The following is a 55,373-nucleotide window of genomic DNA, read 5'->3' on the forward strand; positions in this document are numbered from 1 at the left end:
ACGTCGCCGGCTGGCAAATCCGACAACCCACCCCCGGCCGGTTCGTCATCCGCACCCGCGCCGGCATCACCCACATCGTCGAGCCCCGCCGCATCCTCGAACCGCTACCCCCACCACGCCCGGCCGCCCGACCACGACCCCTGCCCCACGACGGCTGGCCCGACGACGACAGCTGGCCCGACGACGACCCGGAAGCGGTCGCCGAACCCGTCGGCCGGCCCGCACCCCGACGCGTCACGGTCACACCAACACCAACACCAACACCAACACCGACACCAACACCGACACCAACACCGACACCGACCGCCGATCTCGACGACCCTCCTCCGTTCTGACCCCCAGCGGAGATCAGGTGTGGGACGCCTGCCGATGGTGTGATCCGGTTGCGCGTCCCCCCGGGGGGTCCTGCTCGTCAGGCCGTCTGCGCGTGGGCCCCCGCCCCGGCCCACACGACCGCTTCGTCGACCTCGGCGGACGCGAACTGCCGGACCTCCGGGTGCAGCAGGGTGCCGGCGATGCGCGCGGCGATGCCGACCGGCTGGCCGTCGACGGCCAGGGCGACCCGGCCGATCCGGCCCTGGTGCCCGCCCACGAACCGCAGGTGCTGCACGAGCGCGCCCACGTTCTCCCAGCCCGGGAACGACGGGGCGTGCAGGACGAGGCCGGGGAGCTCGGCGTGGTCGCTGAGCCAGCTGTCCACCGCCGACGCGATGACCTCGACGTCCTCGCGGCGCAGCGCCTGACCGACGTCGACCACGACGACGCCCGCGGCCGGGTCGACCCGCACGGTCGCGAGCCGCCCCGGCAGGGACTCCAGCCAGCGCAGGGCCTCGTCGCGCTCGCCGGCGCCGAAGACCCGGACGTGCCCGGGCAGGAAGAAGCCGGCGAGCCGGGTCGTGTCGCGCACCCAGGGGAGGTCGCTCACCACGGCGCAGCCCTCGAGGTTGCGCATCGCGGCGAGCCCGAGCTTGACGTCGGCCCAGGCCGCGTCGGGGGTGAGGCCGCGGAAGTCCTCGTCGACGACGCAGAGGAAGCGCAGGCGACGGCCCTCCCGGGCGGCGGCGTCGAGCATCGGTACGACGACCGCGTCGTAGTCCTCCCGGCTCAGGGTGCCGACCGCGCGGACGGCGTCGATCCCCGCCGGGACGTCAGGGTCAGTCTCGATCATGCGTCGAGTCCACGCCGGGCGTGCCGCACCGACACCGGCCGGACGGCCCGGGGGCCCGGGTCGCTGGTCCTGCGCGGCGTCGTCACGCCGATCGGGGCCACCCCCGCGCCACGCTGTGCAGGAGGGTCCCCGCATCGAGGACGCCGCACGGGCCGTCGTCGTCGGCGACGACCAACAGCGTGGCGCCGCCGGCGAGCATGAGCTCGGCCGCCCACGACCGGCGCGTCGTCGGCGCGACGGTCGGGGCCGGCGTCGCCACGGCGGAGACCGGGTCGGACATGCGGGCCGCGCGATGACCGCCGTCGAGCAGGTGGTGCAGCAGGTCGGCCTCGGACGCGGCACGCACCTGGCCGTGGGCGCGGGTCACGACGTGCTCGCGCCCGAGCTCGCGCAGCCGGTGCAGGGCGGTGCCGACCTCGGTCGAGCTCGGCACCTCGATCGGTGCGAGCAGATCCATGACGAGGCCCACCGGCGGGTCGTCGAGGACGGGCGGCGCGGCGAGCCCTCGAGCCGTGGTGCTCACGTCGGTGGTGGTCATGGTCGGACCCTCGCCACGGGCGCGCACACCGATCAGGGCCGGAGGACCCGGCGGGACCGGGTCGGGCGGCGGCCCCACAGACCGCCGGAGACCCTGCCGCCGCGCCGCTTCCCGCCCCCATCGTGCCCGGAGATCGACCGATGGAGGAGGACGTGATGGTGGCGACGGATGCGCGGGGGACGGACCCGGGGACGATGCCGGTGCTCGAGGACGGCCCGGGGACGCACCCGGCGATCGCGGCCCGGTTACTCGAGCGCTCACTGGCCCCGTCGGCCCGCGACGTGGTCGGCGCCCGCCTGCGGACACGCGGGGTCGCCCGGATCGGCCGCGCCTGGTGGCCCTACCGCGGGCACGAGGTGACCCTCCCGAGGCACGGCTACTTCCGCGAGCTGCGCGTGGCCGGCGTCCTGCGCGTCGTCGACTCGTGGGTCGCCGGGCGCGCCCGCCGGCGGACGACCCTGCTCGGCCGGTGCCTGCACCCGGCGCTGGTGGGCCCGGACCTCGCGCGCGCCGACCTGGCGCACGCCGCGCTCAGCGCGATGTGGGTCCCGTCGGTCCTCCAGCCGTCGGAGAGCGTGTGCTGGAGCGTCGAGGACCGCGACACGGCCGCCGTCGCCTTCGACGTGGCGGGGACGGCGGCGCGGCTGCGCCTCACCCTGCACCGCGGCGGGCTGCCCCGGCGCGTGACGACGGCGCGGTGGGGCGACCCGGACGGCAGCGGCTTCTTCCGGGACGTGCCCTTCGGCGTGGAGGTCCTGGAACACCGGACCTTCCACGGCCTCACCGTGCCGAGCACGGGCGTCCTCGGCTGGCGTCTCGACTCGCCCGGGCCCGTGCGCGAGGTCCTGCGCTTCCAGATCACCGACCTCGAGCCCGTCCACGCAACGGGACCGGTCCTGGGCGAGATGTGTGATCTCGACGCGGTCCCCGACGACATCGCGGAGGGCGAGATCGGCTGACCCCCGCTGCGCCCGGGACCTCGGGCCCCCGGTGGGCTCTCCGACGACGGACTTCCGGCCCTGCCGTCGAGGGGTGCGCACGCCGGAGGCTCGGGGCGTGGACAGCGGCCACCGGCCGCCGGTAGTGCGACCCGAGGAGGCAGAAGGATGATCGATCGCTCGGTTCCCCCCGCCGGAGTGGTCGTCGGGGTGGACGGTGACCCGTCGACCCTGCGGGCGGTGGGATGGGCGGCCCGGGAGGCCGATCGTCGCCACCTGCCCCTCGACCTGGTGCAGGTGCTCCCGCCGTCGCACCGCCCGGACGACGAGCTGTACGCCCCGACCGGACGCGCGCTCTCGCTGCTCGAGCAGGCGCGGCGCATCGCCGCCGTCGACGCGCCGGACCTGACCATCCGCCTCTCGGTGGTCGACGGGGTCGCCGGCCCGGCGCTGGTCGCCACCGCACAGCGGGCGCACCTGCTGGTCCTCGGGTCCCGGGCCCTCGACGGCGCCCTCGACCTCACCCTCGGCCGCACGCTGGTGCACGCGATGTCGCAGGGCATCTGCCCGGTGATCGTGGTTCCGCCGCGGTGGGACCCGGTGGAGGCGCACACCGGCGCCGTGCTGGTCGGGGTCGACGGGTCACCGGAGTCCCACGGCGCGGTCGCGTTCGCCACCGACGTCGCCGACCGCTGGCGTGTGCGGGTGACGGCGGTCGCCGTGGCCCCGCGCCGGGAGCCGGACGCCGACGGGGAGGCCCGCCGGCGGGTGATCGCCGAGGCGCGGGCCGGGATGCTCGAGCGTCACCCGGGAGTGCGCCTCCATGAGACGGTCGCCCACGGGACGCCGAGCGAGGAGCTCCTGCGCGAGGCGCGTCGGGGGGCGGCGCTCGTCGTGCTCGGGTCGCGCGGCCGGGGTGCGCTCGTCGGCACGCTGGTGGGGTCGACCAGCCAGGCCGTCGTCCGGGCCGCACCCTGTCCCGTCGCGGTGCTGCCGTCCCGGGCGGCGGCGCGCTGGATCGCGCCCGAGACCGTGTGGGCCGAGGAGGGCGTGTGATGACCGGCAGGGACGACGCCGTCGTGGTCGGCGTCGACGACGGGCTGCTCCGGCTGCGGGTGCTCGACCGCGCGATCGCCGAGGCCCGGCGGCGCGGCCGCCGCGTCTGCCTGGTCCACGCCCACGGGCCGGAGACGCCGCCCGCGCCGTGGCACGACGACGGCGGGCGGCGCGCCGAGGCCTACCTCGCCCGCGTCGCGCCCGACCTCGTGGTGGGGCTCGCGTGCCGGGTCGGGGACGTGACCGGCAACCTCGTGGGGGCCTGCGGTCCGGGGTCCGTGCTCATCCTGGGGGACCGGCACCGCCGGCTCGGCAGCGAGGCCGGACGGACCACCGAGCGGGCGGTCGCCGAGGCGCCCTGCCCGGTCCTCGTCATCCCCGAGTACCGCGGACCGACGCCCCGGGGCGTGGTCAACCGGCGGGCGGTGGTGGTGGGTGTCGACGACGGGACGCACGCCGCCGCGGTCCTCGCGGTCGCGCTGCGGAGCGCGGCCGACCTCGACGTGCCGCTGGAGGCCGTCCGGGTCGTGGCGTCCGGAGAGGGCGCCGGGACGGCCGACGCCGACGAGGTCGCGGAGGTCCCGGACGTCGCGGACGTCCCGGAGGCCGACCTGGCCGCCGCCCAGCGGGAGCTCGACGCCGCCGTGGCGGCCGCGCGTCGGTCGGCCTCCGCCGTGCCGGTGAGCACCACCGTCGTCGCCGACCGACCGGCTCGCGCCCTGCTCGAGCGGGCCGCCGGGGCGGACGAGCTCGTGATCGGCCACCGGCGCCACACCCCCGACGCGACGATGCGGGGACCGGGGTCGACGGCGCGCTCGGTGCTGCTCGGGATGACCTGCCCGGTCGTCGTGCTCGGGCCGGGCGCCCTGCAGGGCACGGCGGTGGGGGTCCCGGAGAGCGTGCGGTGAGCGACGCCGTCCTGCGCGTCGCGGCGCCCACCTCCGAACCCCCAGCCACCGGCGCCGGTCTCGCGCCCGCCGTGGCCGAGACCCACACGGCGGTGCTCTGGTTCGCCGGGGACCGCGTCCACAAGATGAAGAAGCCGGTCGACCTCGGGTTCTGCGACTTCACCACCCTCGAGCGCCGTCGCGAGGCCTGCCTGCGCGAGATCGCGCTCAACCGGCGGCTGAGCCCCGAGGCGTACCTCGGGCTCGAGGTCCTCCTCGGCCCCGACGGCACCGCCTCCGAGTACCTGGTCGCGATGCGCCGCATGCCCGCCGAGCGCAGCCTCGCCGCGCTGGTCCGGGCGGGCGAGCCCGTGGACGAGCACCTGCGGGCGGTGGCGCGGCGCCTCGCCGGGTTCCACAGCACCGCGGCGCGAGGACCCGAGGTGGACCGGCAGGGCACCGTCGACGCGGCCCGGTCCCGCTGGGCCGGCGTGCTCGACGGGCTGCGCCGCCACGCCGGGACGCTCCTGCCCGCCGACCTCGTCGAGCACGTCGTCGCCCGGGCCGGGGAGTTCCTCGACGGCCGGCGCCCGGTGTTCGACGGGCGGATCGCCGAGGGCCGGGTGCTGGACGGGCATGGCGACCTGCTCGCCGACGACGTCTTCTGCCTGCCCGACGGCCCGGCGATCCTCGACTGCCTGGAGTTCGACGACCACCTGCGCTGGGTCGACGGCCTCGACGACGCCGGGTTCCTCGCCATGGACCTGGAACGCCTCGGCGGGGCGGACCTCGCCGAGCGCTTCCTCCGGTGGTACACGGAGTTCAGCGCGGACCCGGCACCTCCGGCGCTGCGCCACCACTTCGTCGCGTATCGCGCCGCGGTCCGCGCCGCGGTCACCTGTATCCGCGTCGAGCAGGGCGGCGACGGCGCCGGTCTGGCCCGCGACCTGCTCGACCTCGCCGCCCGCCACCTCGAGGCCGGGCGGGTGCGTCTGGTCCTCGTCGGCGGCCTGCCCGGCACGGGCAAGTCCACGGTGGCGGGCGGCCTCGCCGACCGGCTGGGGGCGACGCTGCTGTCCAGCGACCGGGTGCGCAAGGAGATCGCGGGCCTGGACCCGGAGACGAGCGCCGCCGCCGGTTACCGCACGGGCCTGTACCGGCCGGAGCACACCGACGCCACCTACGCCGAGCTCCTGCGCCGCGCCGGGGACCTGCTGGCCCGGGGCGAGTCGGTGGTCCTCGACGCGTCGTGGACCGCCGACGCACAGCGCGAGGCGGCCGCCGCGCTGGCCGCCCGCAGCGCGGTGCCCCTGACCGCCCTGCGGTGCGAGGCACCGCGCGCGGTGGCCGACGAGCGGATCCGCCGGCGGCACGGGTCGGCCTCCGACGCCACCCCGCTGGTGGCCGCGGTGATGTCGGCCGACGCCGACCCCTGGCCCGAGGCCACGGCGATCGACACCGCGGGCACCGTCGACGACGCCGTCGCCGCGGCGCTGGCGGCGGTGCGCTCATCACGCCCGCACGGCCGCTGGACGGTCGTCGAGGTCTGATCGGAGCGGTGAGGCTCCGCCGACGTGCGGACGCTCACGGCATGGCGCCGTCGCCGTGATGCCCGAGCCAGGGTGTCCGCCACCGGTGCTCGGCCGCGGACACGGTCTCCATCCTGGGGCGCGCCCCGGCCGGGTGCTCGCCGTACCAGCGGGCGTACCGCACCGTCAGCGGTCTGGCGGTCACGCCGTGCAGGAAGATCGACAGAGCTACCGTGACGACAACCGCGGCCAGCAGCGTGGGCCCGTGCTCGAGAGTCGCCTCGTCGAGGAGGGTCACGGCGAAGACGATCGAGGCGAGCCCGCGCGGCCCGAACCACCCGAGGTAGGCGAGCGTGGGTCTGCGCGCACCGGTTCCGATCATGGCAGCCGCGACCGGCAGCACGCGGACGACGGTGAGGCTGGAAAGGGCGTAGACCAGCAGCTGCCAGGACAGGTGCCGCAGCGCCGGGGCGAGGATCACGGCGCCGAAGACGATGAAGGTGACGGCGTTGAGGAGCTCGCCGCTCTGGTCGACGAGGTAGGTCACCTCGGGACCGTGGTCCGGTCGCAGGGCGCTGAACACCAGGCCTGCCGTGAAGGCCGCGATGAAGATGCTCCCGCCCAGGGCGAGCGCGGTCCCCGCCGCGGTGGTCGCCGCGCCCACGCTCGGAATCTGCACCCACGGCCGACTGATGGTGTGGTGGCGCGCAGCGAATCGCAGCGACATCCCGGCGAGCAACGCCGCGACGATCCCGCCGACGAGCCCGAATCCGACCTCCTCCACGACGATGGTGACGGCGCTCCACGCGGTCACGGTCTGCTCCGTGGCCTCGGTGAGGGCAACGGCGATGACGAACAGGGGAACGCACAGCCCGTCGTTGAGCCCGCTCTCGACGTTGAGGCCCTGCCGGACGCGCGAGGGCACCCGGCGGTCGGTCACCACGGCCTGTCCCAGAGCGGCGTCGGTACAGGCCAGCATGACGGCGAGGACGAGGGCCTCGAGGATCCCCACCCCGGGGAGGAGCAGGACCCCCGCGCCGGCGCCGGCGGCGATCGTCAGGGGAAGCCCGAGACCGAGCAGCCGCAGCGGCACGGTGTACTCCCGGCGCAGCCGGCGCAGGGAGATCCGGGAGGCGTCGGTGAACAGCACCAGGGTCAGCGTCGCCTCCGCGATCAGCTGCACCTCGCGTCCGCCGATGGGCAGGTCCAGCAGCCCCAGGCCGGGCCCGAAGGCCAGCCCGGTGGTCGTGAAGAACATCGCCGGGCTGAGGTTGTACGCCTCCAGGCGGTCCGAGACCACCGCGAACCCGATCAGCAACACGCCGATCGAGGCCAGTGCCCACGTCATCGGTCCTCTCCGGGAGCCTGCGGCCGCGCCGTCGTCGTGCGCGGCCACCGTTCGAGCTCGGCGCGACGGCGGCACCGGTCATGGTGCCGCCGCCGTCCGGCACCCGCGCACACCACCGGGCTCAGCTGCGTTCCCTCGGCGGGTCAGACCGGCGCGCGGGCCGCTGCCTCGCGACCCCGGCGGTGGGCCGCGGCGACCGCCGCCGTGACCGCGGTGACCCCGAGCGCCACCAGTACCGCCCCCGCCACGAGCAGGGCCAGCGAGAGCCCCCGCAGCCCGGGCACCGTGGCCCCGGCGTCCGCGGCCACGTCGATCCCGGGGCGCCCGTCGGGCTGGAGCACGACGAGGGTCCAGTCGCCGGGGGCGGGCCGCCAGGTGAGCGTCTGTGTCCCCGCCCCCGAGGCCTGCGCCACCCAGATGCCCGCGTCGGAGGGCGGGGTCGCCGGCGGACCGCCCGGCTGCTCCACGACCCAGGGCCGGGTGGCGCCCTCCCGGTCGGTCACCGTGCCGGACGCCACCCCGGCGAGGTAGCGGTCCACCGATGCCCGCGGGGCGATCCCGACGAAGACCGGGCGGCCGGGCTCCAGGGCCGCCGCGCGCACCCGGACGACGCCCAGCGCCGCGCCCGGCGAGAACGTCGCGGTACCGCTCGGGTCGAGCAGCAGCTCCGGCGAGCGCACGGCGTAGCCGGCGCCGGTGACGACCGTCGGCGGGGTGGTGAGGAAGCCGGCGGAGTCCCGCGCCGAGGCGTCGGCCGCGAGCCCGGTGACCCCACCGATCACCGGCGGCACCGCGCCGAGGCACAGCAGCGCACCGAGGGCGAGCGCCACGATCGGGCCCGCGCTCCAGCCCGAGTGCGCGGGATGGACCGGCGGGGCGGTCTGGGGACCGGAGGCCGGGGGAGCGACTGCCGGGGGAGCGACTGCCGGGGGAGCGCCAGCCGGTCCGGGAGCCGCAGCCGGAGCAGCGCCGGCGGGGACGTCCGGCTCGCGCTCGCCCGGCTGGAGCAGGAACGGCGGGTAGCGGTCGGTCAGCAGCGTGACGTAGGCCGCGACGCGCAGCACCCACCGGTTCAGCCCCATGACCAGGTCGAACAGCGGCCGCGGGTAGGACCCGCGCACCGCGTGCACGACGATGCCGACGAGGGCCAGCAGCCCGATCAGCCCGCCGGCGCCCACCGACCACTCGTAGCCCTGGTCCTGCCACACCCACCACGGGCTCGAGATCAGCAGCCCGACCACGAGGAGGTGGGGGAGCGCCAGCAGCCACGACTTGACCAGCACGAGTCCGCGCGAGAGCCGCTCCGGGTACTCGACCTCGAGGTCGGCGGGGTAGTCGGGGTCGGGCTGGAGGCTGAACGGCGGGTACCGGTCGGTGCCGAAGGCGGCGTTGGTGTAGAAGGCGACGCGCCACGACCAGCGCAGCACGCCCACCGTGAAGTCGAACAGCACCCGCGGGTAGCGGCCGGTCACAAGGATCGCGACGAAGGCGACCACGCCGACGACGACCAACGCGATCCACAGGAACGCCAGGACGAACCAGTGCGGGATCGCCAGGAGCCACTTGACCAGCCACAGCCACCGTGACAGCCCGGGATCGAGCTCGCCGCGGACCCGAGCCGGATAGGACGGGGGCGGCGGCGGAGGCGGTGGGGGTGGCGGTGGCTGCGGGGACTGCGGGGACTGCGGCGGGTTCGTGGTCGTCACGACGGCCTCCCGTTCGGTCGGGCGTGTCCCCGGGAGGGTCGAGCGGTCGACCGCAGCGCAGCAGGGCCGACCGGACCGGGAGGCCCGGGCGTTCAGTCCTGGGGATCGTCGGCGTGCGCGAGGGCGGCGAGCGCGTCGGTCGCGGTGACGATGCCCACCACGACGCCGTCCTCGGTGACGAGGGTGGCCTCGAGCCCACCGGCGAGCACCGCCCGCGCGACCTGCGGTGACGACGCGCCGGCCTCCACGGTCGGCACCGGCCGGCGGGCCAGGCGCCCGACGGGACCGGTGACGCCGTCGACCGCCGCGGCGATGAGGTCGCGGTCGACCAGCAGCCCCACGCACCGGTCCTCGGCGACCACCGGCAGGTGCCGCACGCCGGCCACCCGCATGACGCGCAGGGCGTCGGCCACCGTGGCCTGTTCGGTCACCACCCGCACGGGGCGGCTGGGGTGGAGGCGCAGCGAGGGCTCGTGCGGGGTGGACCGGGTCGTCGCCATGGCGCCCATCGCACGCGCACGGCACGCCGGGCGGCAGGGGCGAGGGTCCCGGTCGCGCGGCCCGACCGCCCTGCCCGTCGTCCCGAGCCGCGCGGCCCGTTCGACCCTGCCCGCGCCGCGGCCCCGCCGTCAGGGTGGCGGCGGCAGGAGGAGGTGGACCATGTCCCGGGCCCTGGTGGTCTTCGAATCGATGTACGGCAACACCGAGGCGGTCGCCCGCGCGATCGCCGACGGTCTCGCCACCCGCGTCCCGGTCGACCTCGTCGAGGTCGGCGTCGCGGCCGCGGTCCCGGACCCGGACGTCGGCCTCGTCGTCGTGGGCGGGCCCACCCACGCCTTCGGCATGAGCCGCCCGTCGACCCGGCGGGACGCGGCCCAGAAGACGGGCCGGGCGACGGTGTCCCGCGCGGACGGGGTGCGGGAGTGGCTCGAGGCCCTGCCGTCGCGCCCGGACCTGCTGGCCGCGTCCTTCGACACCCGCATCGACCGGCCGCGGGTGCCGGGCTCCGCGGCCCGGGCGATCCGCCGGCGCCTCCGCCGCCGCGGCGCGACCACGGTCGACACGCCGCACAGCTTCTTCGTCGAGGGGTCCGAGGGCCCCCTGGTCGACGGCGAGCTCGACCGGGCCCGCGCCTGGGGCGCGGGTCTGGCGGCGGCGATCGCCGTGCCGGCCGGGGGTGCGTCGTGACGGGCGAGCCCGTCGTCGTCGGGGTCTCGGGCGAGGGCGACGAGGAGCCCGCCGTGCGGTGGGCCGCCGCCGAGGCGCGCGCCCTGGGCGTCCACCTGCGCCTGGTGCACGGGCTCGTCGCGCCCCGACGGGGCCACCCCGGGTGTCCGCCGACCGGCGTCGACCCGCGGCAGGGCCTGCTCGGCCGGGCGCGGCAGGAGCTGCGCGCCCTGCGCGACGAGGCGCACGGGGTCGTCCCGGGTCTCGTCGTCGACCAGCAGGTGATCGAGCGTGAGCCGGTCCAGCTGCTGCGGACCCAGGGGCGCACGGCCTCCCTCCTCGTGATCGGCAGCCACGGTTTCGGCCCGCTCGGCGAGCGGGTCCTGGGCGGTGTCGCGCGCGGACTCGCCGGGCATGTCGACGTCCCCCTGGTCGTCGTCGCCCCCGCCTGTGCCCAGCGGACGCCGGCGGACGCGCGCGGCGCGGTGGTGGTCGGGGACGACGGCACGGCCGGCGCGCGCGGTGCCCTGCATTTCGCGGCGCACCGCGCCGCGGCCCGGCGAGTCCCGCTGGTCGTCGTCCGCGCCGGACGCGAGGCGCGCCTGCTGCCCGACGAGGTCCCCGGCGTCGGACCGGGGCACCCGCCCGCCGTCCACGTCGTCATCGCCGAGGACCGCGCGGACCGCGTCCTCGCCGAGCAGTCCCGCGACGCCGAGCTGGTGGTGCTCGGCGTGGAGGAGGACGGCCCGCTCCACGGGCGTCGCCCCCTCCGGCCCGACCTCGTCCGGCGGGTCTCGTGCCCCGTGGTCGTCGTGCCGCCGGGCCCGTCGACCGACGCCACGGCCGGACCGGTCGCGCCGGTCGCCCTGAGCTCGGAGGTCGGGACGTGAGGACCGGCGACGTCATGACCACCCCGGTGATCACCGTGGGTCCGGACACCACGGTCCGCGACGCGACCGCCCTGATGGCCGAGCACGGCGTGGCCCTCCTGCCGGTGGTGAGCGTGGACGGTCGGCTGGTCGGGGTGGTCGCCGAGTCCGACGTCCTCCGGGGGCGGGTGCGCCACGGTCCAGGAGACCGCGACGACGCGCTGGCGCGCACCGTGGGCGACGTGATGACCCGGGCGGTGTGCACCGTCTCGCCGTGGACCGACGTCGCCGCGGCCGTCGTGCTGATGGTGGACCGCGGCCTGCGCAGCCTGCCGGTGGTCGGCGAGGGCGGGCTCGTCGGGATCATCACGCGTCGCGACGTGGCGCGCGTGCTCGGGCGCAGCGACGAGGACCTGCGTCTCGCCGTGTCCCGGCGGCTGGACGCCTACGCGGGGTGTCATCGGTGGGAGGTCCACGCCCACCGGGGCGGGATCGTGCTCTGCGACGAGGAGGACGACCCCGTGCAGCAGCACATTGCCACGGTCCTCGCGGCCGCGGTCCCCGGCACCGTGCACGTCGCGACCCACCGCCGCGACTCCTGCCCGGTGCACGCCGTTCGCGGCCTGAGCAGGCCGACCGTCGGAGTCGGGACCGGCGACCGGCGCAGGCAGGCCGTTGGTCCCTGACCGCGGGCCACGGCCCGGGTGACCGTCACGACGGGCTCGTCGATCGACGGGTCCGATCCGTGGGTAGTGGGAGGAGGAGCCATGAGCGAGCAGACCACCGGGGCACGCCCCGAGTACCGGGCGCAACCGGCCGGGACGACGGGCGGCGCGCCGGCGCCGGCTCCGGAGATGAGTGCCTGGGCCGGATGGGTCCGTTTCGGCGCCGTCGTGATGGTGGTCGTCGGGGTGTTCGGCGTGATCGAGGGCCTGGCCGCCATCGTGAGCCCGACGTACTTCGTGACCGCCACCGGGACGGTGCTCGTCCTGTCGTGGGCGACGTGGGGCTGGATCCACCTGATCCTGGGCGCCCTGGTCGCGATCGTCGGGGCCAGCCTGCTCGGTGAGGCGCCGACCTGGGCCCGGGGTGCGGGGATCGCCCTCGTCGGGCTGAGCGCGATCGTGCACCTGATCGCCATCCCGGTGGCGCCGGTCTGGTCGATCGTCGTCATCGCCCTGGACGTGGTGATCCTCTACGCGCTCATCACGACCTGGGGTGCGCCGCTGGACGCCCGAGGCTGACCCGCTCGCCCCCGGGCCGCGCCGGCTCGGGGGCGGGCCCGTGCCCGTCCGGCGAGGTCCACGAAGGCTCCGGAGAGGTGATCGTGGTGACCGAGACGGGCCGGGCCGACATGCCCGACCGGATGCGCGACCTGGTCCTGGCCGTCGACGCGTACCGGCGCGCGTACGCCGACGTGCTCGGGCTGGGCGTGGGCGAGGTGCTGACCATCTCCGACCTCGGGCGCGAAGGCCCTCGCCCGGTCTCCCTCCTGGCCGCCCGGCTGGGCGTCGCCCCGCCGGCGGGCACGGCCCTGGTCGACCGGATGCAGAGCAAGGGGCTGGTGGTGCGCCGCCCGCACCCGACTGATCGCCGCAGCACGCTCGTCGACCTCACGCCGCGGGGCCGCCGCGTCGCGGAGCTCATGGGCCGGCTGTTCCAGGACGACGTGCAGTCCGCGCTGGACGACGCCTCTGTGGAGCACGTCGAGGAGCTCGCCGCCCTGCTCGACGGCATCGCCGCCGCCCTGCGCCATGGCGCGGCCGACGTCAACCGGCTGCGTCGCCGGTTGCTGCGCGAGGACACGGCCGGCGCGGACGACGGTGAGGACGCGCCGACGGCCCCGGCACCCCCGCCCACCCCCGCCGGGCCGGACGACACGGCGGAGTCGACAGGAGGAACACCGTGAACCGTGCCCGCCCGGGGACCCCCGCACCGACCGGTGAGCAGCCGGGCCCGGTGCCCGAGGACCTCCCGGTCGCCGGGCCCCCGCTCGTCGTCGGGGTCGACGGCTCCCCGGACGCCACCGCTGCGGCCGTCTGGGCCGCCGAGGAGGCGGTCCGACGGCACCGGGCCTGCAGGTGCTGACCGTCCTGCCGGCCCGCGGCGTGCGGTCCGCCTTCTTCCCCGCCGACGCCGCCGAGGAGGCCCGGCGCGCGGTGCCCGGGCTCGCGGTGTCCACCGCGGTGCGCGACGGCGACCCGGTCGAGCGGCTCCTCGAGGCCGCTCGGGACGCCGAGGCGCTCGTCGTGGGCCGCGGGCGCGGGGCGCTCGGCGGGCTCGCCCTCGGGTCCGTGGCCGCCGAGCTGGCCGCGCGGTCGGTCCGTCCCACCGTCGTGGTGCCCGAGGGGCAGCGGCCCCGGCCGGAGGGCCCGGTGGTCGTCGGCGTCGACGGCACCCCGGCCGGCGAGGCCGCGCTCGGATACGCCTTCGCCGCCGCCGACCGCGAGTCCGTGCCGCTGGTCGCCGTCCACGTCTGGCGCGACCTCGACGACCCCGAGTGGTCCCCGGCCTTCGCAGACGACGCGGACGACGCCGACGGCGCCGACGACGCCGACGGCCCGGCCGCGACCCCCGAGGCGGAGCTGCTCGCCGAGCGGCTCGCGGGCTGGAGCGCCACGTACCCGGACGTCGAGGTCCAGCGCCGCCTGCCCGAGGGTCGCGCGGCCGGTGTTCTCGTCCGCTGGTCCGGCTCCGCACGGCTGCTCGTGCTCGGCACGCGGGGGCGTCGGGGGCTCACCGCGCTCGGACGGTCGGTCAGCCGGTCGGTGCTCGGCCGGACCGCGTGCCCGGTGGCGGTCGTCCCGCCGCACGACCGGGCGTAGGGCGACCATCGACCCGCCGGGTCGGGCCCGGACGACCCGGGCGGCGAGCCGGCCGATGGTCGAGCGTCTCCTCGGGCGGGCGAGGGCCCGTGCGAGGAGAGGAGACCGCGATGGACAGCACCACCGACTCCCGGCGCCGGGTCGTCGACCACGCCGGCGTGGGCATCGGCCGGGCCGGCGACGACGGCTGGGTCACCGACTTCGCGGGCGTGCGCATCGGCCGGGTCCTCGACGACGGCATCGTCGAGGACTTCTCCCACGTGCACATCGGGATGCTCGACGGGGCGCCGCGCCACGCGGCCGCCGCCTGAGCGCGCTCGTGGACGGCGACGTCCTCGGCCCCGGGCCGATCACGGTGGGGGTCGACGGCTCGCAGGCGGCACTCCGGGCCGTCCGCTGGGCGGCCCGCGCGGCCGCGGCCGGAGGGCGCGGCCTGCGGCTGGTGCTCGCGCACGTCCCCGTCGACCCGGCGCTGCTGATCGACGTGGCGCTGTGGCGCCGCGTCCAGCAGGACCTCCAGGAGGGCGCGCGCGAGCACCTCGCGCGGGCGGTCACGGCCGCCCACGACATCGTGCCCGACCTGGCCGTCGCCGAGGAGGTCGTCGAGGGGCCGGCGGCGCCGACGCTGCTCGAGCGGGCCGGCGACGGGCTCCTCGTGGTCGGCGAACACGGCGAGGGGGCCTTCGGTGGACCCGTCCCCGGATCGGTGGCCACGGCCGTCGCCGCGCACGCCGCCGGTCCGGTCGTGGTGGTGCGCGGGGAGGAGCCGACCGCCTCCGACGCTCCCGTGGTGGTCGGCGTCGACGGCTCGCCGGCCAGCACGGCCGCGATCGACTTCGCGGTGGCCGCCGCGGACGCGGCCGGATGCCCGCTGGTGGCGGTGCACACGAGGTGGGACGTCCTCGTCGGCCCTGAGCTCGAGCCGCTGCTGGACTGGGGGGCGATCTCGGTCGACGAGCGCCGGGTGCTCGCCGAGCAGCTCGCGGGGCGGGCGACGACGCACCCCGACGTTCGGGTGATCCCCGTGGTGGAGCGCTCGCACCCGTCGCGGGTGCTGCTCTCGCGCGCGCGGGGGGCACGGCTGCTGGTGGTGGGGACGCGGGGCCGCGGGGGCTTCACGGGGCTGCTGCTGGGCTCGGTGAGCCGCACGATGGTGCATCGCGCGCCGTGCCCCGTCGCGGTCGTGCCGCCGCCCGGCGGGCCGCGCCACCCGCTGCGGGCGCCGCGGGTGGAGGCCGTCGTGCGGTGAGGGGACCTCCGGGGATCAACGACCCTGGTGGCCGCTGCGTGGGCTCCCCAGGCTGGCGAGGGCCAGGGCGTTCGAGACGGGGACGGCGGGGATCGAGACATGGACGGCGAGGCGATGGTGCTCCGAGGGCTGGTCGACGAGGGTCTGGTCGCCGGCCTCGACGCTCGGCGGACCGGGCACGGGCCCGTCGACCTCCGGGAGGTCACGGGGTGGACGTCGGGCGGGGTGCGCGCCCTGTCGGCCCTCCTCGACCGCGAGGACGGGGTCCGGGTGCACCCGCCCCGCCGGTCGTCGTTCCTCGAACTGCTGCGGACCGCGGAACTCGCCGAGACCTGGCCGCTGTACCGCGACGTCCACCGGATCCTCGCCGCGGCGCGGGTGCCCGACCGGCCGGAGGTCCGCGCATGATCACCACCCGTGAGCTGGACGCCCTGTTCGGGGCCGTGGGTGCGGCGTCGGCGCCGCTCGCGACCGGCGCGGCGTCCGACGTCGGGCCCACGGTCTTCTGGCCGTGCGACCTGCGGGACCGGGTGCCGGCGCCGGTCGTGCGGTACTTCGCACAGTCGCTGCTCCCGGGTGCCCCCGTCGTCCCCGCGGTGCGCCTGCGGATGCGGGGCCGGCTGCGGCTCGGGCGGGTGTGGCTGCCGTTCCGGGCCGAGGAGGTCCTCGCCCCGCGGCAGGGCTTCCGCTGGTCGGCCACGGTCGCGGGGCTGATCCGCGGCGCCGACACCGGCGGCGCGGGACCGGGGCGGCTGCACTGGCGCCTGGCCGGCCTGCTCACGCTGGTGGACGCCGAGGGGCCCGACGTCGCCCGCAGCGCCGCCGGGCGCTGCGGTGCCGAGGCGATCTGGGCGCCCGCCGCGGTGCTGCCGGGCCCGGGTGTCGCGTGGTCGGCGCTCGACGACCGGCACCTGCGCGTGCGGTTCGGGGTGGGCGACACCCCGGTCGACCTCCACCTCCACCTCGACGAGGGCGGCCACCTGCAGGCGTTCCGCACGATGCGGTGGGGCGACCCCGACGGCACCGGCCGCTGGGACTGGCACCCCTTCGGCGGACGTGTCCTCGCGAGCAGGCTCTTCGGGACCTCCGTGGTCCCGGCGAGCGGTGCGGTGGGCTGGTACCCCGACCGCCCCGACGCCCGCCGTCGCGAGTTCTTCCGCTTCCGCCTCACGTCCCTGACGCCGACGAGCGCGGCGGCGTGACCGGCGGTCGGCATGCAGATCGGGGTGCTGGGCAGCGGAGACGTCGGGCGGGCGCTGGGTCGGGGATGGGCTCGGCACGGCCACCGGATCGTCCTCGGGACGGGTGACCCGGGGCGACCGGAGCTCAAGGAGTGGGCAGAGGACACGGGCCAGCAGGTCGCGGGCTTCGGCGAGGCGGTCCGGGACGCTGAGCTGGTCGCCCTGGCGCTGCGGGGCAGCGCGACGCTGGCGGTGCTGGAACAGGTCGGACCGGAGCGCTTCGCGGGCAAGGTGGTCGTCGACGCGACGAACCCGCTCCGCTTCGAGGGCGGCCGGCCGGGGCTGTTCGTGGGGCACACCGACTCGCTCGGTGAGCAGGTCCAGCGCGCCCTGCCCGAGGCCCGGGTGGTGAAGGCCTACAACACGGTGGGCAACGCGTTGATGGTCGACCCGCAGCTGCCGGGCGGGCCGCCCACGATGTTCCTGGCCGGTGACGACGCCGAGGCCAAGCAGACGGTGGTCGACCTGCTCGCCGCCACAGGCTGGGACAGCGCCGATCTCGGGGACATCAGCGCCGCCCGCGCGCTCGAGCCGATGTGCCTGGCCTGGGTCCGCTACGGCGCGACCGCCGGCACCTGGGGTCACGCCTTCAAGCTCCTGCGCTGACGGGCGCTCCCCCGGTCAGACCGGGTCGGCCGTCCCGGCCAGCCCCGAGCGGATCGCGTCGAACGAGGCGACGACCTCGGTCAAGGTCCGCACGACGGCCTCGCGCCCGGGATCGTCGAGTTCCGCGTCGATCCGGCCGATCCGCTCGCCGACCGGACGGTAGACCCGCGCCAGCGCCTGCCAGGTCGCCGGACGGAGCTCCACGGCGGCGGCGCGGCGATCGCCGGGGACGGACGTCCGCGACACGTAGCCGGCCTCCTCGAGCCGACCGATCAGCGCCGTCACGGCGGGGCGGGTCCGTCCGAGGCGGCGGGCCAGCGTCGACGGGCGGAGCGGCCCGTGCTCGAGCAGGTTCAGCGCGCGCAGGTCGCTGCGCCCCAGCCCCAGCGCGACGCACGCGGCCTCGTCGAACTCGTCCATGGCGCGGACGAGCTCCCGGCAGACCAGCAGCAGCGGGGCGTCGAGGTGCGGGTCGGGCGAGGTCATGGTTCCATCGTCTCATCGTTCACCGATCGAACCAACGGAGGGCAGAACGATGGAGTGGACGAGGAGCATCGTCGTCGACCGGCGGCTGCCGCAGGTGCAGGAGGCCGTGGCCGACGAGCACCGCCTCGTGGAGTGGTCGGCCTGGCCCGACGCCACCGGCTACCGCTGCGCGATCGACGGCGACGGGCGCTCGCTCGGTTCGGCCATCGTGTTCCGCGACGGCGCCGGGGCCGAGAAGGGGCGCCAGCGCCTGGCCGCGGTGGAGCCGGGGCGGGTCTCGTACCGGCTGCGCAACGAGGGCCCCGGCGGGCGGGTGATGACCCCGGAGGTCGACTTCCGGCTCGAGCCGGTCGACGGGACGCGCACCCGTGTCCACCTCGACTTCCGTGCCACGGCCCCGCTCCCGCCCGGCGTGCGGCAGCTCGTGGAACGGCTGATGGGCCGCCGCATCCGTCGCCTCCACGACGAGGACCTCGAGCGGCTCAAGGCCCACGTCGAGCAGGCCCCGGCCCGGCGGGACTGAGCCGGACGTGGACCGCGACACGCACCGCGACGCGCACAGTGACCCTCACAGCAACCCTCACAGCGGCCCGGTCTCCGAGCGGGCCTGGCACGCGGACGCGATCGCCCGCGAGCGCGGCCGCGTCGAGATCTTCAATGCCACACGGCCCGACGGCCTGGACGGCTGGACCATGGACCGCGCGCAGTACGAGCTGATGCGGGCCCACATCCTGGAGATGATCGACGACGAGGCGGGCGAGGACGGCAGCATCGCCCTGCGCGACGTGGTCCGCGCCGCGCAGGAGCGCTACGCCACCCACCCGCTGTTCCCGGGTGGGCGCACGCGCAACTACTGCACCTTCACCAAGGTCGACCTCGAGGCGCGGCGCGAGATCGAGCGGGTGCCGGGGGCGAGTCCGCAGCGCATTCGCAGGGCGCCCCGTCGGTAGCGGCCGGGAGAAATCTGCGCCGGGGTGTCCGTCCCGGCGCGTGCTGTTCGTCCATCGGGTGTCGCCGGATGATGGAGCCGGCCGGACCCAATAGGAGAGATCATGACGACCTACGCAGCACTGATCTACGCCGCCGACGTCGACTGGACGGCCCCCGAGCACGCCGAGGAGATGGCGGAGTACGGGGAGTTCGGCCGCGGCGCGGCGGCCGTGATCCGCGGTGGGGCCGCGCTCTACCCGACGTCCACCGCCACCACGGTCCGGGTCTCGGGCGGCAAGGGGGGCGACGTCGTGACCGGAGACGGCCCGTACGCGGAGACCAAGGAGGTGCTGACGGGCTTCTACCTGCTCGAGTGCAGCGACCTCGACGAAGCCGTCGCCACCGCGGCGAGGATCCCCGCCGCGTGGCACGGCGTGGTCGAGGTCCGGCCCGTCATCCCGATGTGACCGAGCACCACGACGGCCAATTCGACGGCCACGCCACCCTCGTCCGCCTCGTGCGCGACGAGGGCCGGCGTGTGCTGGCCACCCTCATCCGCACCGTCGGCGACTGGCAGGTCGCCGAGGACGCCGTCGCCGACGCCGTCGAGCGCGCGCTGGCGACGTGGCCCCGCACGGGCGTCCCCGCGCAGCCCCGTGCCTGGCTGATCGTGACCGCCCGCCGGTGCGCCATCGATCTGCTTCGGCGCGAGCGCCGGCGCGCCGAGAAGGAGGCGTCCGCCGTGGACCTCCTGCCGCCACCCGGGGAGCGGGACGACGACACGATCGACGACGACCTGCTCCGCCTGGTCTTCACCTGCTGCCATCCGGCGCTGGAGCCGTCGGCCCAGGTGGCGCTGGCCCTGCGCACCCTGTGCGGCCTGAGCACGGCGGAGGTCGCCCGGGCGCTCCTGGTGGGCGAGGCGACCATGGGCAAGAGGATCACGCGGACCAAGCAGAAGATCGCCCGGGCCGGGATCCCCTACCGCGTGCCGGACGCCCACGAGCTGTCCGATCGCCTGCTCGGCGTGGCGGCCACCGTGTACTTCCTGTTCAACGAGGGCTACTCGGCCACGTCCGGCGACGTGCCCCTGCGCGCCGACCTCGCCGCGGAGGCGGTCCGGCTGGCGCGTCTCGTGCACGACCTGCTGCCCGACGAGCCAACCGCGATCGGGCTCCTCGCCCTGTTGCTGCTCCAGCACTCCCGCCGCGACGCGCGCGTCGACGCCGAGGGGCGGCCGGTGCTGCTCGCCGAGCAGGACCGGGCCCGCTGGCACCGCGAGGAGATCGTGGAGGCCGTCGCCCTCATCGGGCGTGGGCTGCGCCGCTGTCCCGACCGGCCCGACCCCTACCTCACCCAGGCGGCGATCGCGGCCTGCCACGCCCTCGCCCCGAGCCCGCCCGAGACCGACTGGGCCGCGATCGTGTCCTGGTACGACGTCCTGCTCACCGTCCGCGACGGTCCCGTCGAGCGACTGAACCGCGCGGTCGCGATCGGCGAGCGCGACGGGCCCGCGGCCGGCCTTGCGGCTGTGGACGCCGTCGACGGTCTCGGGGACTACGCGCCCTGGCTCGCCTCGCGCGCCCTGCTGCTCGCCCGACTCGGACGGGACGCCGACGCGCGCGACGCCGTCGACCTCGCCCTCGCCGCCGAGACCAACGCGGCCCGGCGCGACGACCTACACCGACGCGTCGCGCTGCTGAGACCGGTGAGCAGCACCGACGCGTCCCACGGGCCGGGGAGCACGAAGATCGCGAACGGGTCCCGAGGGGACGGACCGGACCGCCCGCGGCCGGCGTGACCGGCGTGCTCACCGCCGCTCGGTCGTCTGCTCGGTCGTCTGCTCGGCGCGCAGCAGGTCCCCGCGGCTCACGACGCCAACGACGCGGTCGTCCGCGTCGACGACCGGGACGAGCCGCAGGCCGCGGGCCGCCACGGCGCGGACGAGGTCCTCGACCGGTGCCCGGTCCCGCACGGAGATCGTGTCGGCGCTCATGATCCCGCCGACCGTCGTCGGGGCCGCCGTGCGCCGCCCGGTGAGACGATCGGGCACGAGGTCGGCCTCGCTCACTATGCCGACCAGGTGGTCGTCCTCGTCCAGCACGGGCAGCGCGGTCAGGCGGTTCTCGGCCAGTAGCGCGGCGGCCACCGCCGTCGGGGTGGTCTCCTCGACCCAGAGGACGTCCTCGAGCGGCGTCATCAGGTCGGCGGCGCAACGCCCGGCGCGCTCCTCGTCGCCCCAGCCGATCAGATGCCTCCGCTCGGGGTGCCGGAGGCGGTGCCACCACCGTCCGACGGGCCCGCCCGTGGCCGGGCGGCGCAGCAGATCCCCGCGGGTGACGATCCCGGCGAGCACACCGTGCTCGACGATCGGCATCACCCGGCGCTCGCCGTAACGGCGCAGCCGGTGGGCGATGATGCGCACGTCCGCATCGGGGGTCATGTGCATCGGATTGCGCGTCATCACAGCGCCGACCCGCTTGCCGGCGAGCCCGCCCCCGGCGTCGGCGCGCAGGACGTCGAGGGTGGTGACGATGCCGACCAGGCGGTGCCTCTCGTCCACGACGGGCAGGGCGCTGAAGCGGTTCTCGGCCAGCACGTCCCGGACCCACGTGAGCGGGGTCTGCGGCATGGCCGTCACGACGCGGCGGGTCATCACCTCGCGGGCCCGGAGCACCATGCACCGAGCGTGCGCCGACCCGGCCGGCCGGCGCCCGGGCCGATCCTCCCGGGTCGGTGGCACGGTGGTCCCTCGTCAGGGAACCCGCGGGGTCACGACGCCAACGCTGCCGCAGGCGCAGCGAGCGCGGCACGCCGGGCGTCGACGGGGAGAGCACCCAGGGCGGTGGCGATGTCGCGGCGGGCGACGATGCCGACGAGCTCGTCGCCGTCCACGACCGGGACGCTGGAGAGCCCCGTGTGCCACAGCAGGCGCACGAGGTCGCCCAGGGTGGTGTCGGGGCCGGCGGTGGTCACCGAGCGCCTCATGACGTCGGCCGCGGTGCCGGCCTGGTGCCGGGGACGCGGAATGAGGCCCGCGGTTGGCGGCAGGTCGACGGGCCGCACGACACCGACGACGTGACGGTCCGCGTCGACGACGGGGATGGTGGCGAACCCCGTCTCGAGCAGCAGCATCTCGACGTCGGCGAGTGCCGTCTCGGGCCCGACGGTGACGACGAACGGGCTCATGACGGCGGTCGTGTCCACCTCACCACCATCGACCGCGGCGGAGAGCGTTGACCAGGGCCATTGGTCCCGATATCACGGCGGGGTCGCGTCCACGTCTCGCCGGGGTCGGAGCTCAGGGCGCGGCCTCGCGCGGTGGCGGGTCACAGCAGGTCACGCGCCGCGCGCCGCAGCGCAGCGTCGATCCGGGCCTCGTCCCGGTCGACGACCGCGAGCGCTCGGCACGCCCACCACAGGTGGTGGGCGACGTCGGGGCGGGGTTCGTGCCGGATGGAGGCGCGCGCCTAGTCCAGCACGGCGAGGACCGTCACCGGCGATGCGCCCCGGCGGCGCAGCTCGACGGCGTGCGCGACCAGGTCGTACGCCTCCGTCGGGGACCGGTCGGGTGCCGTCGTCATGGCGGCGATCAGCGGCGGTGCGACACGGGAATCTCGACGCGCTCGACCGGCGTCGGGGGCGCGGGCAGCGGGACGCGGACGATCAGCAGCCCGTCGGCGTAGGACGCGGTGATCGCTGTCGGGTCGGTGTGCGGCGGCAGCGCCAGCTCGCGGGACAGGGTCCCCGTCCGCCGCTCCCGGCGACGCAGTCCGCCGGGCCGGGCCTCGCGCTCCGCCCGCAGCAGCAGCCGTCCGCCCTCCACGGCGACGCGGATGTCGTCGGGGGTGAGCCCGGGCAGCTCCGCCTCGACGACGAGGGTGTCCTCGTCGACGCGCTCGTCCACCGTGATCGAGGCCCGGGGGCGCCGTCCGAGCAGGCTGTCGGTCACCGGCGCACTCATCGCCCCGCCGACGGCGCGGACGCCGCGGAGAAGGGCGCCGGTCACGCCGCCCGACGCCTCCGGAGGTGCCGTACCGCTCTCGCTCTGCGCCTCGGGTGTGGTGCCCTCGGCCGTGGCGTCGGTGGCGGCCTCCGCCGGTGTGTCGGGCCGCTCCTCGGTCCCGGTGCGTCGTGCTCGGGTCGGCGTGCCCATGGTGCTCCTCCCGTCGGTCGCGTCCCGGCCGTGCGGACCGGGACACCAGACCGCCACCGTCGACGCGCGCGGAGCAGGGCCGGTGGGCCCGTCGGGAGGCGACCGAGGGACCCGGAACGCTCTCGCGCCGGTCCGTCGCGCCGGGTCCGGGACGGACGGCCCGGCGGACGGGGACCGATCGCTCCTGGGACCGGCCGGCACCGCGGAGGACGCTCGCGATCTCGGCTCGACCGCCCGTCGGGTCCGCCGCCGGGACTCCGGGAGGGACTCATGAAGTTCTACGACCGCGAGGACGCCGGACGGCGGCTGGCCGACCGCCTGCACGACCGGGCGGGTCGGGACGGGGTGGTGCTCGGGATCGCGCGCAGCGGCGTGCCGGTCGCCGCGGTCGTGGCCCGTGCCCTCGGTGCGCCGTTGGACGTGGTCGTGACCCGCAGGCTGGGCGTGCCCTTCCAGCCGGGCACGGGGCTGGGCGCGGTCGGCGAGGACGGGACCCTGGTGGTCGACGACGGCGTGGTGCGCGCGGTGGGCGCCGGGGAGGCGGAGCTGGCCGAGGTCGAGCGCCGCGAGCGGGAGACCGTGACGCGGCTCGTGGCGCGCTACCGGTCCGTGCGGCCGCCCGAGCCGATCGAGGGTCGGACCGCGGTGGTCGTGGACGAGGGCGCGGTCACCGGGAGCAGCGCCCGGGCGGCCTGTCGCTCGGTCCGTGCGCGCGGTGCGTCGCGGATCGTGCTGGCGGTCCCGTTCTGCCCGGTCGGCGTGATGGCCGGTCTGCGGGAGGTGGCTGACGAGGTCGTCGTGCTCGAGGTGGCCCGCGAGCTCCGTGCGCTCGGCGAGGACTACGCCGTCCATCCGCCCGTCGACGACGACGAGGTCCTCGCCGTCCTGGGCCGGCGCGGCCCGGTGCGGTCCACCCGGCCGATCGACGGCGAGCCGGTGGCCCACGTCGACATCCGGGTGGACCGGGTCGCCGTCTCGGGGCACCTCGTGGTGCCCGTCGAGGCGACCGGGCTGGTCGTGTTCGCCCACGCGAGCGGGAGCAGCCGCTTCGACCCCCGGCACCGGGAGACCGCACGGAGTCTCCGTGCCGCCGGTATGGCGACGTTCGTGGTCGACCTGCTCGCACCGCGTGAGGAGCTCGTCCGCGAGCGCGTCTTCCGGACCGGGATGCTCGCGACACGTCTGGGCGCGGCCCTCACCGACGTCCGCCGTCGCCCGACCTGCCGTGGACTGCCTGTCGGCCTGCTCGCGGAGAGCACCGCGGGCGCGGCGGCGCTGGCCACCGCCGCCCGGCGTGACGACGTCGACGCGGTGGTGTGTGGCAACGGTCGCCCCGACCTCGTGGCCCCGGAGCTTCCGCGGATCGTGGCACCGGTCCTGCTGATCGTCGGCGACCGCGACCCGGTGCTGGTCGACCTCAACCGCCGCGCGCGGCAGGCGCTCCCGCCGAACAGCCGGCTCCGGGTGGTGGCGGGCACCGGGCGGGCCGATGGGGAGCACGTCCCGCACGGGGCACCGACCCGGGCGGCCGAGCTGGCCTGCGACTGGTTCGCGCGCCACCTGCCGGCGGTGCCCACAGGGGCCGACGGTGGCCCCGTCGGCGCCGGGACCTTCGACCCTGCCGACGTCGTCCGCGCCGGGTCACCGTGACCACGGGTCGCTCCGAACCGGGCGGTACGAGGGGATCGGCGCCGCGGCCGGTCACACGGCGCGACCCGGCCCGGCGCGGGCGGGGGTCGACTGCGCCGCCCGTCGCGGCGCGCGCCGCCGCACCCGCGCGGGCCGCCGGACGCCGTCCCTTCGTCGCACCGGGGACGGCGTCCGGCACCACCCCAGACGGCCCCGACCACCCACCGGGGCCGGCGACGGGTGCCGCCCTCGAGGAGGAGCTCATGGGACCGGAAGGCGCCTGGCGCAACGAGCTCGGCGCGACGATGAGGCTGGTCGCGTCGCCCGACGGTCTGCTCACCGGCACCTACGAGTCGCACGTCGGCCGTGCCGCGGGGCGCTATCCCCTCGCGGGGCGCTTCGACCCGGCGCCACCCGCGGACGCGCACGCGGCGGTGGGGTGGACGGTGGTGTGGAACAACGAGCGCGGCAACTCCCACTCGGTCACGACGTGGTGCGGCCGTTACGACCCCGAGGCCGACCTGGTGCACGCCACCTGGCTGCTGACCGCCGAGGGCGCCGAGCACACCGGGTGGTGCTCCACGCGCGTCGGTCAGGACCTGTTCATCCGCCTGGACGCGACGGTGCGGCCGGGGGACAGCGCGTCGGCCGACGCGGTCAGTCGATCGTGAGGGTCGTCGGACGGAAGCCCTTCACGGTCAGCCACACGCCCAGGGAGAACTCCCACAGGGCGATGGGCAGCGCGCACAGGCTGCCGGCGAGGGACACCTGGTCCCAGGCGCCGAACATCGTCGCGGTCGCCGACACGATGATCAGCGGGGCGCCGATGAGGCCGACCGCCGGGATGACGCGGGGGACCAGCCGCGACCGGTACATCACATAGCCGAGGAACAGGGCGTTGAGGCCGGGGATCAGGCCCGGACCCACCAGGAACGACCACTGACGGACCTCGACCAGGGCCTGGCCGACGACGCCGAGGGCGTCCGCCTGCGCGCCGACGGCGGACGCGAGGTCGCCGCGCAGGGCCACGACGGTCAGCACGCACAGGACTCCGACGAGGATCATGGTGGCCTCGACGACGCGGGAGGTCACGAAGCCGATCGCCGCGGTCCGGCTGATCCGGCGGGCGACCGGGTAGAGCGCGACGGCGGTGCCGATGCCGGCGAACGCGGTGACGATCTCGAGCCACGACCCCCACAGCACGGCGGTGTCGCTGCCGGGGGAGCGGACGAAGCCCACGGGGTCGGCGACGAGGTCGGCGAAGAGCGCGAGCTGGGGGATCGAGGCGGCGAAGGTGACGAGGTAGAGCAGGCCGCCGGCGAGGGCCACCTTCCTCATCGGGTCCGTCCGGCGTGTGGTCGACCGGATGTCGTGGGTGGTGTGGACGTCGGTGGTCACGGGGTCCTCCTGGAGGTGTGGGCCGGCTCGTCGGTCGCGGTGACGGAGACGAGGGGCACGCCGAGGTCGCTGATCGTGCGGAGCAGGCCGTGGAGCGCGGGCTGGTCGGCGATGGGGCCGTCGATGACCGTGGTGCCGTCGTCCTGGGGGACGAGCGCCATGCCGTCGAACCACGAGGCCCAGCGGGGGCCGAGATGTCGCCGCACCCGGATCTCGTAGCGTTGTGGTCCGCTGCTGCTCATGCCGTGACGATGGGCGCCGACGTGGTGAGCGGGCCTCACCACGTGTGGTGAGTGACGGTCAGCGACGGCGCGGGAGCACGCCGAGGTCGTGGGCCCGGCGGACGGCGGCGCGGCGGCTGCCGACACCGAGCTTCGCGTAGATGCTCTTGGTGTGGGTCCGCACGGTGTTCAGCGAGACCGACAGCTCGCGGGCGATGTCCGGCCCGTCGAGGTCCGAGCCGAGCAGGCGCAGGACGTCGAGCTCGCGGGCGCTCAGGGGATCGACCAGCGTCGACGCCGCTGACGTGCTTCCGGCGCACGCGGCGAGGAGCCGGCGACCGAAGGCGTACGCGGGGTCGTGCTTCGGCAGCGCCCGCAGCAGCGCCGCGACCGGCGGCCCCTCGTCGGCGACGACACGGACGACGCCCTCGGGTTCCGCGAGCGCGACGGCGCGGCGCAGGGCGTCGAGCGCGGAGGGGACGTCGCCCCGGGTCTGCGCGACGAGCGCCTGCAGCACGAGGATCTCGAGCACGCTGCCCGCCCGCCCACCGTCCTCGGCGGCCGCGCGCAGCCGCGCGAGCAAGCCGGCCGCGGCGTCGTCCCGGCGGGCGAGGAGCAGCCGGGCCAGGGTGAGGTGCTCGTACTCGCGCAGATAGCTCGGATCGTCGTCGGGGGAGAGCTGCCGCTGCCGGGCCCAGGCCTCGGCGTGGCGCAGCTCGCCCCGCCGGAGGCGCAGACGGGCGCGGACCGCGGGCACGGGTGCCACCTCGGGCGAGTAGTCGCCCTCGTAGAGGTGCTCGGCCTCGTCGAGCAGCGCGAGCGCGGCGTCGGGATCCCCGCGCGCCTCGAGGAGGCGCGCCTCGACGACCCGGGAGCGGTACGGGTTCTGCGGCAGGCCGCGGTGCTCGCCCAGCCGCCGGCTCGCCTCCAGGTGCACGGCGGCCGTGGTGAGGTCGTCCCGCTCGATCAGGGCGCCGGCCAGGGCGACGTGCATGTCGGCCGCACCGCGGACCGGCGCCGCCGGGTCGGCCAGGTCGAGGGCCCACCGGTGGAGTCGCTCCGCGGCGCCCGGCCGCCCGAGTGTTCGGCGGATGTCCCCGAGGGCGACGGCGCAGCCCAGCACGTCGGCGAGGGAGCCGGCCCGGTGCAGCCCGGCGATCGCCTCCACGTAGGCGGCCTCCGCCGCGACCAGGTCGCCGCGTGTCCACGAGGCGAGCCCGCCCAGGGCGCCGGCGGCGGCCCGGGTGAGGTCGTCGGACTCCGGGGTCAGCGCGAGGGCCCGTCGCGCGTGCGCGGCCGCGGCGTCGAGGTCCGCCGACCGCAACGCGAGCGCCGCCCGGTAGACCTCGAGCCCGGCGGGCACCGAGCGGTACCCCTCCTCGTCGAGGACGACCAGGCCGGGCGGGGCCTGCGACGGCCAGGCACCGCCGCCCGGTCGCACCGAGCGCTCGACGTCGGCCAGGCGCTGCTCGACGGTGTCGAACGCGGAGGCCTGGGCGAGGACACCGACGAAGGCCATCCCGAGCACCGGGCGCACCCGCACGACCTCGTCCGGCAGCGACCGCACCCATCGCCGGAGCTCGGTCTCCCGTCGCTCGCGTCGCATTGCCGGCATCGCCCGTTCCATGAGGTCCGCGGCCCGGTCGACGTGGCCGCCGGCGAGGGCGTGGTCGACGGCGGCCGGGGTGTCGCCGTTCTCGGCGAACCAGAGGCCCGCTCGGCGGTGGAGCTCCGGCACCGTCCCCGGACGCTCGTCGACCAGGTGCGCGCGCAGGACGTCGGCGAACAGATGGTGGTAGCGGTACCACTGCCGCCGGTCGTCGAGCGGCACCAGGAACAGGTTGGCGCGCTCCAGGGCCACGAGCGTGGTCCGGCTCCCGCCGCGACCGGTGACGGCGTCGCACAGCGGGCCGGTGAGCCGCTCCAGGAGCGACGTCTCGAGCAGGAAGGCCCGGACGTCCTCCGGCTGGCGGGCCAGGACCTCCTCGACCAGGTAGTCGACGACGTAGCGGTCGTCGCCGGCGAACCCGGCGATGAACGCGCCGACGTCGTCGCGGCCTCGCATCGACAGCGCCGCCAGCTGCAGCGCGGCGATCCAGCCCTCGGCCCGCCCGTCGAGGGTGGCGACGTCGTGCTCGGACAGCGACAGCCCCATCGGTCCGTAGAGGTAGGCCGCGGACTCCTGCGGGGTGAAGCGGAGATCGGCGGCCCGCGCCTCGAGCAGCTCGCCACGCGCGCGACACCGTGCCAAGGGCAGCGGGGGATCGACCCGGGTGGCGAGCACCAGGTGCAGCCGCGGCGGGCGGTGCTCGAGGAGGAACGCGATCCCGTCGTGCACCGCCGGCGAGGTCACGAGGTGGAGGTCGTCCAGGACGAGCACCAGGTCCTGCGACATCCCGCCGAGGTCGTTCAGCACCGCCACGAGCGCGGCGTCGATCGATGCCGGCGTCGATCCCATCAGCCGCAGCGCGTCGTCGCCGACGCCCGCGGCGGCCCGCATCGCCGTGAGGGCGTAGGTCCAGAAGACCGTGGGGTCGTCGTCCCGCTCGTCCAGCGCGAGGCACGCGACCGCGGCGGTGCTCGCGGGGACCTCGGCGAGCCACTCGGCCAGCAGCGTGGACTTGCCGAACCCAGCCGGCGCCGAGACCACCGTCAAGGCCGTCCGGACCGCGCCGCCGAGCGCGCGGACCAGGCGCGGGCGGGCCACCGTCCCGGGCCGAGGGCGAGGGACGCGGTACTTGCTCTCCAGCAGCGGCCCCACCACGCCGGTCCTCCCAGGTTGCCCGGGAGCCGGTCTACACCCTGCGCGCCGCGCCGCACAGGGCGCGTGCGGCTACGCGACCGACCGGACCGTCGTCGGGCACCGCGTCGACACCCGCGTCGCCCACCGCATCGGCCATCCCGGAGCGCCCCCGAACCCGGTGCCCCGGCCCGGGGGCGCCGGCACGGCGCCCACCGGCGTCGGCTCGGGAGGTGGGCAGGGCCGGCCGTCCTCCGGGAGGTCGCCGATCAGGTCGCGCAGGTTGCCCAGCAGGCTCATGCCGCACCTCTCGCTCGGGGTGCCGGGGTCGTCGAGGGGGAGGGGTCCGCCCCCTGCTCCTCCAGGTGACCACGAGCGCTCTCCCCGTGGGCTTGCGGTGAGCTGACGATCAACCCTCGTCGTCACTCCCGGCGGCTCCCGCCGTCCCCGCCGACGTGGAGGACGTGCCCGGTGGAGGGCACGCCGCGGTCGTCGACGAGGAAGAGCATGTAGAAGCCGCTCGGGACGGTCCGGACGGACGCGGGCACGTCGACCTGGACGCCGCGGGCGGTGCGCTGCAGATCGAGGGCCACCGCACGCTGGTCGACGCTGGTGACGTGGGTCGAGCTCGCGAGGCGCAGCAGGCGGGCGCGCTGCACGCGGGCCGGCTCGGGTGTGGCGACGAGCGCGGTGTCACCGCGTTCGACCGTCTCGGGCGCCTCCGTGATCTCGGGCCGCGGCCCGCGGAAGAGGTACGGCGGCGAGTAGATCTCGAGGCGCTGCTCGAAGGTGCCCGGCACCGTGTTGTGCTCGTCGTCGAAGAGCGGATCCGAGCCGGCGGTGAGCACACGTCCGTCGGGGAGCAGGAGGCCCTCGGTGTGGTAGTTCCGGCCGACCTCCGGGGCGGCCGCCTCCGTCAGCGTGCCGCCGTCGGGACCCGGGTGATAGAGCCGCGCGAGCAGGTGGTCCGAGGCGCCCTTGCCGCGGTAGTCCCGCGACCCGTTGCTGATGAGCATGGTGTCGTCGGGCAGCGTGACGAGGTTCGGGTAGCGGGTCGGTGCCGGCAGGTCCGGTCCCGGGACGAAGTGCGGGGCGGGCTCGTCGAGGTCGACGACGTCGATGCGGGCGGTGGACCGCGGGCTCTCCCCGATCCCGCCGCCCCCGACCACGGCCATGCGCTGGTCCTGCACGGGCCCGACCCAGGCGGCGCCGGAGGTCTCGAGCAGGTCGGGATCGCGCAGCCCCGGCACCGGGGTCAGGGTGTTGTCGTTGAGGTCCCACAGGCCGGGCACGCGTCCCCGGTCGGCGGGCCCGTAGCCCGCGGTCGTGCCGGCGTAGAACATCTCGTCCGGCCGGGCGGTGGTGAAGATGCCCGGGTAGGTCGGGAAGTACTGGGTGAGGTCCTTGCGCTCGGTCCAGGTGTTCGTGACCGGGTCGAAGATCTCGGTCTGGCCGTTGAGCACCTCGCCGACGCCGTCGAGGCCGGCCGTGGCCATCACGCGCCCGTCGACCATCGGGGTCAGGGTCGGGTACCAGCGGGCGAACTCCATGTCGCCGACCCGGGTCCAGGTCTCGGCCACCGGGTCGAAGGTGAACGCCTTGTCCGTGCCCTGGTAGTCCTGCTTGTCCAGGGTCATGGGCGCGCCGAGGCCGTAGAGGTTCCGGCTCTGCTCCGGGGGCAGCCCCGCGATGGCGTACTGCTCCCGGACCGGGTTCACCGCCCCCGGGCCGGGCGTGACGGCCTCGACGAACACGGTGACCTCGCTCGCGGTCACGACGGCGCCGGTGCTGGTGGCCGTCTTCGCCGCCGGCGGCACGAGGGCGTCGCGGACGCTGCGGTAGCGCTGACCGGCGGGGGAGACGAACTCGGTGCCGGCCGGCACGGGACGGGCGACGTCGGGGTTCTCGTTCTTCACCCGCATCGCCCCGGCGGCGTGGGTGACGGCCCCGTCGAGCTTCTCGTAGCGGGCGGTTCCGCCCGCCACGAGCAGGCGGCCGTCGGGGAGCAGCGTCTGCCCGCCGCAGAACATGTCGTCCGGCACGGGGATCATCCGCGTCGAACCGTCGCGGGGGTCGTAGAGCAGGCTCTTCAGCGCCTTGGTGGCGAAGAGGTCCTCCTTGTTGCCCGAGCCCGCGATCAGCAGGACCTTGCCGCTCGGCAGCAGCGCGGCGTGGATGGCGTTGACCCGGTCCTGCGGCGGCACCTGGACGACGTCCCAGCGGCCGTGCTCCTGCATGTAGGCCGGACTGTTGATCAGCCGCTCGTGGCGCCAGCGGGCGACGTAGCCGAGCGCGGGCGGCAGGTTCACGCCCAGGAGCACGGCCACGACCAGCACGCCCCACAGCGCCGACAGGGCCCGGCGACGCGGAGTGCGCGGCACGCCTAGGACCTCCTCACGACCTCGCCCGGGCGGTCGGTCGTGCGGCGGTCGTCCATCGTCGGGCTCCTCCTGACGGGTGCGGTGCGACGAGGCGGAGCGCGGCCGCCCCCTCGACGGCCGCGCACCGCCCACGGAGGAGAACGATCGCCGCCCGCGGCGGGTGAGGGTCCGCGCCTTGCGATCGCCTGACGACGGCTCGCCGGAGTGGCGGGCGAGGCGCCTGAGCGGTCCACTGCACGACGACGGCGAGGAGAGGGGACGGAGGAGTGCGGAGCGCAGGGCCGGCTCGGCGCGGGCTGACGTGCGCCCTGTCCGCGTGCCGATCCTCGTGGACCGGGGCATGATCCCTCGTCCTGCACGCGCCGGTACCGTCCGCGGCCCGCAACGACGTACCGTTTCCGTCCGCGCCCTGATGCAGGAGGAGCCCGCTCCATGATCCGCTACCTACGCGAGCACACCAGCCCGCCCGTGTTCATCTCCTCCGCGACGATCGCGCTCGCGCTCGTCCTCTGGGGCGTGATCTCGCCGTCGTCGGTGTCCGCGGCGGGGAGTGCGGCCAACTCGTTCATCGTCACGTACTTCGGCTGGCTCTACATCTTCAGTGCCAGCGTCTTCCTGATCTTCGTCATCGTGCTCATGGCGTCGCGCTACGGGCGCATCCGGCTCGGACCGGCCGACTCGAAGCCCGAGTACGGCACGATGTCGTGGTTCGCCATGCTGTTCACCGCGGGCATGGGCATCGGGCTGGTGTACTACGCGGTCAGCGAGCCGGTGACCTACCTCCAGGAACCCCCGGTGGGTCCGGGCGGCACGCCCCAGGCCGCCCAGAACGCGATGTTCCTGACGTTCTTCCACTGGGGCCTGCACCCATGGGCCATCTACATCGTGCTCGGGCTGGCGCTCGGCTACTTCGCGTTCCGCAAGGGCCTGCCGCTGCGCCCGGCCTCGGCGCTCTACCCCCTGCTCGGCGAGCGGATCAACCAGTGGCCGGGCTTCCTGGTCGACGTCCTCGCGGTGTTCGGCACCCTGTTCGGCCTGGCCACCTCCCTGGGCCTGGGCGCCCAGCAGGTGGGGGCCGGCCTCGAGGCGCTGTTCGGCCTCACCAACACCACGACGCTGCAGGTCTTCCTGATCCTCGGCATCACCGCGATCGCGGTGGTCTCGGTCATGCTGGGGATCGACAAGGGCATCCGGAACCTGTCGCTGATCAACCTGTGGCTCGCGTTCGCGCTGATGGTGTTCGTGTTCGCGTTCGGCCCGACGCGCGACCTGCTCAACACCACGGTCACCAACGTCGGCTACTACCTGCAGAACCTGCCCGCGCAGAGCTTCCAGACCTACCCGGGCAACCCGGCGGCCCAGGAGTGGCAGGCCAGCTGGACGCTCTTCTACTGGGGCTGGTGGATCTCCTGGTCGCCGTTCGTCGGTATGTTCCTGGCCCGCATCTCCTACGGGCGCACGATCCGCTCGTTCATCGCCGGGGCGCTGTTCGCGCCCGTCGGCGCCTCGATGGTGTGGCTGACGGTCTTCGGTGACACCGCGCTGGCACTGCTGCTGCAGAACCCCACCAACCCCCTGGCCGAGGCGACCACCGACACGGGCATGTTCGTGCTGCTCCAGCAGCTCCCGGTCGCCGGGATCGTCTCGCTCATCGCGTCGGCCGTCGCGATCATCGTCGTGGTCCTCTTCTTCGCGACGTCGTCCGACTCGGGCTCCCTGGTCGTCGACATCCTCACCAACGGCGGCGACCCGAACCCCCGGTGGCAGCAGCGGCTGTTCTGGGCGGTGATGGAGGGGGTGATCGCCGCGGTCCTGCTCGGAGCCGGGGCCGCGAGCGGCGCCGATGCCCTCAGCGCGTTGCAGACCGCGTCGATCCTCGCCGGGCTGCCCTTCTGCCTCGTGCTGATCGCGATGTGTGTCGGGCTCACCAAGGCGATGTCGACGGAGCGCTTCGTGGTCCGCATGCCCTCCCAGGCCTCCCCGATGCCGGGCCTGCGGGCGGCGGCCCGCCCGGCCGGGGCGGTGTTCACCACCGCGGGCAACGGGGACCGTGAGCACACCGGCGCCGACACCTCGGACCACAACGAGCCCGCCGAGGGCTCCGGCCTGCACGAGGAGGAGGCCGTCGACCCGTCCCTCGGGGAGACCACCGTCGCCGAGTTCTCCCAGGCCCACGATTCGGCCTCGAGCCGTTCGTCGACCACGGGAGTGACGACGCGGTGATGGCCGACCCCACGGTGACGCCCACCGTGTGACGACGACGGCTGCACCGGGCAGCCTGGACGTGGGGTCGGGGCGACCAGGTCCCGACCCCACGACCCCCCGTCGCTCGAGGAGGAGCGATGAACGACGAGAACAAGCGCGCCGCGCAGCACGCGCAGGAGAACGTGCGCCGTTTGCCCGAGGACTACGACGACGAGGGGCGGCCCGCCGCCTCCCGCGCCCGCAACCACGACGCGTCGGAGGAAGGACCGGACTCGACGACGTTCTCGGACGAGGACGACCGCACGTAGCTATTGTCCCGTGCGGTAGCCCGAGCCGCGGACGGTGAGGACGAGCCCGGGGTGGCTCGGGTCGTCCTCGATCTTCCGCCGGAGCCGTCGGACGTGGACGTCGAGCATCCGCGTGTCGTCCACGTGCCGGTGCTCCCACACCCGTCGGAGGAGTTCCTCGCGGGTGACGACCCGGCCCCGGGCCGCGGCGAGCTCGAGCAGGAGCAGGAACTGCGGGTCAGGGGCACCGTGCGGCCACGGCGCCGCACGATCTCGCGCCCGGGGTCGACGGAGAGGTCACCCAGGTGCAGGAGCGGGAGGGCCTGCCGGTACCGGGACCGGCTGCCGGTCGGCATGCCCCGCGCCGGCGAGGGATCGGTGCCGGTGGTCCCGTCGGGGGCGGGGACGCGGCCGCAGAGCAACTGGCAGTCGTTGCCGGCGTCGCGCTGCGCGGACCAGAAGCGCCGTAGGAGCGCCACGAGATCGCCGGACCCGGGGTCGACGCCGGTGACGTCGACGACCGTCGGCGAGGTGACGCGGTCGGGGTTGGCCAGCAGGGCGTCCAGGTGCTCGAGATCCTCGGGCTCGACGGTCGCGGGCACCTGGACGGCGAGGCGCAGCGGCTCGCGGCTCCCGGCTCGCCCGTCGGAGCCCATCACCGCCCGCACGTGGACCCGTCGTCGCGGCGCGGGGTACGCCGTCGTCGACCCGGTCCGCGCCGCGCGCCCGCCGTCCCCGGTCGACCGGGCATCGTTCATCGTGCGCCGGCCCGGGGCGCGTCGGGCCCCGGCACCATCAGCACCGCGCACCGGGCGTTGCGGGCGACCTGCTCGGCGACCCCGTACCACCGATCGTGGACGCCGTGCCCCGGCGCGGCGATCACGAGCAACCGGGCGTGCCGCGTCGCCTCGATCAGGACCTCGGCGGGGCGGCCGGGCTCGGCCCGGCGCGCGACGGTGGCCTCCTCACCGAGGACCGCCTGCACCTCGCGGTCGACCATCTCCGTGGCCTCCCGGGCGGCATCGTCGGGCTCGGAGAGCGTCGACGGCGGGGCGTCCTCGCCCTCGGTGGACGGGTCTGTGGACGGTGGCGGGCTCTGCCACGCGGTGAGGACGTGAAGGTGCCACCCCCGCTGGTCCGCCTCGTCGGCGGCCCAGGCGAGGGCGAGCCGTGAGGCCAGGGATCCGTCGATCCCGGCGACGACGACGTCGGTGTGGTGCGCGGTGTCGGTCACGAGTCCTCCTCGGGCCGTCCTCCGGGTGGGTGTCGGTCGACCACGGCCGGGTGCTGGGTGACCCGCACCCGTCGGCTTGCCGATGGGCGCGTCCCGGTAACCCCGCCGGGCGACGGCCGGGACCGGGTCCCGATCGTCAGGTCCGCGCAAGGTTGCGGACGCCGGATGGTCGGCAACCCCGCGCCTCGGAGCAGGGAGGTCACCGACGGGCGCAGGGCCTGGCGGACATCGGGTCGAGCGAGGTGCTGGTGACGACGCCGATCGACGGCACGGCGCCCGATCAGCCGGCCGAGGGCGAGGCCGACCGGCGCGCCCGGTGGCCGTTCCTCGTCGTGCTCGGGGCACCGGCGTTCGGCACCACGTTCGCCATCACCGCCCTGACCACCTACCTGCCGACGCTGCTGGGCCGGGAGTCGGGCCCGCTCGTGACGGGCCTGGTGATCGGCGGGGAGGGGGCGGCGGGCCTGGTCCTGCCGCTGCTGGTGGGTCTGGCGAACGACCGCACCGCGCGGTCGGTGGCGCACCGGCTCTGGTTCGTCCTCGTCGCGGCCCCGCTGTGCCTGACCGGGCTGCTGCTGGTGGCGACCGACCTCAGCCGCACCGTGCTCATCGTCGGGGCCGCCGCGTACTTCATCGGGCACTTCATCTACCTGACGCCGTACGAGGCGCTCTACCCCGACCTCGTCCCGAAGGAGGTCAGCGGCCGTTCCCGGACCGCCGCGTCCTCCTGGCGGTTCGCCGGGCTGGGCGCGGCCCTGGTCGGCGGCGGCTTCCTGCTCGACCTGTGGGCGCCGGCGGTGTTCCTCGTCGCGGCGGGAGCCGTCGCGATCGGCACGGTCGCCCTCCTCGCCGGCCTCTGGTCGTCACGCGGGGAACCGCTCGTCGGGGCCGGCCCGACCTCACCGGGCGGGCTGCGGGCGGTCCTCCAGCTGGTACGTGACCGGGACGTCGCCGTCGTCCTCGGCGCCACCCTGCTCTGGAACGTCGCTCTCCAGGGCCTCAAGGCGTTCGTCGTCCTGTTCTTCACGGTCGGGCTCGGACGCAGCGCGAGCTTCGTGTCCGGGGTGGTGTTCCCCCTCGTGGCCCTCGGTCTCGTCCTCGCCGTGCCCCTGGCCGGACGGATCGCCGACACCGTCGGGCACCGGCGCGTCCTCGCCGTCGCGTCGGTGGTCTACGGAGCCGGACTCATCGGCGCCGGGCTGTCCCACAGCGCGTGGATGATCGCGCTGGTCCCGCTGCCCGCGGCGGGCGCGGGCGTGGTGATGACCCTCAACTACTCCGCGCTCATGCAGGTGCTGCCCGCCGAGCACCACGGCGGCGCCGCCGGGCTCTTCCTCCTCAGCCGCGGGGCGGGTTGCCTGATCGGGCCGCTGGCCGTCGGCGCCGCCGTGTCCGTGGCCGCGCCGCTGTTCCCCGCCACCGAGGGCTACAACGCGATGTGGTTCGTCATCGGACCGGCCGTGCTGGCCGCCGTCCCGCTGCTCCTGTGGACGCGCGGGAGCCGGTCGTGACCGGGGGCGGCACCGAGGGCGTGGGACGGGAACTCGTTCCGCGCTGGTTTCGTCGCGCCGTCGTCCTCTGCGGCGGGCTGCTGGTCATCGGTGCCGTGGTGTGGGTGCTCGGGTGGATCGCCCTGAAGCTGGCCCTGGTCACGCTGTCGGTGGCGACGGCGCTGCTCCTGGCCGCGCTGCTCTCCCCGCTCGCCCGGCTGCTCCACCGCGCGTTGCCGGCCTGGCTCGCGGCCGGCCTCAGTGTGGTGTTCCTCGTCGCCGTCGTCGGGGGCACCGGCTACCTCCTCGAGCAGCGGATCCGCGGGCAGCTCGAGAACCTCGCGTCGTCGCTGACCGCGAGCATCAACGGCATCCGTGACTGGCTGGTGACGGGGCCGCTGTCGCTGCGACCCGAGCAGGTGGACCAGGTGCGCAGCCAGATCGTCGACGCCGTCCGCGCCGCGGCACCCAGCGGCGTCGCCGCGGCGAACACGGTGATCTCGGTGCTCTCCGGGCTCCTCATCGCGCTGTTCGTCCTGTTCTTCTTCCTCAAGGACGGGGCGGGTATGTGGCGCTCGGTGGTCGCCGTCGGGCCGGCGCGGCACCGGGAGCGTCTCGAGGAGGCGGGGCGGCGTGGCTGGGAGACGCTGAGCAGGTACGTCCGCGGCGTGGTCGTCATCGCCGTGGCCGACGCCGTGCTGATCGGGATCGGCCTCTTCGTGCTCGGCGTGCCGCTCGCGCTCACGCTGAGCCTGCTCGTGTTCCTCGGGGCCTTCGTGCCCCTGATCGGCGCCACGGTCAGCGGTGCGGCCGCGGTCCTGGTGGCGCTGGTGACGCGCGGGCCCGTGATCGCCCTCCTCGTGCTCGGGATCGTGCTCGTGGTGCAGAACGTCGAGGGCAACCTCCTCCAACCGTTCGTCCAGAGCCGGGCGGTCAAGCTGCACCCCGTCGTCATCCTGCTGTCGGTCACCGCCGGCTACCTGCTCTTCGGTGTGGCGGGTGCGGTCATCGCGGTCCCGCTCGTCGCCGTCGCGCGCAGCGTCACCGAGGCCCTGCACAGCCATGGTGCTGCTCCGCAGGAGACACCGGCGCCCGAGGTGGAGCCGGACCGCGCCGAGGCGTCCGCGGCGTTGCGCGATCCACCGTGATCCGGTCTCCTGGCACCGTCCTGGTTGACGTCCCCAGCCGGTCGCACCGTGCTGGAGGAGGACCCGTGGCCGTTCGCCGCATCGCCGTCGTCGCCGTGCTGCTGGCCGGGCTGGGAGCGTGTGCCAACGGGCCCGGACCCTCCACCACGGTGCCGACGGTCGTCCCCGCGATCGACCCGGGGCCGCCGCCGATCGCGCAGGTCGTCCCGCCCGCCGCGGTCCGCGTGGACGGCGTGCACGCCTCCATCGAGTTCGTGCCGGCCTCCGAGCGCGCCCTCGACGACGACCTGATCGAGCTGAAGACCGAGGAGCCGACGCTCGGCCAGCTCCCCGGCTGGAAGGACGGCAGCGACACCGCGCACCTGCCGATCACCGAGGGTGAGCTCCTGCTCGCGGCGACGCCGCCGCGGGGACACGTGCGCACCGAGGGGATGTTCATGCTGAGCCGACAGGGCTCGAACGTGCAGTTCGAGGACCTCGAGATCGACCTCGACGCTGCCCGCGTGACCGGGACGGTCGAGGGTCGACCGATCACGGTCTTCGACCTCGACGTCTCGAGGGCCCGCGTCGAGGACCTGCCGTCGCTGCCTCCCATGGTGGTCGACGTCGACGGGCGCATGAGCGAGGAGGCGCTGCGCGAGCTGCAGGAGAAGCTCGGCGCCGGGCTCACGCCGGAGGACACCCGTGTGGGCATCGTGCTCCGCCTCCGGCCGGTCGGCTCCTAGCCCACTCCTAGGCCTGGCTGCTCACCCGCGGGGCTCGCGCGACCAGAACCCTGGGCCGACGGGCTCGATGAAGTCGTGGGGGGCGTAGAGGTAGCCCCGCTCGTCCACCGCGAGCGGCAGCTGGGGCAGGGGGCGGGCACCGGGCCCGAAGACGGCGCGGGCGTACTCGTTGGCCTGGAACTCGGTCTGGTGGCACGGGCACAGGATCCGCAGGGTGGTCTGCTCGAAGAGCGAGACGGGGCACCCCATGTGCGTGCAGATCTTCGAGTACGCGTAGAGGCCGCCGAGGTTGAAGTCCTCCTGGCCGATCTGCTCGACCACCGGCGTGCCGGGGGCGAAGCGCAGCAGGATCACCGAGCTGTCCGCGCTGCGCAGGATCTTCGAGAGCTTCTCCGGGTCCCCGCGCATGGACTCCCGGAACGGGAAGACGGTCAGCAGGCCGCCCGGGACCATGTCCTCGGGGCGCACGAGGGTCACGCTGTGCGGGTCGCCGGTGTCCATGCGCAGGTAGGTGCGCTCGCCGTCGGGGGAGTGCCACTCGGTGGTGACCAGGGGCGCCGGTCCCTCCGACCGCCACGGGTTGCGGATGAGCGAGCCGAGCGCGGTGACGGCGAGGATGCCGGCGAAGGCCGTGCCGGCCGCGAGCACGGTCCGGCGCAGGAGCTTGCTGCGTCGCAGCCCGGTCTGCTCGAGGATCTCGACGGTCCGGGCGGCGAACGTGCGCTGGGCGACCGGCGGCGACGGGCCGTCGTGACGCTGCTGGATCGCGACGTCCGGGGGAGCGACCGTCTTCGACCACTCCAGCAGCCCCATCGCCAGCGCGAGCACGGAGATCGCGAAGGTGATCCCGAGCATCGGGGTGAACCACGAGCGCAGCGTCTCCTGCGGACCGGTGCTCGTGTACTGCCAGGGCCAGAGCACGTAGACGACGACGAAGCCGATCGCGCCCAGCACGCTGAGCACGAACCATGCCGCCACGCGCCGGATGGCCCGCCGCTCGCCGGGGCCGCCCGGCTCGTGCCGCGGGCTGTCGTCGACCACCTCGACGTCGTCGAGGTGCGCGCCGAGCCGCCCGAGCTCCCGGACGTCCATCCGGTCGAGGTCACGCTCGGAGGGGGTCGATCCGTCCTCGCTCACGACTCACCTCGCAGCCGTTGCGGCGTCGGTGTCTTGGGCACGCGGGCGCCGTCGTACTCCGGGTCGTGCTCCCCGCCGTCGGCGTCGACCCCGACGAACGGCTGCTGCACCGAGCGGTAGGCCCCGTCGACCGGCCGCTCGAGGATGCCGGTGGCGATCCCGCCGGAGAGCGCCTCGCGGTCCGAGCGCTGCAGGCGCTCGCACAGGCGCCTGGTCACGAGGTAGACCAGCGGCGGCAGCACGAACACCGCCCCCCGCTCGACCCAGCGCAGGGGCTCCAGGGGGATCGACAGCACCGTGGCGGAGACGTCGTCGGTGCCGGCGAGGGTGAGCACGCCGAACAGGGCGAGGGCCATCGCCCCGATCGCGGTGCGCTGCGGGGCGTCGCGGGGACGGTCGAGCACGTTGTGCAGTTCCCGGTCGGGGTCGCGGAGGCGGTCGATCAGCGGCCACGCGAAGAGCAGCAGGATCAGCACCAGGGGGATCATGACCCCGCTGAAGAAGCCCCCGGGGATCGTGTACTCCCCGCCGACCGAGATGTCGGTCGGCGGGAACAGCTTGAGCGACCCGATCAGCCACAGCGCGTACCAGTCGGGCTGGGACCCGTTGCTCACCTGCGTCGGGTTGTAGGGACCCCAGTGGAAGATGGGGTTGATCTGCGCGACACCGGCGAGGAGCCCGAGGACGCCCGTGGTGATGAGCAGCATGGTGATGCTGTGCATGGCGAACACCGGCAGCGTCCGGTTGCCGACCACGTTCGACTCGCGGGCCCGAGGCCCCTTGAAGTGGGTGTGCTTCTGGTACCAGACCACGGCGAGGTGCACGGCGATCAGCGCGAGGAGGATCCCGGGCAGCAGGAGCACGTGCGCGATGAAGAACCGCTCGATGTAGATCTCGCCCGGGTACGCGCTCTCGAAGACCATCCAGTGCAGCCAGGTCCCGATCACCGGGATCGACAGCAGGATCCCCGAGAAGATCCGGACGCCGGTGCCCGAGAGCAGGTCGTCGAGCATCGAGTAGCCGAGGTAGCCCTCGAAGATCGCGACGACGAGCATGGCGACGCCGATGAACCAGTTGATCTCCCGGGGCGCCCGGTAGGCGCCGGTGAAGAAGATCCGGGCCATGTGCAGCATGATCGCGGCGAGGAAGATCAGCGCCGCCCAGTGGTGGAGCTGGCGCAGGAAGAGCCCCCCGTGCACGTCCACCGAGATCTGCATGACCGAGACCCACGCGCGGCTCGCCTCGAGGCCGTAGGTCGGGGCGTACGAACCCTGGTAGATCACCTCGTCCATCGAGGGCACGTAGAAGAGGGTGAGGAGGATCCCCGAGCCGAGGAGTACGACGAACGAGTAGAGCGCGAGCTCGCCCCACAGGAACGAGAAGTGCCACGGGAAGACCTTGTTGATCTGGTGGCGGGCCAGGCCGGCGAGCTGGAAACGCCGCTCGGCACCCCGGGCGGCGCCCGCGGTGAGGCTGTAGCGGCGGGGGCGGTAGCCGCGGCTGGTCATCGCGTCCTCTCCATCGGTGCAGCCGCCACCCGCTCCTCCGCCGCGACCCAGCGCAGGGTGAGCACGATGGCCACGAGTCCGATCGGCAGCATCCCGACGATCATCGCGATACCGGCGGGCTCGTCGCCTCGCACGACGAGCGCGAGCGCCGCGGTGTCGAGGACGGGGCAGGCCAGGAACAGGTAGATCGACCGGCCCGCCTCGGGCAGGCGCGTGGTGCCGCGGCCGAGCACCGGCAGCCAGAAGACGACGGCGCCGGCGAGCACGGCGGCGTGGAGGGCCAGGCCGAGGCCGGGGTCGGTCCCCGGACCCACGCCCAGCACGGTGACCGCGTGGACCACGGCGAACACCACCAGGATCCCCGCGGCACGCCACGGGTGCGGCCGGGACCACGGCTCGCGGGCCGCCGGCCGGAGCCGGTGCCCGGCGAGGACGAGCAGCGGTGCGAGGACCGAGGTGATCAGGCCCATGAGCGCCGGGCCGACGATCCCCGTGTGCATCGCGTGCCCGGTCACGTCGCCTCCCCCCGTCGACGTCGCTGCTGCGCGTGGTGGATCTCCAGCGCCCGGTCGCGGACCTCGTCGCTCGTGGGCGCCCGGTCGACCGGCACCGACCGTGGGGCCCGCAGCGCGGGGGCGCCCGAGGCGTCGGCGGCCGCCGCCGACAGCCGCTCGCCGCGGACGGCCATGATCACGGCGACGACCAGGGGGTAGGGCAGCAGCGCGAGGACCCACACCCCGTAGACCCACGCCAGGCAGAGGACGAGGACGGCCACGCCCGTGGCCCCCGCGGCCACGCTGCGGTAGGGCAGCCGGAGCTGGGGTCCGGTGCCGCGGCGGCGCAGGGTCACGAGGACCGCGACACCGTAGATCGCGACCAGCGTGGTCCCGAGGAGGTGGAGGACCACGGGCAGGGGCCCCGGGTCGTAGAAGAGGATCGCCAGGGCGAGGGCGCCGTTCAGCGTCGCCCACAGGCCCACGACGTGGGCCGGCGCCGCGCCCTTCAGCCCGGCCGCCGGGCTCATCCGGCGCTCACCGCCCGCCGCCCGAGCGCAGCCCGCCGTGCTCGGTCGGGTCGTCCCCGGTGCGCTCCTCGCCCTCCTCGCGCGCCCGCTCGTCGAGCAGCGGCGCGAAGCTCGGCACCCGCGGCAGCGGGTGCTCCCGGTCGAAGTTGGTCGGCGGGGGCGGCGAGGACGTCGCCCACTCCAGCGTGAACCCCTGCCAGGGATCGTCGCCGGCCGGCCGGCGACGGTCGCGCACGGAGGTGACGACGTTGGCGATCGTGACGATGACGCTCAGCGCGATGAGGACGGCACCGGCGCTCGCGATGACGTTGGCGGTGGTGAATCCGTCCTGGGGCAGGTAGGTCGCGATGCGCCGCGGCATGCCCTCGAGACCGAGCCAGAACATCGGCAGGAACGTCACGTTGGTGCCGATCGTCAGCAGCCAGAACTGCCATCGACCGAGGCGCTCGTCGAGCAGCAGCCCCGTCGCCTTCGGGAACCAGAAGTGGAACGCGGCGAACATCCCGAACAGCGAGCCGGCCGCCAACGTGTAGTGCCAGTGGGCCACGATGAAGTAGCTGTCGGTCACCTGGTAGTCGATCACCGGGGTCGCGACCATGATCCCGGTGAGCCCCCCGATGAGGAACTGCGGGACGAACGCGATCGCGAAGAGCATGGGGACGGTGAAGCGCAGCTGCCCGCCGATGACGGTGGCGAGGAAGCCGAAGTACTCCACCCCGGCCGGGACGAGCAGCAGGATGGAGGTCAGCGAGTAGTAGTCGTTGCTGGCCTGCCCGGTCGAGAACATGTGGTGGCCCCACACGCTCATCGAGAAGGCCGCGAAGGTCAGCAGGGAGACCACCGTGGCGCGGTAGCCGAAGAACCGCCGTCCGGAGAAGGTCGAGAGCACCTCGGCGACCACCCCGACGAACGGGAAGAACATGACGTAGACGACGGGGTGGGCGAAGAACCAGAACAGGTGCTGGTAGGCGATGTTCCAGAGGTTCTCGGTGAAGATGTTCGGGAACACGCGGCCCCACGCCAGCAGGCCCATGGCCGCCAGCAGGGACGGGAACGCCCCGATCACCATGAGGTTCGTCGCGATCGACGACCAGGTGAACACCGGCATCCGCATCAGCGTCACCGGCTTGGCGCGCTTGAGCAGCGCGGTCCACAGCACGGTGCCGGCCTGGAAGATCATGCCCAGGACCGCGATGAAGACCCCGGCGATCCAGAGGCTCTGCCCCGTGCCGGGGAGGTAGCGGGAGCTGTTCAGCGGGGGATAGGCGTACCAGCCGCCCGCGGCCGGGCCCAGGGCCGTGGCGAACCCCGCGAAGATCAGGACGGTGCCGGCGAGGTAGAGCCAGAATCCGGTCATCGCCAGGCGTGGAGCCGCCACGGCGGGCGCGCCCACCTGCAGCGGGACCAGGTAGAGGCCCAGGGCGATCGCCACCGGCGTCACGACCAGGTAGATCATCCCGGAGCCGTGGATCGTGAACAGGCCGTTGTAGAAGTCGTTGCTGACCAGGTGCTGGTCGGGCAGCGTCAGCTGCGCCCGCACGACCAGGGCGAGGACGCCGACCACGATGAACAGCACCAGTGCGGTGCCCAGCGTCAGCAGGGCGATGCGCTTGTGGTCGGTGGTCGTGAGCCACGCGGCCGCGGTCCCGCGCCGGCTCCGGGGCGGGACGTCCTCCTGCCGGTGCTCGGGCTGCTGCGCGGACTCGGTCTCCGCCGTCACACCGACGCTCCCCCGGAGGCGAGGTACTGCTGGTACTCCTGCTCCGACACCGCCCGGATGAAGAACTCCATCGTCGGGTGGTGCGTGCCGCAGAACTCGGAGCACTTGCCCAGCCACGTGCCCGCGTGGTCGAACGTGGTGGCCAGGACGTTCGTGTGGTCGGGATAGACGTCGCTCTTGAGGGCGAGGTCGGGGATCCACATCGCATGCACGACGTCGCGGGAGGTCAGGCGCAGCTCCACGGGCCTCCCGACGGGCACGACCAGGGTCGGCCGGGTGGCGGGGTCCTCCGCGCAGGCGCCGGTCACGGTCACCGGGCCGTCCCGGTGGGCGAACTCCCAGCACCACTGGAAGCCCGTGACGTCGACGGTCACGACGTCGGCCGCGGCCAGCACGGCCTCCTGGCGCTGCGCCTGACGTCCGTTCGCGTTCGCCGTCACGACCACCAGGAAGATCGCGATGCCGAGGAGGGCGACCGCGTAGCCGATCTCCAGCGGCATGTTGTCCGCCCGGGACGAGGGCGGACGTCCGGCACCGGCCCGCCGGCGCCACAGCGACACGGCGAGCAGCACGGCGATGACCGCGAAGACCACGCTCGCGATGACGATCTCGAGCAGGAAGATGTCGCGGAAGATCGGCAGGAAGGACACGCGCCTCCTCGCTTTCCGGCGTCCGGGACGTGGCCGGTTGAGGAAGGGGCTGCGGTGGTCAACCTCCGTCGGGGCGCCGAGCATCGCGCGCACCGCGGGAGAAGAGCAAGTCGGACACCCCGTCGACGAGGAGGACGGTCATGCCCACGAGGGGACAGGTCAGCCGGGCGCTGGCCGGAGGGACGGACTACGCGGCGGCGGGCCGAGCACTCGGCATCCCGGCCGGGCAGGTCTACATGATCATGACCGGCGTCCCCGCCGACGGCAGCGGGACGACGCGGGCGGGGGAGGCGCCCGAGGGGGTCCTGAAGACCGCGCAGCAGCTCGTCCACCCGCCGGCCCAGAACCCGACGACGAAGCCGGCCGTGCACCGGTGGGTCGCGCGGCGCGCCGCCGAGCTGGAGGCCGGGAGCTCCTGACGGTCGGCTGACGATCGCCGTGCGGCACGCCGGGCAGCGGTCCGTCGGTGGCGGCAGCTCCGAGCCCGGGTCTACGGTCCCCGGCGGAGCCGGTTGACCCCCTCAGCCGTCACCAGACCGGGACACATCACGGGACGGGGTGGGGTCGATGGGGGTCGGGCAGTGGTTGGCGTCGTGGCCGGTGGTCCGGCAGGTCACCCAGGGCGACCCCGGCGCCCACGGGGCGGCGGTGAAGAGCCCCGAGAGCGCCCACCTCGCGCCGCGCACCGCGGACGCGGACCGGGTGGTGAAGTCGATCTGTCCCTTCTGCGCCGTGGGCTGCGGGCAGAACATCTCGGTGAAGGACGACCGCGTCACCCAGATCGAGGGTGACCCGGACTCCCCGGTGAGCCGGGGACGGTTGTGCGCCCGCGGGTCGTCGAGCCTGCAGCTGGTGACCAACCCGCAGCGCGAGCACCGCGTGCGCTACCGGCGCCCCCACGGCACCGAGTGGGAGGACCTCGACCTCGACACCGCGATGGACATGATCGCGGACCGGGTGATCGCCTCCCGCCGCCAGGGCTGGGAGTGGGAGTCCGGCGGCTACCACGTCCGCCGCACGCTCGGGGTCGCGTCGCTGGGCGGGGCGACGCTGGACAACGAGGAGAACTACCTCATCAAGAAGCTGTTCACGGCCATGGGCGCGGTCCAGGTCGAGAACCAGGCCCGCATTTGACACTCCGCCACCGTCCCCAGTCTGGGGACCAGCCTCGGCCGCGGCGGCGCCACCACCTTCCAGCAGGACCTGCAGAACTCCGACCTGATCTTCGAGCAGGGCTCGAACATGGCCGAGTGCCACCCGGTCGGCTTCCAGTGGGTCATGGAGGCCAAGGCGCGCGGGGCGAAGGTGATCCACGTCGACCCCCGGTTCACGCGGACCAGCGCACTGGCCGACATCCACGTCCCCCTGCGCGCCGGCACCGACATCGCCTTCCTCGGCGGCCTGATCAACCACGTGCTGGCGAACGGGCACGAGTTCCGCGACTACGTCCTCTCCTACACCAACGCCGCGACCATCCTCACCGAGGAGTTCGCCGACACCGAGGACCTCGCCGGGGTGTTCTCGGGGCTCGACGCGGACGAGCGCACCTACGACTTCCACACCTGGAGCTACGAGGGCACCGAGGTGCAGGCCGCGGCCGGCCAGCGCGAGAAGATGCGCCCCGACCGGTCGGCGCCCGCGGGGGTGGCCGCCTCCGGGCGGGGCGAGGCCCACGGCTCGGGCGGGGCGCGCGTGCCGTCCGACGCCCCGCGGGACGAGACCCTGACCCACCCGCGGTGCGTCTTCCAGGTGCTCAAGCGCCACTACGCCCGCTACACCCCCGAGATGGTCGAGGAGGTCTGCGGGGTCCCGCCGGACGTCTTCGCCCAGGTCTGCGACCTCCTGGTGGCCAACTCGGGCCGGGAGCGGACCACCTCGTGGGTCTACTCGGTGGGCTGGACCCAGCACACCGTCGGGGTCCAGTACATCCGGGCGGCGGCGATCCTCCAGCTCCTGCTCGGCAACATCGGCCGGCCCGGCGGCGGCATCCTCGCCCTGCGCGGCCACGCCTCGATCCAGGGCTCGACCGACATCCCCACGCTGTTCAACCTCCTGCCCGGCTACATCCCCATGCCGCACGCTGCGAGCAACGAGGGGCTGCGGGAGTACCTCGACACCGAGTCGACCCAGAAGGGGTACTGGGCCTACGCCGACGCCTACCTGATCAGCCTGCTCAAGGCCTGGTGGGGCGGGGCGGCGAAGGCCGACAACGACTGGTGCTACGACTACCTGCCCCGGCTGACCGGCAGCCACAGCACCTTCGAGACGGTGATGGCCCAGCTCGAGGGCACCTGCACGGGCTACTTCGTGCTCGGCCAGAACCCGGCGGTCGGCACCTCCAACGCCAAGATGCAGCGCCTCGGCATGGCCAACCTCGACTGGCTCGTCGTGCGGGACTTCCAGCTCATCGAGAGCGCCACCTGGTGGTCGGACGGGCCCGAGATCGAGACCGGGGAGATGCGCACCGAGGACATCGGCACCGAGGTCTTCTTCCTGCCCGCCGCGGCGCACACCGAGAAGGACGGCAGCTTCACCAACACCCAGCGCATGCTGCAGTGGCACCACCAGGCCGTCGAGCCCGACGGGGACGCCCGCAGCGACCTGTGGTTCACCTACCACCTCGGGCGCCGCATCCGGCAGAAGCTCGCGGCCGCGCAGGAGACGGCCACTCCCGAGGACCGGGACCGGGATCGGCCCCTGCTCGACCTGACGTGGGACTACCCCACCAAGGGCCCGCTGGACGAGCCCGAGGCCGAGGCCGTGCTCGCCGAGATCAACGGGTGGGACGCGGACGGGAACCCGCTGTCGAGCTACGAGCAGCTCCAACCCGACGGCTCCACCGCCTGCGGGTGCTGGATCTACTGCGGGGTCTACGCGGACGGCGTGAACCAGGCGGCGCGGCGTCGCCCGCAGGCCGAGCAGAGCTGGGTCGCGCCGGAATGGGGCTGGGCCTGGCCGGCGAACCGGCGCATCCTCTACAACCGCGCGTCGGCCGACCCGGACGGCAAGCCCTGGAGCGAGCGCAAGGCCTACCTGTGGTGGGACGCCGAGCAGGAGAAGTGGACGGGGCACGACATCCCCGACTTCCCGCCGACCAAGGCCCCGGGCTACACCGCACCGGAGGGCGCCCGCGGCAAGGACGCCCTCGCCGGCGACGACCCGTTCATCATGCAGGCCGACGGCAAGGGCTGGCTCTACGTCCCGACCGGGCTGCTCGACGGGCCGCTGCCGACGCACTACGAGCCCCAGGAATCGCCGGTGACCAACGCGCTGTACTCCCAGCAGCGCAACCCGGTGCGCCAGATCAGCGCGTTCGTCCACCCCGCCGACCGCTTCGCGCCCAGCGGGCACGAGCCGGGGGCCGACGTCTTCCCGTTCGCGCTCGGGACGTACCGGATCGCCGAGCACCACACCGCCGGCGGCATGAGCCGCTGGTCGCCGTACCTCGCCGAGCTGGCCCCGGAGCTGTTCTGCGAGGTGTCCCCCGAGCTCGCCCGGCTCCGCGGCCTCGAGCACGGCGGCTGGGCGACGATCGCGACCGCGCGCGGCGTCATCGAGACCCGCGTGCTGGTGACCGAGCGGATGGCCCCGTTCCGGATGGCCGGACGCACCACGTACCAGGTGGGTCTGCCCTACCACTGGGGCCACGGCGGGCCGGCGCCCGGCGACGCGGTCAACGAGCTGACCCACATGGCGCTCGACCCGAACTCCCACATCATGGAGACCAAGGCCCTGACCTGCGACATCCGGCCCGGCCGCCGCCCTCGCGGGGCGGCCCGGCTCGACCTCCTGCGCGACTACCAGCGCCGCGCGGGCATCACCGCCGAGACCGGGACGGAGGTCTCCGGATGACGATCCACCCCCTTCCCGATCCCGTGGTCGCGAGCGGCTGGACCGATGCGCCCCCGCGGATGGGGTTCTTCACCGACACGAGCGTCTGCATCGGGTGCAAGGCCTGCGAGGTGGCGTGCAAGGAGTGGAACGCCATCCCCGCCCGCGGCACGGAGGGCTCCTCGGATCTCGCCCAGGACTTCACGGCGATGTCGATGGACAACAGCATGGGCCTCGGCGCCGACACGTGGCGGCACGTCGCGTTCATCGAGCAGCGCAAGCCCCTCGGGATCCAGGAGCCGGGACAGTTCCACGGTGACGACCCCTCCGGGAGCGACGTGCTCGCCCTCGCCGCGCAGGGCTCGGGCACCCCACCCTCCGAGGCCGGGATGACGCCGACGACGCCCGGGCCGGCCGGGGAGTTCCGGTGGCTCATGGCCTCCGACGTCTGCAAGCACTGCACCCACGCCGCCTGCCTGGACGTCTGCCCGACGGGATCGCTGTTCCGGACCGAGTTCGGCACCGTCGTGGTGCAGGAGGACATCTGCAACGGGTGCGGCTACTGCGTGCCCGCCTGCCCCTACGGCGTCATCGACCAGCGCCCCGAGGACGGCCGGGCCTGGAAGTGCACGCTGTGCTACGACCGGATCTCGGTCGGCGCCGAGCCGGCGTGCGCGAAGGCGTGCCCCACCGACTCCATCCAGTTCGGCCCGCTCGACGAGCTGCGGGCCCGCGCCGACGCCCGCCTGGCGTCGATGCACGAGAACGGGGTCACCGACGCGCGGCTCTACGGCCGCGACCCCGACGACGGGGTGGGCGGCGACGGCGCGTTCTTCCTGCTGCTCGACGAGCCCGAGGTCTACGGGCTGCCGCCCGACCCGGTCGACACGACCCGGGACCTGGCGTCGATGTGGCGCCACGCGGCGACCGCCGCCGTCACCGTGCTCGCCGGGATCGCGGTCACGTTCGCCGGTGGATCGGGACGGAGGTCGCGCCGATGAGCACGTCGGACGTCACCCGCGACGGTCTGCGGGGCGCGCACCCCGAACGCGAGGCCACGACCGGGGTGGCCACCGGGCGGCGCGGACGCCGGCGGGGGGAGCAGCCGCGCGTCGAGGCCGGGGCGGGCAGCTCGTACTACGGGCTCCCGGTGCTCAACCAGGTGACGTGGGAGACGACCGACATCGGCGGCTACCTCTACCTCGGCGGGCTCGCCGGCGCGTCGTCCGTCCTCGCCGCCGGCGCGGAGCTGACCGACCGGCCGGTGCTCGCACGGGCCACGCGGGCGAGCGCACTCGGCGCCGTCGGGCTCTCGCTGGTCGCGCTGATCCACGATCTCGGGCGCCCCGAGCGGTTCCTGCACATGCTGCGGGTGGCCAAACCGTCCTCGCCGATGAACGTCGGTTCCTGGCTGCTCACGGTGTACGGACCCGTGGCCGGCGTCGCCGCGGCGGCGGACATCGCCGGTGTCCTGCCGCGGACCCGGCGGGCCGCCACCCTCGCCGCCGCCGCCCTCGGCCCGGCCGTGGCCTCGTACACCGCCGTCCTCATCAGCGACACCGCCGTCCCCGCCTGGCACGACGGGTACCGCGAGATGCCGTACCTGTTCGTCGGCTCGGGTGCGACCGCGGCGGCCGGTCTCGGCATGATCGCGGCCCCGCCCTACGAGGCCGGGCCCGCGCGCCGGACCGCTCTGGTCGGCGCCGTCCTCGAGGTCGGCGCGGGGCGGTTGATGCAGCGCCGGCTGGGGATGGTGGCCGAGCCCTACGAGCACGGCCGCTCCGGCGCGCTGGTCCGTGCCGGGGAGATCGGCACCACCGTGTCGGCGCTCGCGGCGCAGGTCGTCGACCGTGTTCCGGGGGGACGGGGCCGCGCGGCCGCCGTGGCGTGCGGCGCGGCGCTGATGGTGTCGTCGGCGCTGACCCGTTTCGGGATCTTCCTCGCCGGCAAGGCGTCGGCCGCGGACCCCCGCTACACCGTGGAGCCGCAGCGCCGGCGCCTGACCGAGCGCCGGGTCGAGCGCGGCGACGGGAGCGGCGCCGAGGGGGCCGGCGGATGACCCCGGACGAGGGAGTGCGCCCGGGACGCGGCCGGGCGCGCCGCCGGTTCCGGACGGCGCTCACCCTGGCGGTGATGCTCGTCCTGATGGGTGGGGCCTACGCGTGGGTCATGCCCGAACCGGTGGCGCGCGCCCAGGACCCGGCCCTCGTCCGTGAGGGTGAGCAGCTCTACGAGGGTTCCTGCATCACCTGCCACGGTGCCGACCTGCGTGGCATCCCGGGTCGCGCTCCCAGCATCGTCGGCGCGGGCGCGTCCGCCGCGTTCTTCCAGCTCTCCACCGGGCGGATGCCCCTGGCCCAGCAGGACGGCCAGGCCCAACGCAAGGCCCCGCGGTTCACACCGCAGCAGATCGACGCGCTCATGGCCTACGTGCAGGTCCACGGCGGCGGTCCGGTGCCCCCGGAGGAGCGCGGCGCCGCGCTCGTGGGCGAGGATGCGTCCCGAGGGGGCCACCTCTTCCGGCTCAACTGCGCGCAGTGCCACAACTTCACCGGTCGTGGCGGAGCGCTCTCGCAGGGGAAGTTCGCCCCGCCCCTGGACAACGCGAGCCCGGAGCAGGTCTACACCGCCATGCAGAGCGGTCCCGGCGCGATGCCGGTGTTCGCCGACACCATGCTCACCGCCGGGGAGAAGCGCGACATCATCGCCTACGTCCTCGCGGTCCGCGGTGTCGGCGAGAACAGCCCCGGAGGACAGCGGCTCGGCGGCTTCGGCCCGGTGTCCGAGGGCTTCGTCGCCTTCGCGGTCGGGATGGCCGCGCTGGTGGGCTTCACGCTCTGGGTCGGCTCCCGCCGGTGACCCGACCTGAGGTGGGGGCGGACGGGCACACCGCGAGCCCGTCGCCGGATGCGGAGCAGGAGCAGGGCCGGCGCCGTGTCGTCGGGGTCCTCGCCGACCCCGACCGTCCGGCCGAGCTCGCGCGCTCCCTCGCCGGCGACGGACGGCTGGCCCGCAGGCTCGGGCAGCAACTCGCGGAGCTCGAGCCCTCGGTGGACTGGGACGTCCAGGTGCGGGTCAACGCGCTGGCCGAGCAGCTCGGCGACCTGCCCGACGTGTTCGACGCGGCCGACCGCCGTCGTCGCGCGGAGGAGTGGGACTGGGTCGTCTACCTCACCGACCTGCCGGTACGTACCGCGGGCAGCACGGTCGTGGCCGACGTCGACACCGATCTGGGGGTGGCCGCCCTGTCCCTGCCGGCGCTCGGGGGGATCGCGCTGCACCGGCGGGTCACCGCGGTCATGGTCCGCCTCGTCGCCCGGCTCACCGGCACAGCGGCCCACGCCCAGGGCGACCCGGACTCGGGGCTCCGGCGCGTCCGGCGGGCGGCATCGATGCTCTCCGCCCCGGTGCAGCCCACGGACGCGCCGAGCCGTGACGTCGAGCAGCGCCTGACCGTGCCCGGGTGGCGCGGGCGCATGCGCCTTCTCGCCGGCATGCTCCGCGCCAACCACCCCGGACAGCTCCTCGTCGGGATGGCGACGGCGTTCGCCGCGACCACCGCGGCCAGCGCCTTCATGATCTTCAACTCCTCGACGTGGCGGATCGCCACCAGTGCCGGTCTGGTGCGCCTCGGGCCGGCGGTCCTCGCGGGGATGGTGCTGCTCGTCGCGTGGATCGTGGTACGCCACGGGCTGTGGGAGGGCCGCCACGATCAGCCCGACCGGGAGCTGCGGAGGCTCTACAACCTCGCCACCCTGGCCACCGTCGGCCAGGGTGTCGTCGCCCTCGCGACGGCGACGTTCCTGGTCGACCTGGGCGCCGTGCTGCTCCTGATCACCCCCGAGGCGCTGTCGGCGACGTTGGAGCGGCCGCCGATCGTCACCGACTGGTTCGCGATCGCGACCCTCGCCACGGTCGCGGCGACGCTGGCCGGCGCCCTCGGCGTCGGGCTGCAGCGCGAGCAGGACGTGCGCAACGCCGCCTACGGCTACCGCCAGCGCGAGCATCAGCGGCTGGCCCGTGACGCGCAGGGTTGATCCAGTCGATCGTGGCGTCTTCACGGCACGCAGGTCGCCGGCGATGCGGACACCAGCGACCGCCGCCGGCGTCGATGGAGGCGCTGCGGCAGCGCTCCTCAGCGTGCGAAGCCACGGAACCTGCCGTTCCGGCCGGCCGCGAGGATCGCGTTGGACGGTCGTGGTCCGGTTGCGCGGAGGCAGATCCGTCGTCACGGGGGGATGGGCTCCCCGGTGTGCACGGGCCTAACATCATCCCATCGAGGAGGGAGGGTCCACATGATCGGGTTCATCGTGGCCGGACTGATCATCGGTGCACTCGCGAGGCTGATCAAGCCGGGCAGGCAGAACCTCGGCATCCTCGCCACCCTGCTCCTCGGCCTCGTCGGCTCCGTCATCGGCGGGTCCGTGGCGAGCTTCCTCGGGACGGGGAGCATCTTCGAGCTGAACGTCCTCGGCTTCGTCGTCGCCGTCGTCGCCGCGGTGCTCCTCATCGGGGTCGCCGAGGGACTCGCCGGGCGCCGCCGCACGACCCGCACATGACCGTGCTCCGGCAGCCTGCCGCCCCCGAGGGGACCGCCCGCGCGTTCTCGTAGCCCGGCGCGGCTGCCGGTCCGGTCGATCGGGCCCGCCTTACGTGGGCCTGACGAATGTTCCGGCCACCTCGCCATCCCGTTTCTCGCGCGGACGCTTCCGGGGATCACGACCGTCGTTCCGGGATGGGCGAGCAGGACGGAGGTCCCTCGTGGCCAAGGTGGCGGTGGTGACCGGGGGCACGGCCGGTGTCGGCCGGGCGACGGTGCGCGAGCTCGCTGAGGCGGGCTACGACGTCGGCGTGGTCGCCCGCGGCCGCGCCGGCCTCGACGCCGCCGTGGCCGACGTCGAGCAGCGGGGCCGGCGGGGGCTGGCGGCGGTCGCCGACGTCGCCGACCACGACGCGGTGGAGCGCGCTGCGTCCCAGATCGAGACCGGTCTGGGGGAGATCGACCTTTGGGTCAACTGCGCCTTCTCCGGCTCGCTGGCGTACTTCTGGGACACCTCGATGGAGGAGTTCAAGCGGCTGACGGAGGTGACCTATTACGGCCAGGTGCACGGCACGGAGGTCGCCCTGCGTCGAATGCGCCCTCGGAATCGAGGGGTGGTCATCAACGTCGGGTCGGCGATGGCCTACCGCTCCATCCCGCTCCAGTCGGCCTACTGCGGGGCCAAGCACGCCATCAAGGGCTTCACCGAGTCGGTGATGACCGAGCTGGTCCACGAGAAGAGCGCGGTGAAGCTGTGCACCATCCAGCTCCCGGGGCTCAACACCCCGCAGTTCACCTGGAACCTCAACAAGATGCCCCGGCACCCCATGCCGGTCGCGCCGATCTTCCAACCGGAGCTCGCGGCCCGCGGCATCCGCTACCTCGCCGAGCATCCCCGGCGGAACATGTGGGTCGGGATCGCGACCGCCTACACGATCTTGGGGGAGCGGTTCGCGCCGAAGGTGGTGGACCTCTACCTCGGCCGCAAAGGGGTGTCCGGGCAGCAGACCGACCGGGACACGCCGCGGCACGGGTCGAACGTCTTCGCCCCGGCCGACGAGGACGCCGACCGCGGCGCGCACGGACCCTTCGACGACCGGGCCCACGAGCGCGATCCCCAGCTGTGGGCCTCGATGCACCGCCGGGGGCTTCTCGCCGGGGCCGCGGCCCTCGCCGCGGGCGTCGGCGGCGCCGTCACCACGCTCGCCCGGTCGCGCCGATGAGCACCCTGCCGCCGCGGCCGCCGCGCGCTGCGGTCGCCGGCGTCCGCATCGCGTACGGCGTCCTGCTGATCCTCGTGCCGACCGAGGCGCTGCCCACCACATCCGACCGCGTCGGGGCGGTCGTGGCCCGGCTGCTCGGCGCGCGGTTCCTCGTCCAGGGTCTCGCCGCAACGTGGGTCCCGAGGCTGGTCACGGCGCGGCGCGGCGCGCTGGTCGACGGCGCGCACGCGACCAGCATGCTCGGTTGGGCGGTGCTCGACCGCGGGCACCGGCGCGCGGCCCTCGTCAACGCGGTGATCGCCGGCCTGTGGGTGCTCGTCGAAACGGAGACCGCGAGACGAGAACAGGACCGCTGACGGGCCTCCTGGTTCCACCGGCAGATTGAAGCCGATCCGTCACCCCGCGACGGCACCGGCTCCGACGAAGGACCCTCGAGGAGCTCTCGTGCTCGACGCCCGGAACAGCACATCCTGCACACCATCGAACGCCAGCTGGCGAGCGGTGATCCGCGTCTCGACCGGCTCAGCCGCAAGCTCCACCGGCGAGCGCCGTGGGGGCCGGCCTCAACGCTCGCCGTCGGCGTGCTCGTCGGGGTCTTCCTGGTGACGCTCGGAGTGGTCGGTCACGCGCTGCTGCTCGTCGCGGTGGCGGCGCCGCAGCGCACCGCGGAAGGGCCGCTCACCCGATCACCCCTGACGCGGTGGTCGTCAGGCCGTGCCGGCGTCATCGGCCTCCAGAGGCTCGAGCACCGCGGCGCACTCGAGCAGCATCGCGTGCACGAAGGCCTGCGGCAGGTTGCCGCGCAGCTGACGCTCGGTGACGTCGAACTCCTCGGTGAACAACCCGGCGGGACCGCAGGCGGACCGGGCGCGTTCGAACAGGTGTCGCGCGGTGAGGGCGTCGCCCTGCTGGTGGCACGCCAGGGCGGCGACGAAGTTGCAGAGCAGGAAGGCACCCTCGGAAGTGCCGAGCGGGCGACCGTCGGCCCGGAAGCGGTAGGCGTAGCCCTCCCGGGTGAGGCCACTCAGGTAGGTGTCCAAGGTCCGCCGGCACCGCGGGTCGTCGGCGGGCAGGGCTCCCCGCAGCGCCGGGAGCAGCAGGGCCCCGTCGTGGCCCGGGTCGTCCGGGGACCGCTGCCAGCGCCCGTCGGGGTGGGTCGAGGTCGCCGCGGTGTGGGCGAGCAGCCGGTCGGCGAGCGCCGACCACCGCCCACTCAGTGCGGCGTGGCCAGGTCCCACGGCGGCGGCGACGTCGCGGAGCCCGGCTACGCAGCTCAGACGGCTGTGCGTCCACTCGCGGTCGTCGAGCTCCCAGATGCCCGCGTCGGGCTCCGTCCACCGCTGCTCGATCGCCTCGGTGACCACCAGGACCGCGCGCCATCCGTCGGCGTCCAGACGGTCGTGCCGGGCGGCCGCGGCGAAGAGCGTGAGCACCTCGCCGAACGCGTCGAGCTGGAACTGCCCGCCGGCGCGGTTGCCGAGGCGGTGGCCGCCACCGGGGTAGCCGGGGACGTCGAGATCACGCTCACCGGGGACACGATCGCCGGCAACGGTGTAGCAGGGCGCGAGACGGGGGCCGTCGTC

59 protein-coding genes and 2 pseudogenes (1 of these 61 running past the window's edge) are annotated in these 55,373 nt (G+C 74.8%); 38 read left to right on the forward strand and 23 right to left on the reverse strand.

The genetic code is table 11. The features are described from left to right. Window positions 1-335: pseudogene (locus tag C8D89_RS28795) on the forward strand (hypothetical protein); the annotation flags it as partial. A gap of 77 nt (window positions 336-412) precedes the next feature. Here the strand turns inward: C8D89_RS28795 and C8D89_RS19795 are convergent. Together C8D89_RS19795 and C8D89_RS19800 are read right to left on the reverse strand one after the other, a co-directional pair. Further along, window positions 413-1,168, reverse strand: coding sequence for a SpoIIAA family protein (locus tag C8D89_RS19795; RefSeq protein ID WP_165825815.1), 756 nt, complete (start codon window positions 1,166-1,168; stop codon window positions 413-415). Between the two features lie 82 nt (window positions 1,169-1,250). Beyond that, a complete protein-coding gene (locus C8D89_RS19800) occupies window positions 1,251-1,706 on the reverse strand; it encodes a CBS domain-containing protein (RefSeq protein ID WP_133251982.1) in 456 nt (151 codons plus the stop codon). A 140-nt stretch (window positions 1,707-1,846) separates the two neighbouring features. Here C8D89_RS19800 and C8D89_RS19805 point away from each other — a divergent pair, with 140 nt between their 5' ends. From C8D89_RS19805 to C8D89_RS19820, 4 genes are all read left to right on the forward strand, one after another. Beyond that, complete coding sequence (locus C8D89_RS19805; RefSeq protein WP_116709859.1) at window positions 1,847-2,665, forward strand: DUF6544 family protein; 819 nt, start codon at window positions 1,847-1,849, stop codon at window positions 2,663-2,665. A 147-nt stretch (window positions 2,666-2,812) separates the two neighbouring features. Then, window positions 2,813-3,700, forward strand: a complete 888-nt coding sequence (locus C8D89_RS19810; RefSeq protein ID WP_116709860.1) for a universal stress protein — start codon at window positions 2,813-2,815, stop codon at window positions 3,698-3,700. Next, the gene (locus C8D89_RS19815; protein ID WP_133251983.1) at window positions 3,700-4,608 is read left to right on the forward strand and encodes a universal stress protein; all 909 of its coding nucleotides are present in this window, start codon (window positions 3,700-3,702) and stop codon (window positions 4,606-4,608) included. The genes C8D89_RS19810 and C8D89_RS19815 overlap by 1 nt, the downstream gene beginning before the upstream one ends. After that, on the forward strand, window positions 4,605-6,137 hold the full coding sequence (locus C8D89_RS19820; protein WP_341477328.1) for a bifunctional aminoglycoside phosphotransferase/ATP-binding protein: 1,533 nt from the start codon (window positions 4,605-4,607) through the stop codon (window positions 6,135-6,137). Before C8D89_RS19815 ends, C8D89_RS19820 begins: the two co-directional genes overlap by 4 nt. A 34-nt stretch (window positions 6,138-6,171) precedes the next feature. Here the strand turns inward: C8D89_RS19820 and C8D89_RS19825 are convergent, their stop codons facing one another. From C8D89_RS19825 to C8D89_RS19840, 3 genes are all read right to left on the reverse strand, one after another. Beyond that, a complete protein-coding gene (locus tag C8D89_RS19825) occupies window positions 6,172-7,464 on the reverse strand; it encodes a cation:proton antiporter domain-containing protein (protein ID WP_116709862.1) in 1,293 nt (430 codons plus the stop codon). A 143-nt stretch (window positions 7,465-7,607) separates the two neighbouring features. Continuing rightward, the gene (locus C8D89_RS19830; RefSeq protein ID WP_207787327.1) at window positions 7,608-9,170 is read right to left on the reverse strand and encodes a DUF4389 domain-containing protein; all 1,563 of its coding nucleotides are present in this window, start codon (window positions 9,168-9,170) and stop codon (window positions 7,608-7,610) included. A 92-nt stretch (window positions 9,171-9,262) separates the two neighbouring features. Further along, window positions 9,263-9,670 (reverse strand): CBS domain-containing protein, encoded by a 408-nt coding sequence (locus C8D89_RS19840; RefSeq protein WP_165825816.1) that lies wholly within the window; start codon window positions 9,668-9,670, stop codon window positions 9,263-9,265. A 160-nt stretch (window positions 9,671-9,830) separates the two neighbouring features. Here C8D89_RS19840 and C8D89_RS19845 point away from each other — a divergent pair, with 160 nt between their 5' ends. From C8D89_RS19845 to C8D89_RS19895, 12 genes are all read left to right on the forward strand, one after another. Then, window positions 9,831-10,358, forward strand: coding sequence for a flavodoxin family protein (locus tag C8D89_RS19845; protein WP_116709864.1), 528 nt, complete (start codon window positions 9,831-9,833; stop codon window positions 10,356-10,358). Then, window positions 10,355-11,227, forward strand: a complete 873-nt coding sequence (locus C8D89_RS19850) for a universal stress protein (RefSeq protein WP_165825817.1) — start codon at window positions 10,355-10,357, stop codon at window positions 11,225-11,227. Before C8D89_RS19845 ends, C8D89_RS19850 begins: the two co-directional genes overlap by 4 nt. Then, window positions 11,224-11,892 carry a CBS domain-containing protein gene (locus C8D89_RS19855; protein WP_116709866.1) on the forward strand — a complete coding sequence of 223 codons (669 nt, stop codon included), beginning with the start codon at window positions 11,224-11,226 and terminating at the stop codon, window positions 11,890-11,892. The genes C8D89_RS19850 and C8D89_RS19855 overlap by 4 nt, the downstream gene beginning before the upstream one ends. Window positions 11,893-11,973: 81 nt before the next feature. Further along, window positions 11,974-12,450, forward strand: coding sequence for a DUF7144 family membrane protein (locus tag C8D89_RS19860; RefSeq protein ID WP_116709867.1), 477 nt, complete (start codon window positions 11,974-11,976; stop codon window positions 12,448-12,450). 86 nt (window positions 12,451-12,536) lie between these two features. Further along, window positions 12,537-13,115: a MarR family winged helix-turn-helix transcriptional regulator gene (locus C8D89_RS29845; protein WP_207787328.1), complete on the forward strand. Its 579-nt coding sequence runs from the start codon at window positions 12,537-12,539 to the stop codon at window positions 13,113-13,115. Continuing rightward, window positions 13,112-13,294, forward strand: coding sequence for a hypothetical protein (locus C8D89_RS19870; RefSeq protein ID WP_116709868.1), 183 nt, complete (start codon window positions 13,112-13,114; stop codon window positions 13,292-13,294). The genes C8D89_RS29845 and C8D89_RS19870 overlap by 4 nt, the downstream gene beginning before the upstream one ends. Next, on the forward strand, window positions 13,288-14,031 hold the full coding sequence (locus C8D89_RS19875; RefSeq protein WP_165825819.1) for a universal stress protein: 744 nt from the start codon (window positions 13,288-13,290) through the stop codon (window positions 14,029-14,031). Before C8D89_RS19870 ends, C8D89_RS19875 begins: the two co-directional genes overlap by 7 nt. 110 nt (window positions 14,032-14,141) lie before the next feature. Further along, complete coding sequence (locus C8D89_RS29850) at window positions 14,142-14,342, forward strand: hypothetical protein (protein ID WP_207787329.1); 201 nt, start codon at window positions 14,142-14,144, stop codon at window positions 14,340-14,342. Between the two features lie 8 nt (window positions 14,343-14,350). After that, complete coding sequence (locus C8D89_RS19880; RefSeq protein WP_207787330.1) at window positions 14,351-15,280, forward strand: universal stress protein; 930 nt, start codon at window positions 14,351-14,353, stop codon at window positions 15,278-15,280. Window positions 15,281-15,379: 99 nt separating this feature from the next. After that, window positions 15,380-15,688 carry a hypothetical protein gene (locus C8D89_RS19885; protein WP_116709871.1) on the forward strand — a complete coding sequence of 103 codons (309 nt, stop codon included), beginning with the start codon at window positions 15,380-15,382 and terminating at the stop codon, window positions 15,686-15,688. Beyond that, a complete protein-coding gene (locus C8D89_RS19890; protein WP_116709872.1) occupies window positions 15,685-16,482 on the forward strand; it encodes a DUF6544 family protein in 798 nt (265 codons plus the stop codon). Before C8D89_RS19885 ends, C8D89_RS19890 begins: the two co-directional genes overlap by 4 nt. A 12-nt stretch (window positions 16,483-16,494) precedes the next feature. Next, a complete protein-coding gene (locus C8D89_RS19895; RefSeq protein ID WP_116709873.1) occupies window positions 16,495-17,127 on the forward strand; it encodes an NADPH-dependent F420 reductase in 633 nt (210 codons plus the stop codon). Between the two features lie 15 nt (window positions 17,128-17,142). Here C8D89_RS19895 and C8D89_RS19900 read toward each other — a convergent pair whose 3' ends face one another. Continuing rightward, the gene (locus C8D89_RS19900) at window positions 17,143-17,613 is read right to left on the reverse strand and encodes a MarR family winged helix-turn-helix transcriptional regulator (RefSeq protein ID WP_116709874.1); all 471 of its coding nucleotides are present in this window, start codon (window positions 17,611-17,613) and stop codon (window positions 17,143-17,145) included. Window positions 17,614-17,662: 49 nt separating this feature from the next. Here C8D89_RS19900 and C8D89_RS19905 point away from each other — a divergent pair, with 49 nt between their 5' ends. From C8D89_RS19905 to C8D89_RS19920, 4 genes are all read left to right on the forward strand, one after another. Further along, window positions 17,663-18,136, forward strand: coding sequence for an SRPBCC family protein (locus C8D89_RS19905; protein WP_165825820.1), 474 nt, complete (start codon window positions 17,663-17,665; stop codon window positions 18,134-18,136). A gap of 7 nt (window positions 18,137-18,143) precedes the next feature. Beyond that, the gene (locus C8D89_RS19910) at window positions 18,144-18,563 is read left to right on the forward strand and encodes a DUF6958 family protein (protein WP_116709875.1); all 420 of its coding nucleotides are present in this window, start codon (window positions 18,144-18,146) and stop codon (window positions 18,561-18,563) included. Between the two features lie 102 nt (window positions 18,564-18,665). Further along, window positions 18,666-19,010 (forward strand): YciI family protein, encoded by a 345-nt coding sequence (locus C8D89_RS19915; protein ID WP_116709876.1) that lies wholly within the window; start codon window positions 18,666-18,668, stop codon window positions 19,008-19,010. Further along, window positions 19,007-20,344, forward strand: a complete 1,338-nt coding sequence (locus tag C8D89_RS19920; protein WP_116709877.1) for an RNA polymerase sigma factor — start codon at window positions 19,007-19,009, stop codon at window positions 20,342-20,344. Before C8D89_RS19915 ends, C8D89_RS19920 begins: the two co-directional genes overlap by 4 nt. 9 nt (window positions 20,345-20,353) lie before the next feature. Here the strand turns inward: C8D89_RS19920 and C8D89_RS19925 are convergent, their stop codons facing one another. The 3 genes from C8D89_RS19925 to C8D89_RS19935 form a co-directional block, all read right to left on the reverse strand. Beyond that, complete coding sequence (locus tag C8D89_RS19925; protein ID WP_116709878.1) at window positions 20,354-21,223, reverse strand: CBS domain-containing protein; 870 nt, start codon at window positions 21,221-21,223, stop codon at window positions 20,354-20,356. A gap of 92 nt (window positions 21,224-21,315) precedes the next feature. Continuing rightward, window positions 21,316-21,750, reverse strand: a complete 435-nt coding sequence (locus tag C8D89_RS19930; RefSeq protein ID WP_116709879.1) for a CBS domain-containing protein — start codon at window positions 21,748-21,750, stop codon at window positions 21,316-21,318. Window positions 21,751-22,135: 385 nt separating this feature from the next. Beyond that, complete coding sequence (locus C8D89_RS19935; RefSeq protein ID WP_116709880.1) at window positions 22,136-22,699, reverse strand: Hsp20/alpha crystallin family protein; 564 nt, start codon at window positions 22,697-22,699, stop codon at window positions 22,136-22,138. A gap of 270 nt (window positions 22,700-22,969) precedes the next feature. Here C8D89_RS19935 and C8D89_RS19940 point away from each other — a divergent pair, with 270 nt between their 5' ends. Both C8D89_RS19940 and C8D89_RS19945 read left to right on the forward strand, forming a co-directional pair. Beyond that, window positions 22,970-24,349 carry a phosphoribosyltransferase family protein gene (locus C8D89_RS19940; RefSeq protein ID WP_116709881.1) on the forward strand — a complete coding sequence of 460 codons (1,380 nt, stop codon included), beginning with the start codon at window positions 22,970-22,972 and terminating at the stop codon, window positions 24,347-24,349. A 242-nt stretch (window positions 24,350-24,591) separates the two neighbouring features. After that, window positions 24,592-24,999, forward strand: a complete 408-nt coding sequence (locus C8D89_RS19945) for an avidin/streptavidin family protein (RefSeq protein ID WP_116709882.1) — start codon at window positions 24,592-24,594, stop codon at window positions 24,997-24,999. On the opposite strand, the gene C8D89_RS19950 is transcribed toward C8D89_RS19945, so the two are convergent. The 5 genes from C8D89_RS19950 to glxA form a co-directional block, all read right to left on the reverse strand. Further along, entirely contained in the window at window positions 24,986-25,726 is a 741-nt protein-coding gene (locus C8D89_RS19950; protein WP_243418256.1) for a DUF4386 domain-containing protein, read from the reverse strand. The two genes, C8D89_RS19945 and C8D89_RS19950, sit on opposite strands and share 14 nt — an antisense overlap. Beyond that, entirely contained in the window at window positions 25,723-25,968 is a 246-nt protein-coding gene (locus tag C8D89_RS19955) for a hypothetical protein (protein WP_116709883.1), read from the reverse strand. Before C8D89_RS19955 ends, C8D89_RS19950 begins: the two co-directional genes overlap by 4 nt. A gap of 58 nt (window positions 25,969-26,026) precedes the next feature. Beyond that, a complete protein-coding gene (locus tag C8D89_RS19960; RefSeq protein ID WP_116709884.1) occupies window positions 26,027-28,711 on the reverse strand; it encodes a winged helix-turn-helix domain-containing protein in 2,685 nt (894 codons plus the stop codon). A 69-nt stretch (window positions 28,712-28,780) separates the two neighbouring features. After that, window positions 28,781-28,987, reverse strand: coding sequence for a hypothetical protein (locus C8D89_RS19965; protein ID WP_116709885.1), 207 nt, complete (start codon window positions 28,985-28,987; stop codon window positions 28,781-28,783). A 122-nt stretch (window positions 28,988-29,109) separates the two neighbouring features. Further along, complete coding sequence (gene glxA, locus C8D89_RS19970; RefSeq protein WP_243418257.1) at window positions 29,110-31,068, reverse strand: radical copper oxidase GlxA; 1,959 nt, start codon at window positions 31,066-31,068, stop codon at window positions 29,110-29,112. Window positions 31,069-31,500: 432 nt separating this feature from the next. On the opposite strand from glxA, the gene C8D89_RS19975 reads away from it, so the two are divergent. After that, entirely contained in the window at window positions 31,501-33,291 is a 1,791-nt protein-coding gene (locus C8D89_RS19975; RefSeq protein ID WP_207787331.1) for a BCCT family transporter, read from the forward strand. Between the two features lie 119 nt (window positions 33,292-33,410). After that, window positions 33,411-33,581: a hypothetical protein gene (locus C8D89_RS29415; RefSeq protein WP_165825821.1), complete on the forward strand. Its 171-nt coding sequence runs from the start codon at window positions 33,411-33,413 to the stop codon at window positions 33,579-33,581. Here C8D89_RS29415 and C8D89_RS30435 read toward each other — a convergent pair whose 3' ends face one another. Together C8D89_RS30435 and C8D89_RS29420 are read right to left on the reverse strand one after the other, a co-directional pair. Next, complete coding sequence (locus tag C8D89_RS30435; protein ID WP_341477330.1) at window positions 33,582-33,788, reverse strand: winged helix-turn-helix domain-containing protein; 207 nt, start codon at window positions 33,786-33,788, stop codon at window positions 33,582-33,584. A gap of 526 nt (window positions 33,789-34,314) precedes the next feature. Then, window positions 34,315-34,794: a universal stress protein gene (locus C8D89_RS29420; RefSeq protein WP_165825822.1), complete on the reverse strand. Its 480-nt coding sequence runs from the start codon at window positions 34,792-34,794 to the stop codon at window positions 34,315-34,317. 248 nt (window positions 34,795-35,042) lie between these two features. On the opposite strand from C8D89_RS29420, the gene C8D89_RS19990 reads away from it, so the two are divergent. From C8D89_RS19990 to C8D89_RS20000, 3 genes are all read left to right on the forward strand, one after another. Beyond that, window positions 35,043-36,305 (forward strand): MFS transporter, encoded by a 1,263-nt coding sequence (locus C8D89_RS19990; protein WP_116709888.1) that lies wholly within the window; start codon window positions 35,043-35,045, stop codon window positions 36,303-36,305. Continuing rightward, window positions 36,302-37,432 (forward strand): AI-2E family transporter, encoded by a 1,131-nt coding sequence (locus tag C8D89_RS19995; RefSeq protein ID WP_165825823.1) that lies wholly within the window; start codon window positions 36,302-36,304, stop codon window positions 37,430-37,432. The genes C8D89_RS19990 and C8D89_RS19995 overlap by 4 nt, the downstream gene beginning before the upstream one ends. Window positions 37,433-37,497: 65 nt before the next feature. Continuing rightward, window positions 37,498-38,157, forward strand: coding sequence for a hypothetical protein (locus C8D89_RS20000; RefSeq protein ID WP_116709890.1), 660 nt, complete (start codon window positions 37,498-37,500; stop codon window positions 38,155-38,157). 21 nt (window positions 38,158-38,178) lie between these two features. On the opposite strand, the gene qcrA is transcribed toward C8D89_RS20000, so the two are convergent. The 6 genes from qcrA to C8D89_RS20030 are packed head-to-tail and all read right to left on the reverse strand — an operon-like array spanning window position 38,179 to window position 44,196. Beyond that, complete coding sequence (gene qcrA, locus C8D89_RS20005) at window positions 38,179-39,294, reverse strand: cytochrome bc1 complex Rieske iron-sulfur subunit (protein ID WP_243418258.1); 1,116 nt, start codon at window positions 39,292-39,294, stop codon at window positions 38,179-38,181. Continuing rightward, window positions 39,291-40,802, reverse strand: a complete 1,512-nt coding sequence (gene qcrB / locus C8D89_RS20010; RefSeq protein ID WP_116709891.1) for a cytochrome bc1 complex cytochrome b subunit — start codon at window positions 40,800-40,802, stop codon at window positions 39,291-39,293. The genes qcrA and qcrB overlap by 4 nt, the downstream gene beginning before the upstream one ends. Further along, on the reverse strand, window positions 40,799-41,317 hold the full coding sequence (locus tag C8D89_RS29860) for a hypothetical protein (RefSeq protein ID WP_243418259.1): 519 nt from the start codon (window positions 41,315-41,317) through the stop codon (window positions 40,799-40,801). The genes qcrB and C8D89_RS29860 overlap by 4 nt, the downstream gene beginning before the upstream one ends. After that, window positions 41,314-41,826, reverse strand: a complete 513-nt coding sequence (locus C8D89_RS20020; protein WP_116709892.1) for a hypothetical protein — start codon at window positions 41,824-41,826, stop codon at window positions 41,314-41,316. Before C8D89_RS20020 ends, C8D89_RS29860 begins: the two co-directional genes overlap by 4 nt. Window positions 41,827-41,833: 7 nt before the next feature. Further along, window positions 41,834-43,546 (reverse strand): cytochrome c oxidase subunit I, encoded by a 1,713-nt coding sequence (locus C8D89_RS20025; RefSeq protein ID WP_116709893.1) that lies wholly within the window; start codon window positions 43,544-43,546, stop codon window positions 41,834-41,836. Continuing rightward, entirely contained in the window at window positions 43,543-44,196 is a 654-nt protein-coding gene (locus C8D89_RS20030) for a cytochrome c oxidase subunit II (RefSeq protein ID WP_116709894.1), read from the reverse strand. Before C8D89_RS20030 ends, C8D89_RS20025 begins: the two co-directional genes overlap by 4 nt. 140 nt (window positions 44,197-44,336) lie before the next feature. Between C8D89_RS20030 and C8D89_RS20035 the strand changes: the two genes are divergently transcribed. The 10 genes and pseudogenes from C8D89_RS20035 to C8D89_RS31190 all read left to right on the forward strand — a co-directional run. Beyond that, window positions 44,337-44,615: a hypothetical protein gene (locus C8D89_RS20035; RefSeq protein ID WP_116709895.1), complete on the forward strand. Its 279-nt coding sequence runs from the start codon at window positions 44,337-44,339 to the stop codon at window positions 44,613-44,615. Window positions 44,616-44,763: 148 nt separating this feature from the next. Then, window positions 44,764-48,048: a formate dehydrogenase gene (fdh, locus tag C8D89_RS20045; RefSeq protein WP_243418260.1), complete on the forward strand. Its 3,285-nt coding sequence runs from the start codon at window positions 44,764-44,766 to the stop codon at window positions 48,046-48,048. Then, a complete protein-coding gene (locus tag C8D89_RS20050) occupies window positions 48,045-49,028 on the forward strand; it encodes a 4Fe-4S dicluster domain-containing protein (protein ID WP_116709897.1) in 984 nt (327 codons plus the stop codon). The genes fdh and C8D89_RS20050 overlap by 4 nt, the downstream gene beginning before the upstream one ends. Continuing rightward, the gene (gene nrfD, locus C8D89_RS20055; protein WP_116709898.1) at window positions 49,025-50,086 is read left to right on the forward strand and encodes an NrfD/PsrC family molybdoenzyme membrane anchor subunit; all 1,062 of its coding nucleotides are present in this window, start codon (window positions 49,025-49,027) and stop codon (window positions 50,084-50,086) included. Before C8D89_RS20050 ends, nrfD begins: the two co-directional genes overlap by 4 nt. Further along, window positions 50,083-50,886: a cytochrome bc1 complex diheme cytochrome c subunit gene (qcrC, locus tag C8D89_RS20060; protein WP_116709899.1), complete on the forward strand. Its 804-nt coding sequence runs from the start codon at window positions 50,083-50,085 to the stop codon at window positions 50,884-50,886. The genes nrfD and qcrC overlap by 4 nt, the downstream gene beginning before the upstream one ends. Beyond that, window positions 50,883-52,064, forward strand: coding sequence for a hypothetical protein (locus tag C8D89_RS20065; protein WP_133251985.1), 1,182 nt, complete (start codon window positions 50,883-50,885; stop codon window positions 52,062-52,064). Before qcrC ends, C8D89_RS20065 begins: the two co-directional genes overlap by 4 nt. Before the next feature lie 258 nt (window positions 52,065-52,322). After that, window positions 52,323-52,586 (forward strand): GlsB/YeaQ/YmgE family stress response membrane protein, encoded by a 264-nt coding sequence (locus C8D89_RS20070; RefSeq protein ID WP_116709901.1) that lies wholly within the window; start codon window positions 52,323-52,325, stop codon window positions 52,584-52,586. 202 nt (window positions 52,587-52,788) lie between these two features. Further along, window positions 52,789-53,790, forward strand: coding sequence for an SDR family oxidoreductase (locus C8D89_RS20075; RefSeq protein WP_116709902.1), 1,002 nt, complete (start codon window positions 52,789-52,791; stop codon window positions 53,788-53,790). Next, complete coding sequence (locus C8D89_RS20080) at window positions 53,787-54,146, forward strand: hypothetical protein (protein WP_116709903.1); 360 nt, start codon at window positions 53,787-53,789, stop codon at window positions 54,144-54,146. Before C8D89_RS20075 ends, C8D89_RS20080 begins: the two co-directional genes overlap by 4 nt. A 114-nt stretch (window positions 54,147-54,260) precedes the next feature. Beyond that, window positions 54,261-54,425 (forward strand): annotated as a pseudogene (locus C8D89_RS31190) (DUF3040 domain-containing protein); the annotation flags it as partial. 72 nt (window positions 54,426-54,497) lie between these two features. Here C8D89_RS31190 and C8D89_RS20090 read toward each other — a convergent pair. Next, on the reverse strand, window positions 54,498-55,373 hold the 3' end of the coding sequence (locus tag C8D89_RS20090) for a glycoside hydrolase family 15 protein (RefSeq protein ID WP_243418261.1). It continues 906 nt past the right edge of the window; 876 of the gene's 1,782 nt are visible here — the last part of the coding sequence; its start codon lies beyond the right edge, outside the window — the gene reads right to left on this strand; it ends in the stop codon at window positions 54,498-54,500.

Source organism: Actinomycetospora cinnamomea (assembly GCF_003096675.1).
Taxonomy (GTDB): domain Bacteria; phylum Actinomycetota; class Actinomycetes; order Mycobacteriales; family Pseudonocardiaceae; genus Actinomycetospora; species Actinomycetospora cinnamomea.

Excerpts from the sequence above, each read along its gene's own strand:
- C8D89_RS19795 (WP_165825815.1), bottom strand. The coding sequence starts at position 1,168 with ATGATCGAGACTGACCCTGACGTCCCGGCGGGGATCGACGCCGTCCGC.
- C8D89_RS19800 (WP_133251982.1), bottom strand. The coding sequence starts at position 1,706 with ATGACCACCACCGACGTGAGCACCACGGCTCGAGGGCTCGCCGCGCCG.
- C8D89_RS19805 (WP_116709859.1), top strand. The coding sequence starts at position 1,847 with ATGGAGGAGGACGTGATGGTGGCGACGGATGCGCGGGGGACGGACCCG.
- C8D89_RS19810 (WP_116709860.1), top strand. The coding sequence starts at position 2,813 with ATGATCGATCGCTCGGTTCCCCCCGCCGGAGTGGTCGTCGGGGTGGAC.
- C8D89_RS19815 (WP_133251983.1), top strand. The coding sequence starts at position 3,700 with ATGACCGGCAGGGACGACGCCGTCGTGGTCGGCGTCGACGACGGGCTG.
- C8D89_RS19825 (WP_116709862.1), bottom strand. The coding sequence starts at position 7,464 with ATGACGTGGGCACTGGCCTCGATCGGCGTGTTGCTGATCGGGTTCGCG.
- C8D89_RS19840 (WP_165825816.1), bottom strand. The coding sequence starts at position 9,670 with ATGGCGACGACCCGGTCCACCCCGCACGAGCCCTCGCTGCGCCTCCAC.
- C8D89_RS19845 (WP_116709864.1), top strand. The coding sequence starts at position 9,831 with ATGTCCCGGGCCCTGGTGGTCTTCGAATCGATGTACGGCAACACCGAG.
- C8D89_RS19860 (WP_116709867.1), top strand. The coding sequence starts at position 11,974 with ATGAGCGAGCAGACCACCGGGGCACGCCCCGAGTACCGGGCGCAACCG.
- C8D89_RS29850 (WP_207787329.1), top strand. The coding sequence starts at position 14,142 with ATGGACAGCACCACCGACTCCCGGCGCCGGGTCGTCGACCACGCCGGC.
- C8D89_RS19885 (WP_116709871.1), top strand. The coding sequence starts at position 15,380 with ATGGACGGCGAGGCGATGGTGCTCCGAGGGCTGGTCGACGAGGGTCTG.
- C8D89_RS19890 (WP_116709872.1), top strand. The coding sequence starts at position 15,685 with ATGATCACCACCCGTGAGCTGGACGCCCTGTTCGGGGCCGTGGGTGCG.
- C8D89_RS19895 (WP_116709873.1), top strand. The coding sequence starts at position 16,495 with ATGCAGATCGGGGTGCTGGGCAGCGGAGACGTCGGGCGGGCGCTGGGT.
- C8D89_RS19900 (WP_116709874.1), bottom strand. The coding sequence starts at position 17,613 with ATGACCTCGCCCGACCCGCACCTCGACGCCCCGCTGCTGCTGGTCTGC.
- C8D89_RS19905 (WP_165825820.1), top strand. The coding sequence starts at position 17,663 with ATGGAGTGGACGAGGAGCATCGTCGTCGACCGGCGGCTGCCGCAGGTG.
- C8D89_RS19915 (WP_116709876.1), top strand. The coding sequence starts at position 18,666 with ATGACGACCTACGCAGCACTGATCTACGCCGCCGACGTCGACTGGACG.
- C8D89_RS19925 (WP_116709878.1), bottom strand. The coding sequence starts at position 21,223 with ATGGTGCTCCGGGCCCGCGAGGTGATGACCCGCCGCGTCGTGACGGCC.
- C8D89_RS19935 (WP_116709880.1), bottom strand. The coding sequence starts at position 22,699 with ATGGGCACGCCGACCCGAGCACGACGCACCGGGACCGAGGAGCGGCCC.
- C8D89_RS19940 (WP_116709881.1), top strand. The coding sequence starts at position 22,970 with ATGAAGTTCTACGACCGCGAGGACGCCGGACGGCGGCTGGCCGACCGC.
- C8D89_RS19945 (WP_116709882.1), top strand. The coding sequence starts at position 24,592 with ATGGGACCGGAAGGCGCCTGGCGCAACGAGCTCGGCGCGACGATGAGG.
- C8D89_RS19955 (WP_116709883.1), bottom strand. The coding sequence starts at position 25,968 with ATGAGCAGCAGCGGACCACAACGCTACGAGATCCGGGTGCGGCGACAT.
- C8D89_RS19965 (WP_116709885.1), bottom strand. The coding sequence starts at position 28,987 with ATGAGCCTGCTGGGCAACCTGCGCGACCTGATCGGCGACCTCCCGGAG.
- C8D89_RS19975 (WP_207787331.1), top strand. The coding sequence starts at position 31,501 with ATGATCCGCTACCTACGCGAGCACACCAGCCCGCCCGTGTTCATCTCC.
- C8D89_RS29415 (WP_165825821.1), top strand. The coding sequence starts at position 33,411 with ATGAACGACGAGAACAAGCGCGCCGCGCAGCACGCGCAGGAGAACGTG.
- qcrB (WP_116709891.1), bottom strand. The coding sequence starts at position 40,802 with ATGACCAGCCGCGGCTACCGCCCCCGCCGCTACAGCCTCACCGCGGGC.
- C8D89_RS20020 (WP_116709892.1), bottom strand. The coding sequence starts at position 41,826 with ATGAGCCCGGCGGCCGGGCTGAAGGGCGCGGCGCCGGCCCACGTCGTG.
- C8D89_RS20035 (WP_116709895.1), top strand. The coding sequence starts at position 44,337 with ATGCCCACGAGGGGACAGGTCAGCCGGGCGCTGGCCGGAGGGACGGAC.
- C8D89_RS20050 (WP_116709897.1), top strand. The coding sequence starts at position 48,045 with ATGACGATCCACCCCCTTCCCGATCCCGTGGTCGCGAGCGGCTGGACC.
- nrfD (WP_116709898.1), top strand. The coding sequence starts at position 49,025 with ATGAGCACGTCGGACGTCACCCGCGACGGTCTGCGGGGCGCGCACCCC.
- qcrC (WP_116709899.1), top strand. The coding sequence starts at position 50,083 with ATGACCCCGGACGAGGGAGTGCGCCCGGGACGCGGCCGGGCGCGCCGC.
- C8D89_RS20070 (WP_116709901.1), top strand. The coding sequence starts at position 52,323 with ATGATCGGGTTCATCGTGGCCGGACTGATCATCGGTGCACTCGCGAGG.
- C8D89_RS20080 (WP_116709903.1), top strand. The coding sequence starts at position 53,787 with ATGAGCACCCTGCCGCCGCGGCCGCCGCGCGCTGCGGTCGCCGGCGTC.